Consider the following 50125-nt stretch of genomic DNA (forward strand, 5'->3'; position numbering starts at 1 on the left):
AGTCTGAATCAACAAATTGCAAATCTACACAATATTTTGTTTTGCGAATCAAACCCAATTCCTGTGAAATGGGCGTTGCATGAGATGGGATACATTAGTACAGGTTTACGCCTGCCACTAACCACTCTCGCAGAACAATATCGTGAACCGCTCCGCACAGATTTAAAAACTGCGGGCATTATTTAATACGAGCAATTTATGATGCAATTACGTCTTGGTGTTGTCCTAGTCATTTCAGCTTTAAGTTTGGCTGGTTGTGGTCGTTTTGCCCTCAATAATCATTCTTTAGATTATAAAAAAGCGCAAGCGCTTGAACCACTCAAGTTCCCTGAGAATGCAACGGTAAGACCATTCACGCCATTGTATCCAGCACCAACGGTTGATCCACTTGCGATCCAACATGCGCCAACATTTGAGAGTAAGACTGGCAACCGTTACGCATTACCTCGCCCAGAGTCAATGCAAGCTGCAAGCAATACCACTGAAGCGACAGCAACCAGCTTGGGGCGTCCACAACTGGTGATGGATGGTAATAAAAATCCATTACTTAAAGTGGAAGGTCCGACAGCAAGCGCTTGGCAATATACCTTTGCAACGGTCAGCAGCCTCAACTACAAAGTCATCTCTCAAGCAGATCATGGCTATGAGGCAACCATTCAGGTCGACGGTCAAAACTATCTATTGAAGCTTTCTGCTGTTGGCTCAAGCAATACTATTGCCCTCTTCAAACTTGACACTACCTTTGCCGACCCTAAAGTTGCCACTGAAGTGTTAGCCCAGATTTACCAAAATTGGCCAGCCTAGTCGTTTACTAGGCATATTTTTCAAAAGGTTCCTCCATGTTAAAACAAACCTTGCTCTATACTGGTAAAGCAAAATCTGTATACGAGACAGATAACGCTGATCACCTGATTTTGGTCTTTCGTGATGATGCCTCGGCATTTAATGGCGAAAAAATTGAGCAACTCGATCGTAAGGGCAAGGTCAACAACCGTTTTAACGCCTTCATCATGGAAAAACTGGCTGAAGCAGGTATCGAAACGCATTTTGAAAAATTGCTTTCTCCAACTGAAGTGCTGGTTAAAAAACTTCAGATGATTCCAGTTGAATGTGTCATTCGTAACTATGCTGCTGGTTCACTTTGCCGTCGTTTAGGCGTCGAAGAAGGCAAAGAGTTAACACCGCCAACATTTGAATTATTCTTTAAAGATGATGCGCTTGGCGATCCAATGGTGAACGAATCTCAAGCAATTGCTTTAGATTGGGCAACTGCAGAACAACTTGAAAAAATGAAAGAATTGACTTACCAAGTGAATGATGTGCTTAAAGCATTATTCGATGCAGGTAATATGATTCTGGTTGATTTCAAACTTGAATTCGGCGTATTCCATGACCGTATCGTATTGGGTGATGAATTCTCTCCAGACGGTTGCCGTTTATGGGACAAAGACACCAAGAAAAAACTTGATAAAGACCGTTTCCGCCAAGGCTTAGGTGGTGTGGTTGAAGCTTATGAAGAAGTTGCTGCACGTTTAGGCATTAACTTAGACAATATCTAAGTCAGGCTAAGCCTTTAGCTCGCATAAAAACCAGCTCAATCGGGCTGGTTTTTTTATTGTCGATTCAAAAATCAAGCGACTTCATTTTAAATATCAATACCATATAAATCATCAACTTAAAATTTATAGATATAGCTTTGCGAGTTTTATTCTAACCTTATGTTTTTATATTGTTTTTGAATTTTTTTTGATCCTCCTACCATGTTCACAAATGTTTACAGAACTTGAGTTAGAAGATCAAAATGAATACTCCTATTTTCAGAAATTTTCCTTTAAGTCTGAGTGCTAGCCTGATTTTGCTTGCTCTATACAGCAATGTGCACGCAGCTGAAAACAGTCCGAACGAACCCGAACAAGTCAAAACACTCGCGACCATTGTCGTCACAGGCACCCGTGCCAACAATCGCTCGCAAACGCAATCCTTACAGCCAATTGATCTGATTAGTGCCAAAGAGCTAACCGAACGAACGGGCTCCAATGAACTCGGCACAGCATTATCAAGGATTATTCCTTCAATTAACTTTCCACGTCCTACAGTCGTCGATGGCACTGAACTGGTACGGCCAGCGCAGTTGAAAGGACTTGCACCTGATCAGGTGTTGGTTTTGATCAATGGAAAACGTCGCCACACAGGTGCCTTTATTAATCTGGGCGGTACTATTGGTCGGGGTTCAGCACCTACTGACTTAAATGCAATTCCCATTTCAGCAATTAGCCGTGTCGAAGTACTGCGTGAAGGCGCATCGGCACGTTATGGCTCCGATGCGATTGCAGGTGTGATTAATATTATTTTGAAATCTAATCCCAAACAGAATGAGGCAGGCATCAAATACGGGATTTATGACAAAGGTGATGGTGAACAAAAACAGTCTTTTGTTTCAGGTGGTACCCAACTGAATAATTACGGTTATGCAATCTTTAGTGGTGAATGGCAAGATAGCCAAGCCACCAATCGTGCTGGCCCTGACCTGCGTGATCCCAAATCAAGTACCTATGGGCAAAAAACTTTCCGTTTTGGCGACCCAGATTCCGATGAAGTCAAAGCAGCCTTTAATTTAGGTTATGACCTCAGTGATCATGCCGAGCTATATTCTTTTGCGACCTATAGCCATCGCAATGCAGAAACGGCTGGATTCTACCGTTTAAGCAATGCCTCTAATAATGTGCCAGCGCTGTTTCCCAATGGCTATCTACCGATCATACAAGGACAACTCGATGATTTTGGCGCAGTTGCAGGTCTAAAAGGGGATTGGTCGGAGTGGCATTATGACGCCTCGGTGAACTATGGCTTGAATCGTTATGATGTCGATACTAAGACCATCAACGTCGATCTCTATAAAGATACCGCCGCAACCCCTTTCGGCTTTCAAAATGGCACTCTGAAAAATGCTCAAACTGTGGTGAATTTCGATGTTTCTCGGGAGTTTAATCTTGCAGCACTCGCCAGCCCACTGAATGTTGCGTTTGGAACACAATATCTAAATCAGAAATATCAAATTCAAGCAGGTGATCCCGCGTCCTATTATAAAAGTGGTTCTTCAGGGCTCGCAGGTTTCCGATCCGCCGACGCTGGTGAATGGTCAAGAGACAGTTATGCCGCCTATCTTGATTTAGAAGCCAATTTAACCGAAAAACTCTCGGCATCTACCGCGTATCGCCATGAATATTACAATGATTTTGGTCATACCGATAATGCATCACTGTCTTTGCGTTATGCGATTCATCCAGCAATTGCGGTACGTGGTAGTGCCTCTACAGGTTTCCGCGCCCCAAGTCTTGCACAACAATATTTTGCCCAAACCTCTTCACAGCTGATCAATGGCCAATTTGCTGAAGCAGGAACCTTCCCAACCACTTCATACGTTGCTCAACTGCTTGGTGCCGAAGAACTTAAACCAGAGAAATCTAAAAACTATAGCGTGGGTTTTGTTTTTACCCCAACCGATCAACTGTATGTGACTTTGGATGCTTATCAAATCGACATTGATAATCGGATTAGTCTGTCCTCCAATATCAATGCCAGCAGCGCAACCGTTCGCCAATACCTGAATTCAAAAGGCATTACTGACACCAACTTCAGCACCATTCGTTATTTCAACAATGCCAGCGATACCCGCACGCGCGGTGTTGACTTAGTTGCCACCTATAAATGGAATGCATTACCTTATGGGGAACTGAATACCTCACTGGCCTATAACTACAATAAAAATAAAGTGACCCATGTGGATGGAAACCCAGCTATCTTAGATGCCTTGGGTATTAACCTCACTCGTCTTGATCGTCGCGAGCAATACGGTTTATTGGCCGGTAGTACACCTGAACATAAATTTAGCTTGTCCAATGATTATAAGCTCGGAAACTTTAGCGTGAATACCAATGTGACCCGCTATGGCAGCTTTAAAACATTTAGCAATGCAGGTGAAGCCAAAGACCAGAAATTTTCAGCTAAATGGTTACTCGATTTAGCACTTTCTTATCAATATCAAAACTGGAACTTCACTGTCGGTGGCGACAATATTACCGATGTTTATCCTGATAAAGATGTCTACGATATTAACCAACCGACTGGTGGTAGTTTGCCTTATAGCCAGTTCTCGCCTTTTGGTTTTAATGGTGCGTTCTATTACGGCAAAATCAATTATCGTTGGTAATAATTAAAAAACCGAGCCATCTGGCTCGGTTTTCACTTTAATTCTGTGCGTTCTGATAAATCAGTTTGCCTTCTTTATAGGTGGCCAATATCTTAATATTCTTTATTTCACGACTCGGCACAGTCAACGGATTCTGATTCAGAATGACCAAGTCAGCAAGCTTACCCTGCGTTAAAGTGCCCTTGGTCTGATCCTCAAAATATTGATACGCTGCCCAGTCTGTCATCGACTTTAATGCCTGATAAGGGCTTACTCGCTCCTCTGCACCTAAGACATAATTGCTACGCGTTACTCGATTTACCGTCGCATCCAGCATCATCATACTGCTTGGTGGTACAACGGGTGCGTCATGATGCTCAGTAAAGATCAAATTCTTTTTTAAAGCCGTGGCTGTGGGTGAAATATGTGCAGCTCTGCTTTCACCTAGCGTTTGCTGACGATGCCAATCCCCCCAATAAAAAGTATGTAAGGAGAAAAATGACGGAATAATATCAAGTGCTTTGAGTTGATCCAGCTGATCATCACGAATGGTTTGCGAGTGAATCAACACACTGCGGCGATCGGCTTGGCCTTGTTTTGCTGTAGCATCTTTCACGGCCCCAATAAATTGATCAATCGCCGCATCACCATTGGCATGCGCAAGTATCTGCCAGCCTTGCTTAAACGCTACATTAATATAGTCCTTGACCTGCTGATCATTACTCATCGCAGGATAACCCTTGTAAGTCTTATCTTTGCCTTCAGGTGGAACTAAATACGGCTGAGTGAGCCAAGCAGTCTTACCTTGAGGTGAGCCATCTAAACTAATTTTGACGCCACCGATACGAAAATGATGATCATACTGGCGGCTACTGCCCTGTTTCAGCATATAGTCTTGGCTGGTGGTGATATCAGGATAAGAAACGACATCGATTGGAAGCCGATTCTGCTTGGCTAAAGCATGCCACATTTCAGTGGTGCCTTGATCAGCGCGTCCTTCTTGTACCGTGGTAAACCCATTTTTCACATAGGCATCAATACCTTTTTCTGCAATCTGAAACATCACCGCTGGGGGTACATCTTTAAAAATTGAGCCAATTGCAGTAAATAAAGCGGATTCTTCCAACACACCATTGGGCACTTTAGAATTAGCTTCACGGCGAATCACGCCACCCTCTGGATTTGGCGTATTTTGATTAATATTGAGCAACTCAAGTGCTTTATGATTGACCGAAGCCAAATGCCCAGATTGATGCAAAATCATCACGGGTTGGTCTTTAGATACACGATCGAGATCCGTTGCTGTCGGATGACGTTGCTGTTTTAATTGTGCATCATCATAGCCATTGCCCAAGATCCAGCCTCCCATGGTTTTAATCACCGTTGGATTTTGCGTTTTCCATGTGCTTAATACTTTCACAAGCGAATCTATGCCAGACACTTGACCATCAGGCATCGGGTAAAGATTAGCGACCATTTGATGGAAACCAACCATATTCACATGACTATGCGCATCAATAAAACTTGGCAATAAGGTTTTATCCTTTAGATCAATCGATTGAACTTTTTTATCCGCCAAACGTTCAGCCTGCTGCTTTGAACCAACAAAACGAATTTTTCCATCCTTCACCAAGAGTGCTTCTGCATATTCAGGGCTATTGCCCGACATGGTTAAAATCGAGCCACCATAAAACAGCTGTTCGGTGGATGAGATCGGCATTGATGTCGTCGCACAGCCCGCAATCGCTACCGATATAGAAGTAAATAAAGTCAATCGATTAAGATAAGTGCGATTCATGTATTGAAATCCATATTTTTATTATGTCTTTTTTAATTAAAACTGATTCCTCATCTGATAGAAAGCATTTGTGAATTATTTTTGTAATAATTGGTCAATTTTTCCTATGCTGCACCATGTCACATGCACAGATATGTGCATATTGGTTAAAACATTTTTGCCAATTTATTTGATACTTTAATCGCAAGATCATCCACATAATGACTATAAGGCTGTGCTAAAACAATGCTCAATAACACACTAAATAAGCTTGCCAATAATCCTGAATTTAAATAGGAGACACCCCATTGCGCATGCAATAGATTAAAAAATGGAATCCCCAAAGCATAAAGTACAGCAAGATGAATCAGATAAATCGAAAATGAAATTTTGCCGAGGAACACTAGAAAATGCTGATCAAAAAATTGCGCTAACCTCTTGCCTTTCAGCACCGCATAAACAATGCAAAAGCCACCAATAAAGTTGAGGTAATCATAAGTTTGCTCACCTAAAAACTGGGTAAAAATCTGATAACTGGCACTACTGTTATGTGCACCACAAAAATATAGCCCGAGTAGAAACAAAAGGATTGAAATCGTCGTACTTAATTCTAAAGCATAAAGAAATAGCCCCATCCCTAAAACAAAACTCAGCAGGCCCAATAACACCGTTTGCGAGATCGTATAAGCCGTGAACACACTCAATAGCAAGAAGATGCCACAAAGAATCGGCAATTTGCCATAAAAATAACAGGCGAGATAAATCACCAATGACCCAAGCAACTCAATTTGCATGGTCCACAGCACCCAGTTATAGCTGGAATCACCAAATAAGAATGCACCAATACTGCCTTCATACAATGCGGTACGCAGTTGCGGATGTGGGTTGGCCAATGCAGCCCCCCATTCTGAAACATGAGATACATCAACTGGAACAAAACAAGCTAGATAAGCGATGATACAAGAGACAAAGGCTGGAATCGCCAAGCGTGGATAACGTTTGACCAAGGAATTTTTCAATTGTGTTGCGGTATTGTGCTTTTTAAAGCTAGACAAGGTTAGTACAAAGCCACTTAAAACAAAGAACACAAAAACCGCACCTGTACCTGAATAAAAGAAGGCCAACGGTGAGTGATGTAAGCGCGCAAAAAAATCATATTGCGGTACTGCACTGGCATCAAAATTATGCAGTTGTGGAAAGAAGGTCAATGATAGATGTGACAACACAACGGCGAGACATGCCAAGCCTCGGATACTTTCCGCAGCGTTAATTTTGTTTGTGGTCATGGTGGAACTTGATCATCCTTGATAAGCGGGATGATGCGACCTTTTATCTGTAGTGTCTAGAGGCCGCTTACAAAAATACAGTGACTGTTCAGCGCATCAGCTAGACCAGACAATGTTTTAGTGTTTTTTCTGCGTTGCTACCCAGCATAGAATTGAACCTAAACACACCATAAATGCACCATACCAAAAAGAAAGGCCTAACGGAGTACTGAGTAGAATTGCCGAGAAAAAGGCAGATAAAACTGGAATAAAATAGGATGCACCGGCCAATAACGTCACATTGCCATGCAAAATCCCAACATTCCAAGCAGCATAACCGAAGCCCATTGCTGCTGCCGCGAAAAATAATGAAACTGAAGAAGACCAGTCAAAATCAAAGGTACCGCCACCCATCCATACATATTTAATCCAAAGCACTACTGAGACTAGGATAAAAAATAAGGTGACGCCATTGGTTCCCTGCGCAATTCTCGCTGTAAGCGTGCAGTAGGCAGCCCAGAGTAATGTTCCAATAAAGGCAAGCCCATAACTGAGGGGATTTTGCTGAATATTTTGCAACATGCCGACTAAATCAAAACCCTGCTCTCCACCAAGTACCCAACAGAGACCCAATATTGAAATGATAAAGCCAGGAATAATCAGGAAATTGGCTTTTTGTTGATTAAAAATAATGGCAGCAACCATAGTGAAGGCCGGCCATAAATAATTAACCATCCCCACCTCAATCGCCTGTCGATTATTACTGCTATAGCCAATCGACAGGGACAGACAAACCTCATAGGCAACAAATAAAATGCTGCCCCAGATCAGATAGGTTTTGGGAAAGCTTTTGAGGCTGGTCCAACCGACCGAGAAAAACAGGAAAATTGAGGCCAGTGTATAGATCAGTGCGGCGCCCCCCACTACACCAAAATGACTGCTGACTTCCTTGATTAAAGCAACAATCAAACTCCATAACAAGATCGCAATCAATCCAACCAGTGTCGCTTTTTTTGTGTTCATTTTATACAAATAGAAAGTTTAGACCAAAGCAAAATCCCTTCGTTTTAAAACAGAACTTCGCTTTGGAAAATGTAAAATGAGGAAATCTCTGAGATTATTCCCTTACTGCTGCTGTTGTTCCTGCTGCCAGCGACGCTGTTGCAAACGTTCACCTTCAACTTCACGTTTATTTAAGGCTCGCTCATACAACTTGGTGCCGCGTAGTTCAGGTGGTAAATAGTCCTGCAACACAAAATGCTCTGGATAATTATGCGGATACAGATAATCCACCCCATAACCTTGCTGTTTCATCAACTTGGTCGGTGCATTGCGCAGATGTAATGGAACAGGTAAATTTGCTGTTTTCTCTGCCAGCTCCAACGCTCGGTTAATGGCTAAATAAGTGCTGTTACTTTTTGGACTGGTCGCCAAGTAAACCGCACATTGCCCCAAAATAATCCTCGCTTCTGGCATCCCTACCGCTTGTACTGAACGGAAACATTCTCCTGCCAGTAACAGGGCATTTGGATTTGAATTGCCAATGTCTTCCGATGCGGCAATCAGCATACGACGTGCAATAAAGACTGGATCTTCACCACCTTTCAGCATACGAGCCATCCAGTACAGTGTCGCATCTGGATCACTGCCACGAATGGATTTGATAAATGCTGAAACCAGATCATAATGTTGCTCACCAGATTTGTCATAGCGGGCAATATTTTGCTGCGCAACTTTGACCACAATCGCATTAGTCACGATATTTTCAATATCAGGCTCAAAAGTACTGGCAATCAGATCAATCAGATTGAGGGCCTTACGTGCATCACCCGCCGCGAATTGAATCAACGCATCATATTCTTCAATCTGGATAAAACGTTCTTTCAAGAACTTATCACTTTGAATGGCTTTATTCAGTAAGCTTTGAATGGCATCTGCATCCAGACTATTTAAGGTATACACCTGACAGCGGGACAACAACGCACTATTGACCTCAAAAGATGGATTTTCTGTGGTTGCGCCAATCAAGGTGATTTTGCCTTTCTCAACCGCATTGAGTAAGGCATCTTGCTGCGATTTATTGAAGCGATGAATCTCGTCAATAAATACCACAGGTGTCAACAAGTCACCACTTTCCGCAATCACCTCACGGAGCTCTTTTACGCCCGTATTCAGCGCAGATAAACTGATAAAAGGACGATCTACGGCTTGAGCCAGTAACAATGCAATCGTGGTCTTCCCGACGCCTGGAGGGCCCCAGAAGATGATTGAGGGCAAGTGCCCTTGATCAATCATCTGACGTAAAGGGGCGTTTTCACCTAGCAAATGATCTTGTCCAATAATTTCGGACAAGTCACGAGGGCGTAACCGTTCAGGTAAAGGAATATGCGTATCTGACATCATCACTGGCTTTATGATCTTTTATCCTAGTCTATTGTGTCTGGCTCAAATCTACAATTTGAATCTGCACTCACGCGACATTCTATTGCGCACTGTTGTTCTGAACCAACTGTTGCATCACGCGATAGCTGGCCTTGATCCGTTCTTCATTTGGAAAATTGGTATTGGCTAACATGACAATTCCAATTTTTTGCTGAGGAATAAAAGCCACGTAGGCACCAAAACCATTGGTCGCTCCGGTTTTATTAAAGAACGTCGCGGGTGTGGCAAGTTTCGGTTGTTTAATCGGTGTGATTGCATGACTTTCTAAAGCCATTTTGCTCGAGTTGCCTTGTAAAAGTGTTTCAAGTGATACTGGATACGCATATTGTTCCCAGCCCAGACCTTGGGTCATGCCGCCTACTTTAAAATACCCCACATGGGTATTCTCTATTGCTTTGCGGAGAGGCTGTTTTAACTGCTGCGGATTGATCTGTACATCCAAAAATTTCAGCATATCTGCACTGCTACTTTTCACACCATAGGCTTCAGCATCAAACATGCCTGGCGATACACGCATGGCCTGATCAGCTTTATAGCCCCATGCGTAGTTCGGCATCTGTTGCTCAGGTACCTGAATAAAACTTTGTGTCATTCCCAATTGCGGCAGCAAGGTTTTTTCAATCAGTTCGCTATACGGTTTTTTCATTGCCAATGCCGTGACATAACCCATCAAACCGATACTTGGATTGGAATATTGACGAGCACTACCAACTTTGGTTTTTGCTTGCCAAGTCTGAAAATATTTCACCATATCTTGTTGCTGTATCACATCATCAGGAAATTGCAGCGGAAACCCGCCTGCGTTATAGGTCCCAAGATTCAGTATCGTGGCACGATTGACCGCAGTATTTTTCAGTTCAGGGAAATATTTGGCTGGATGATCCGACAAAGACAGTTGTCCTTGTGCCTGAGCATAACCTGCTAAAGTCGCATTAAAGGTCTTACTGACGGAGCCAAGTTCAAATAAAGTACTATTGCTTACCGCTTGTTGGTTTTGCTTAGAAGCAAGCCCATAATTCACAAAGTAATGTTTGCCATTTAATGTGACTGCAACCGCGATACCTGGAATTTTATATTGTGCTAACAATGGCTTAAACTGTTGGTCTACAATTTTTTGAACCTGTTGCTCTGTCAAAGTTCCAGCCCAAAGTGCTGAACTACTAGACACTAATCCTGTCAGTAAACATAGTTTTTTTAAAGTCATAGAAAAGGTATTCGGCTGATTCATTATGTGTATCACTTGAAGTTAAAATTTAATTGGCATGAAGTTTAAGTAGTTTAGCTTTCGGTCCATCTTCAATCACCCAAATCGAACCATCAGTGGTTTGCTGTAGACCACGAATTCGTTGATTCATCTCAAGTCGTTGAACTTCTTGGACCGGCTTGGCAGCTAAATCTACCACCACAATGGCTTTCGAAGATAAACCACCGATTAGAGCCTTATGTTGCCATAAAGGAAATTGCTGACCTGAATAAATGATCATGCTAGAAGGTGAAATCACAGGGGTCCAATCAATTGCGGGAGCTTTAAATTCTAGACGGGTATCATGATCAGGAATCGGCAAACCCGAATAATGATCTCCATTTGAGACTACGGGATAGCCATAGTTTTCACCTTTCACAATACGATTCAACTCGTCCCCGCCTTTAGGCCCCATTTCAACCACCCACAGCTGGTTTTGTGCATCAAATGCCATACCCAGTGGATTACGATGGCCTAAAGACCAGATTTCAGCAGTGACGCTACCCTGTTGGTAAAATGGATTCCCTTCAGCAGCAGTTCCATCCTCATTCAAGCGCAAGACTTTGCCTAAATTGCTTTTTAAATCCTGGGCAGGGTCAAACTTTTGACGTTCCCCCGAACTGACCCACAGTTTGCCATCGGGACCAAACTGCATACGATGACCATAATGGCCTTGCCCTGACACTTTCGGCACTTGTTGCCAGATGGTTTTTAAATCCGTGAGCTTGGGTTGCTTAGGATCAGATAAATCCAGTTTTGCATATGCAATCTCCGCACCATAACCACTCCGACCTTTGCTGGCATAACTCAAATATAATTGGTGATTCTGCTGAAAATCAGGATGCAAAATTACATCACCTAAACCACCTTGCCCACCATAACTGACGGTTGGAATGCCAACGACATTAATACTGCTGTTGGTTTGCGGATCAAATAATTTTAATTGCCCTTTACGTTCCGTAATCAACAACCGTTGGTCAGGCAAACTCACAATCGCCCATGGCTCATCAAATTCAGCGATGGTCTCAGTCCGATACTTTTGTGCAATGCTCTGACGCGAAGTATGTTGTGCTGTATTCTGTTCTAGCGTTTTAGTATTGCTTTCGTTGGCACCACAAGCGGCCAGAAATAAAATGCCACTGTAGAGCAAAGGTGTTATCAACAGTTTATTCATGGCTTATCTCCCTCATTTATTTTTCATCTTAGGGAACATCGCCAATAAAAATACTGCAAAAGTGTTGTTTTTATGATCATCATGTCTTATTGATTTGCTAGATGCTGTTAACGTATCCAACGCACAATATAGTCTTCAATCTGTTCCTCATCGATTTCAGTTTCTGAAATACAACGCCCGGCTGCGGACTTTTTCGCCTTGATCACACTTTGACGCGAACCTGTATTGAGGTAATGCCAAGACGGTAAATTCTTGCCCTCACTTAAACGACGATACGCACAGCTGGGTGGCAACCAAGAAATCGTACTGAGCCGCTCAGGTGTCAGCTGTATACAGTCAGGCACTTGTTGCTGACGGTTCGGATAATCGGAACAACGCGCGGTTTTACAGTCCAGTAATTTGCACGACACTTTGGTATAAGCCACCTCTGCGGTTTCTTCGTCTTCTAACTTGACCAGACAACATAAACCACAACCATCACACAATGCTTCCCACTCCGCATTGCTGAGTTGATCAAGCGGATATTGTTTCCAAAAATTGGGGCGCAGTTCGACAGACATACCAGTTGTTTCAATTTCAGAGGAGCTTTGCATTATAGCATTCATCCATGCTCGACTTGGTTCAATCTCTTTTAACTCATTTAACACTTCTTTAAGTATTAAACATTTAAACCACATAAACACCACATTTCGCTCAAAAAGCACACGCTATAGTGGACACATAACGAAAAAATTAGGAGGACACGACATGTTCCGTTGGGCCATTATTTTTGCTGTCATCGCACTCATTGCCAGTTTATTAGGTTTTGGTGGTGTAGCAGGTTTATCCAAAGATTTCGCAGTCATCTTATTGGTTGTTGCCGTAATCTTAGCCATCGTCGGCTTCTTATCCCGAGGCAAAGTCTAGGAGTTTCGACCTAGCCCAAAAATAAAAAAGAAGAATCTCAGCATTCTTCTTTTTTTATTTTTGATCGTTGTTAAAACAAGCGTATGTATTCTGTTTTTACGATGCCATCCATTTTCCTTTTTATGTTTTAATCAATGCATTCTAAAAATACAGATCAGGATTATAGAATGAGCTTCCCGATTAATACACGTGAAATTGAATATACCGCTCCCGATGGTCAACGCTTAATTGGTTATTTCGCTGCACCCGCAATTGATAAGCCTGTTGCAGGCGTGATTGTTGCACCTGAATGGTGGGGGCGTAATGCATATACTGAGCAACGTGCACGTGAACTTGCAGAACATGGTTTTGCTGCTTTAGCAATTGATATGTATGGCGATAAAAAAGTGACCACGGCTGTACCACAAGCTTCAGAATGGATGAATCAAACTTTTGAGCATGCTGATACCATTGTTGACCGTGCTCAAGCAGGTTTGGAAGCTTTAGCGACTCAAGCAGAAGTCAATGCAGACAAACTTGCAGCAGTAGGTTTCTGCTATGGCGGTAAAGTGGTGTTGGATTTAGCTCGTTCAGGTGCAGATCTCAAAGCAGTTGCAACCTTTCATGCCATCTTGAGTCCTAAAGCCCCTGCTGAGAAAGGCAAAGTTAAAGCTGAGATTTTAGTCCTGCATGGTGAACTGGATAGCATGGTGACCTTAGACAATGTCGCAAGCTTCCGTCAGGAAATGCATGATGCAGGCGTTGATCACGACGTGATTATTTTTGAAGATGCAAAGCATGGTTTTAGTAACCCACTTGCTGATGAGCGTGCCAAAGCCAACAATGTTGATTTAGGTTATAACGCCGAAGCAGAACGTCAAAGTCTTGAAGCGATGTATGAGCTGTTGGATAAACATTTAACGTGATTTACCTCCTAAATACAGAATTGAGCGAATATATAATTTGTTTAAATCCTAGATAATTTCTATCTCGTGCAAGGTGACATGGATGTCCCCCGTTGAACTACATTACATGGAGGTAATGCAGTTCAACAAATGCCTGTCTTGCGAAGCTTTGCTCCTCATTTGGGCAAAACCAAAGTAACTCACCGAAGGCACATACCAAAATTAGATCAGAATCTGACACGACTCCGCACTGCCTGCATTGCTCCCATTTTGTACTCAAAATTGAAATGATTACGCGTAGCCAATACCTTATTTTGAAGGGTCATGAGTTGAGACTAAAGCGACGCAAGGCAAAACCCATCTATTAGTCTGAGGGTACACATCCCCAGCAATTTTCGAAGCACGATTTGAAAAGCAACTGACTAACAGGTGGCATCCAGACCTCCTGCTCACAACTAAACATGGACGAGGGCTGAATAAAACCTTGATCTAAACTCACGACCTACATCTCATTTATTTTCCTCTAGAATTTTCACACCGCAAAAAGACCCATTTCAGCTATACTAAGGCTCTGCTTTTTACTGTTCTGATTCATGCCTGATTTTTCATTTTCTGATGCACTGCTTACATGGTTCGACCAACATGGCCGCCATGACTTACCTTGGCAAGTAGCCGGTGATCCCTACAAAGTATGGGTCTCAGAAATCATGCTGCAACAGACGCAAGTCAAAACTGTACTGCAATATTTCGATCGTTTTATTGAACGTTTCCCGACTGTAGCAACCTTAGGCCAAGCCAGTTGGGATGATGTCGCCCCATATTGGGCAGGACTCGGTTACTATGCCCGCGCCCGCAACCTGCACAAAGCAGCAGGCATCGTTAGCCAAAAGGGTGAATTTCCAGAAACCCTAGAACAATGGATCGAGCTGCCTGGCATTGGCCGCTCCACTGCTGGTGCGCTCATGTCACTAGGCTTACGTCAGTATGGCGTGATTATGGACGGTAACGTGAAACGTGTTTTAGCGCGTTTTTTTGCAATCGAAGATGATTTATCCAAGCCACAACATGAACGAGCGTTATGGCAAATTGCAGAAGATCTTTGTCCGCAACAACGTAATCATGACTACACCCAAGCGATCATGGATTTAGGGGCAACCGTGTGTACCCCAAAAAAACCGCTGTGTTTATACTGCCCGATGCAACAACACTGCCAAGCCTATCAACAAGGCATTGAACAGGAACTCCCTTTCAAAAAAGACAAGAAACCCGTTCCAGTTAAAACAGCTCATGTGTTACTGATCCAATCTGGAGATGAATGGTTTTGGCAACAACGTGAAGCGCAAGGTTTATGGGGAGGATTGTATTGTCTTCCGATTATTGAACAAGCAACCGAATTACAACAGATTGAGCAGCACTTTAAACTACAAGCTCAAGTATCATCTTTGCAGATTAGCCATAGCTTTACTCACTTCACTTGGTTACTAAATGAAAAACCGTTCCACGTGGAACATGATCAAAAGGAACAGTTGAGTATCGAATTAAATGGCATATGGCTAAGTCCAGAAAATGCGATTGCCAAAGGCATTCCAACAGCTATGAAAAAACTGATTACAGCCAAGCAGAACACTTAAAGCGCTGTATGCTGTCGATCCAAATGCAAGGAGTTTGTGTGCGTCGTTCGATTTCCTATACCGTTCTTGGTGTGCTGATGGTTCTACTTTCAGCATGTACAACTGCCCCCAAAAAACCAACACCCTTGCCCAACGTACAGGTGAATAAACTGAAAAATATGCGTCTAGACAGCCGCCTACCCGTTCCAGTCAAAGGTGTGAGTCGAAACGAATTACGTGATACTTGGGGTGCTGCACGTAGTCAGGGTCGTAGCCATGAAGGCATCGATATCATGGCAGAGCGTGGTACGAAAGTGTATAGTGCGACCGAAGGCTTAGTTGCTGATTTACGTAATAATAATTTAGGTGGCAAAGTGATCTGGATCATTGGACCAGCGGGCTCTTGGCACTATTATGCGCATCTGGACGGTCATAAACGTGGTCTCAACGTTGGTGACTCTGTACGTAAAGGCGATCTGATCGGTTATGTGGGAAATACTGGCAATGCTCGTTATACCTCTCCACATTTACATTACGGAATTTATTTAAATGGCAAAGGGCGTGGTTCAGTCAATCCATACCCGTATTTACGTTAGGAATCTACAATGTCAGAAGCATTGATTGAACGTCTGGTTGAATTTGCAGAGTCTGGAAATCAGCAGAAAATCATCATTCATGGTACCAGCTATCAAGGTTGGATCATGGAAATTACCGAAGATGCTTTGTTGATTAGTACAGGCTTTGCCGATAAATCAGGTAAAGACTTTTGGCTTAAATTTACTGATTTAAATAGCGCAGAACTGTATTATTGGGATACTCGCCCAAATGAATGGGTGCTATTCCAACTTTAAATTATGTGGTTCAAATAACAACAAGGAGCATCAAATATGTCAACTCAACGCTGTGGCTGGTGCTCCGATGATCCCCTCTATATTGCCTACCATGATCAAGAATGGGGCAAGGCTCAACATGACGAAGCCCATTTGTTTGAGATGCTTTGTCTGGAAGGGCAGCAAGCTGGCCTTTCATGGATTACGGTACTCAAAAAACGCGAACACTACCGCTCACATTTCTTTCAACGTCCCATTGCAGAAGTCGCAGCACTCACCGATGATCAACTCGAGCTCAAACTCAGTGATGCCGGTTTAATTCGTCATATCGGTAAACTTAAAGCCATCCGTGACAATGCCATTGCTTGGCTCAAACTTAAAGATGAGGTCAACGATGTACCCGCTTGGTTATGGAGTTTTGTCGATCATCAAACCGAAAATAATGATGTGGTAAATTACCGCGAAGCACCTGCACAAACTGAACTTAGCCAGAAACTATCAAAAACCTTAAAAAAACGTGGCTTTAAATTCGTGGGCCCGACCACCTGTTACGCTTTTATGCAAGCAGTTGGTATGGTCAATGACCACGAAAATCATTGCCAATTTAAATAACAAATCATGATCGATTTTCCTTGAATGGGAGTTCCAATGAGCAATAATCAAATTCGCGCTTATGCTGCAATGCAAGCAGGTGAGCAAGTGGTACCGTACCAATTTGATGCGGGAGACTTAAAAGCCCACCAAGTTGAAGTCAAAGTTGAATATTGTGGCCTGTGCCACTCCGACCTGTCTGTGATTAATAATGAATGGCAGTCATCAGTTTACCCAGCGGTTGCTGGACATGAAATCATTGGTACTATCATTGCACTGGGATCAGAAGCCAAAGGATTAAAAGTCGGCCAACGCGTCGGGATTGGCTGGACTGCTGAAACTTGTCAAGCCTGTGACCCGTGTATTGGCGGTAATCAGGTTCTATGTACAGGCGAAAGAACCGCAACCATCGTTGGGCATGCAGGTGGTTTTGCAGATAAAGTCCGTGCAGGTTGGCAATGGGTCATTCCCCTTCCAGACGATTTAGATCCCGAAAGTGCTGGCCCACTGCTCTGTGGAGGCATCACGGTATTTGATCCTTTGCTGAAACACAAAATCCAGGCCACGCATCATGTTGGTGTGATTGGTATTGGTGGTCTCGGCCATATCGCGATTAAGTTGCTCAAAGCATGGGGCTGTGAAATTACCGCTTTCAGCTCGAACCCAGATAAAACTGAAGAACTCAAAGCCATGGGTGCCGATCATGTGGTCAATAGCCGTGATGCTCAAGCCATCAAAGCACAACGTGGCAAGTTTGATTTATTGCTCAGTACGGTCAATGTAACGCTGAATTGGCAAGCTTACTTAAATACTTTGGCACCGAAAGGTAGTCTACATTTCCTCGGAGTGACTTTAGAACCGATCCCAGTTTCTGTTGGTGCAATCATGGGAGGTGCTAAATCAGTTACCTCTTCGCCGACTGGTTCACCCTTGGCACTACGTCAACTTTTACAGTTCGCTGCACGCAAAAATATCGCACCACAAGTTGAGTTATTTCCAATGTCGCAACTAAATGAAGCGATTGAACGACTGCATTCGGGCCAAGCGCGTTATCGCATCGTACTCAAGGCCGATTTCGATTAATTCATCTTTGCTGTACTAAATCCGCCAACGTTTGCATCGCTTGGCGGATTTCATCTCAGTCTTTTATTCAACTCAGCTCCAGAGATATTCTCTGCAAAACAATTGAAATGACCAGTTTCCGCAATCGAAGTGGCTGCTTGAATAAAAGAATGCCATGCTGTCCGTGCCAATGCACTCCCTACACTGATTCGTCGAACGCCTAAAGATGCTAGCTCTTGCACACTGAGCTCACTGTCCCATGCAATCAAGACATTCACAGGTTTGGGTGCCACAGCTTGAACCACCGCAACAATCTGATCTGCTGTTTTTATACCAGGCGCATAAAGACAATCAGCACCCGCAGCAGAATAGGCTTTCAGTCGAGTAATGGTATCGTCTAAATCTGGAACACCAATAAAGAAATTTTCAGCACGTCCGATCAGCATCACATCTTCGCCACTTTCATCAATCGCTTTACGTGCTGCGGCTATCCTTTTAACAGCATCCTCAAGCTCTCGTAATGGCTTTTCCTTATTTCCAGTCGAATCCTCAATCGAGATACCTGCAACACCTGTTGCAATCGCCATTGTTACACTTTCAACAACGCCCTCGATCGTTTCTGCAAAACCACTTTCAAAATCTGCATTCACAGGTAGATCGGTTGATTGAACCATATAATCAAGATGAGCGAGTACCTCTGCTCGTGACAACTGTCCATCGGTCTTGCCACAAGACCATGCATAACCCGCACTGGTAGTTGCCAAAGCCTGATAACCGAGTTGCTGCAACATCTTTGCACTACCTGCATCCCATGGATTGGGCAATACAAAACATCCTGCCTGATGCAGATTACGAAATATTTTTCTTTTTTCAGCAATCGTGCGCTGCATTTTTTCTTCCCCTTTTAATTCTGATTGTTGATTAGGTCTTAATGCTCTAATGAACTTAAACTCGCCCGTGTCCAATCTGCCAACTGTTGAATCGCTTGGCGGATTTCTGCTGTTAACGCATGACCTGCATTTAAACGCAAAAAATGTTGATAACGCCGATCTTCGCCAAAAACTTCCCCGGGCACAATATTGATCCCTTGACCTTGCGCCAAATAATACAATTCCAAACCTGTAATACTCTTCGGCAGTTGCATCCATAAAGCATAGCCACCTTGTGATTGACTTAGTCCAATCGGAATCCCCTGAAACACTTCGAGAATATAAGCCCGATACTGTTCAACCTGTTGCATCAGTTTAGGTCTTAACTGATCTAAATGTTCTCGATAGCCACGGCTGTAAATGAAGTCGGCTAATCCAAGTTGCAAAGGTGTATTCACCCCCACATTGTTGGCCAATAATTGCGGTCTTAAATATTGCAGCTGTTGACCCAAGCAAAACCAACCGACACGATAAGCCGTGGATAATGATTTCGAGACAGAACCACACCAGATGACGTAACCCTCATGATCCCAATAGCGAATGGGTAATGGTCGTTCTTTTTGAAAGCTACATTCGCCATAAATATCATCTTCCAAAATAAAACATTGATATTTTTGTGCCAGTTGAGCAATGTGTTGTTTCTGTTCATTGCTAAGACAATAGCCCAAAGGATTCTGAAAATTGGCGGTGAGTAAACACAGTTTGGCATCACCCTGTTTCATAAAAAATTCTAAACGCTCTAGATCAATGCCACGATGATCTGCTGGAATCTCAATAATCTTGCGTTTCAGGCTAGCCAACATTTGTAGCTGACCATTAAAGGTCGGGGTCGGAACTAAAATACTATCGCCCTCTTTGCTGATCTGTTGGATCAACAGCGATAAGGCTGGCATGCAGCCATTGGTAATAAAAATATCGTCGGTCGCAACATAGATACCATCCTCACGCCAATGATCAGATAAGGCTTTACGAAGTTGCTGATGTCCCTGTTTATTACAATATAAAAAATCTTCAGGCTGGCAATGTTTCAATGCACGTTGCAAAGAGCGACGCAAGCCATCAACAGGAATCAAATGCGGAGACAGTTGGATCGCACCCAATGGCGTTAAATGATGTTGAATCGATGCCGTCTGGATTTGATTTTGCAGATCTAAATTTGAAACCTGCCGAGCTTTGGACTCAAAATTCGGGCTGTCAGGTACCGCACTTTGATATTGTCTGGAATTCACAAAATAGCCCGATTTTGCTTTCACATAAATCAGCCCTTTGGCTTCCAACAATTCATAGCATTGTTGTGCCGTACTCAAACTAACACTTTGCTGACGTGCAAATTCCCTTAAGGAACTTAATTTCTGCTGCGGTTGCAACTCATGTTGATAAATCTTGTGAGCCAATTGTTCTGCCAAGCGCTGATAGTGAAAAGTCATATCTGTACTGCTTTTTTATAAATTTCTGTATCTGTATTGGTTTATACAACACCTTTAAGCTATAAAAATCAACAGCCAAAGGATAAAGCCATGAAAAATAATATCTTATTTATATTAACCACTGTTTTATTTACAGGCTGCAACCTCACTGACCAAGCGACCTACCAGCAACAACAGGTGTGTAAATCTCTTTCAGAAGGGTACTTACGCCTTCAAAATCAACCGACCTATGAATTATGGAAAATGGAGAAAGCTGAAGCTCCGCAGCAAACTCGGATCATCAAAATGACCTATAAAAAGCCCAATGAAAATGGTCTGATGCTCTCAAGTACATTTCTGCCAACCGTAGAACTTGAATGTAAATTACAGCAGCAACACATTGTAGTTTCGGTCATACAAAAAACGGGGCCATCAATTCCAGTGCTGAATGTGCAACTTCAAAATGAGACTATTGGCAAACCGAGAAGCCCTGACTTAGTTGCTCAGACAAGAACTCAATAAATAAACGAACTCGTTTCGGCAAGTGCTCTTGTTGATAATAAACAGCATGGATGCTTTGATAAGAATGTTCAATTTGATCTTCAAACAGTGCTTCTAGACGTCCTTCTCGCATGTCCTGCCAGATTTCAAACTCGGAGAGCCTAGCAATGCCTTGTCCGCGCAAACATAATTGGCGTACCGTTTCACCACTCGATGCTTTGACTTTAGGCTGGGCCTGAAAATATTCACCACCAATTTTGATTGGCCATGTATTGATATAGGTAGGACGAGTAAAACCAATCACATCATGCTCAGTTAAAGCCTTGGGGTGTAAAGGTTTACCTTTGCGCTGTAAATAGTCTGGACTAGCAACAATATAAATACGACTTTTACACACCAATTTGGCGTGTAAGCTGGAATCATGTAATTCACCAAAACGGAAAGCAACATCCGTCTTATGTTCCAAAAGATCAATCACCAAATCATTGCTATTCAGCTCGATTTCAATATTGGGGTAACACTTTCTAAACTTGTGTACCAATGGTGTGATCACATGCAAGATAAATGGTGTCGCAGAATCTATTCGTATTACCCCAGATGTATCCTGATCTGATTTTTGTAGTGCCTCTTCGGCTGCATTGAGATCACTTAAGATTTTACGGGCGTGTTTCAGAAATTGTTGCCCTTCCTGTGTCAGTTTTAATTTGCGAGTAGTGCGTTCTAACAACGTCACTTCAAGTTTAGATTCTAAGCGGCTAAGTGAACGACTCAATCCTGATGCGGTTTGCCCCAGTCGTTCTGCAGCGGCAATAAAGGAACCTGTATCGACAATGGTCATAAAAGCCAGTAGTTCTTCTACGGTTGATTTCATTGTCACCCTTCGATTATTGATATTTAGTCAACTGTATTTTGCAAATTCATCTATTTTTTAGCAACAATAATCATCGCAAAATAACAGCCATCGAATAGCTCTGCGGAGCATGAAAAAAGATTAGGTGAAAAATATGCATATCCCTCAATTTGGTTTAGGTACTTTCCGTCTTAAAGAACAAGCCGTGATTGATTCAGTCAAAACGGCCCTAGACGTGGGCTATCGTGCCATTGATACGGCACAGGTTTATGAAAATGAAGCGGCAATAGGTCAAGCCATTGCTGAAAGTGGTGTCGCACGTCAAGACTTGTTCCTCACCACAAAAATCTGGGTCGACAATTTTACTGAAGACAAATTTATTCCAAGCTTAAAAGACAGTCTGCAAAAACTACGTACCGATGCAGTTGACCTCACTTTAATTCATTGGCCAGCGCCACAACTCGGTGTATCAATCCCAAGCGTGATGCAATTGCTATTAGAAGCGAAACAACAAGGTTTGACTAAACAAATCGGGATTTCAAACTTTAATATCGCCTTGACCCAACAAGCGATTGACAGCATTGGTGTCGAACACATCGCAACCAACCAGATCGAACTCAGTCCTTATTTGCAGAACCGCACATTGGTCAATTTTTTACGTGAACAAAATATTGATGTGACTTCTTACATGACTTTAGCTTATGGCAAAGTACTGCAAGACCCAATTTTAGTTGAGATCGCTGCACAGCATCAAGCAACGACTGCACAAGTCGCTTTGGCTTGGGCCTTACAAAATGGTTTTGCTGTGATTCCATCATCAACCAAACGCGAAAATCTGCTCAGCAACTTAAAAGCTCAAGACTTAAGCTTAAGTGCAGAGGAAATGCAGCTGATTGCCCAACTGGAACGTAATGGTCGTGAAGTGAGTCCGGAACCATTTGCGCCTGAATGGGACAAATAACATGAGCAGCCGCATTAATCTGCCGTTATTGGCACTGGCGATTGGTGCCTTTGCCATCGGAACCACCGAATTTTCACCCATGGGCCTGTTACCCAATATTGCCAATGATCTCGGTGTATCTATCCCGAGTGCTGGCATGCTCATTACAGGCTATGCGCTGGGCGTAATGTTGGGTGCGCCGATCATGACCTTATGGTTTGGTGGGTTTGCCCGTCGTAATGCACTGATTCTACTGATGGCAATCTTTACCATTGGCAACCTGATCGCAGCATTTGCACCCAACTACATGAGCTTAATGGGTGCTCGCTTGATTACCAGCTTGAACCACGGTGCTTTCTTCGGGATTGGCTCTGTGGTCGCAGCCAGTGTGGTTCCTGCAAATAAACAGGCCAGTGCGGTGGCCACCATGTTTATGGGCTTAACCATCGCCAATATTGGTGGTGTACCACTGGCAACATGGGTGGGGCAAAACATTGGTTGGAGAATGTCTTTCCTCGCGATTTCAGCCCTCGGTGTCATCACCATGCTGTCACTTTGGAAGGCCCTTCCTGTCGGATCTATCGGACAAAAGCCAAATGTAAAAATGGAGTTAAGCGTTCTTACTCGCCTACCCGTGGTATTGGCATTGCTCACAACCGTGTTTGGTGCCTCAGCGATGTTCACCTTATACACCTATATCGCACCAAGTCTGGTTGAGTTCACCCATGCCTCTCCGACCTTTATCACCATGATGTTAGTCTTGATCGGAATTGGTTTTTCAATCGGGAACCATTTTGGTGGAAAGTTTGCAGACTTATCGATTGATAAAACCTTAATTGGTTTCTTGGTGCTACTGATCGCATTGATGATCATCTTCCCAATCCTTGCTCAAAGCCAATTGGGTGCAGCAATCGGTTTGGTGATCTGGGGTGCAGCAGCCTTTGCAATTGTTCCACCATTACAAATGCGCGTGATGTCGGTTGCACATGAAGCCTCTGGACTTGCTTCTTCTGTGAATATTGGTGCATTTAACTTAGGCAATGCGATTGGTGCAGCAGCAGGAGGTGCGGTATTAAGTCTCGGCTTAAACTACGCGGCTGTTTCCATGATTGGTGCGGTATTGGCAGGTATTGGTTTGATCTTGGTTTTCATTCAAATGAAATTAGCAGCCAAACCAGACACGCCATTACAACAATGTCCTCAAGCTTAAGCTCACATAAAAAAAGCCTGATTTAAATCAGGCTTTTTTATTATTTTAATAAATCTGGCAACTGCGGTTGCGCATATAACGGATTATTCACTTCTTTTTTCATTTTCATGAGCATTTGATACGGTTGCTGCTGCACAAACATATTCACAAAGCTCAATGGAATCGCCCCTGCTGGATCTGCATAGCCACTGGTGGTTACTTTAACTTTATTATTTGATAATCGTTGGAAAGTCCAATCCCCCGCATATTTACTTAAACGCACCACATCAGGCTGCTCAGGATAATTATTTTGGATGGCATTGTTTTTAATACTAATGCTGCCATCAGCATTCTTACTCATTTTCCCTTTAATCACTACATCACGGTCTTTTAAAGGAAATGGAAAATCCAAAACCATATACAGGGTGAATTCACCTTTCTTGTCATCTCGAGACAACATTTGTGCCTTACCCACATACGGCACCCATTGTGGTGTACGTTCTACATCAAGTACCACAGCCACGGCACGCTCCAACGGTACATCAAAGGTTGTTTCAGCCTTATATTGGATAATCGGATTGCTTTCTGTTTGGTACGTCCAAACTTTAATATTATTGCGATTTAAACTCAGTTTGGCGGTATCGGTTGCAGCAGTTACAGCCAAGCTGCTGATACTTAGCAGTGTGGCAAGAACAATATGTTTTTTATTCATGTCATGCTCAATTGTTGTAATGATCAGGAGAGCTTGCGTGACTTCACGGGGAAGAAAGCGCAGCAAGCTCTTTTATAGTACAAAAAAGGAATGTTTTATACTTCAATATCATTAAAGCCTAAAACATCTTTCATATCATATTTACGCGCTTCACGACCAACAACCCATGCCGCTGCACGAACTGCACCTGAGGCAAAATTCATACGATTGGTTGCTTTATGGGTTACTTCTACACGCTCACCTTCACCGATAAACATCACCGTATGCTCACCCACGATATCACCACCGCGAATAGTTTCAAAACCAATGGTTTGACGATCACGCGGACCGGTATAACCTTCACGACCATAGACCGCAACTTCTTTCAAGTTACGACCTAAGGTATCTGCAATTGCTTCACCCATCATAAATGCAGTGCCTGATGGTGCATCGACTTTATGACGATGGTGCGCTTCAATGATTTCGATATCAACTGTATCGCCAAACACTTTTGCAGCAAGTTCTAACAATTTAATCGAAACGTTCACACCTACTGAGTAATTGGCAGCATACACGATGGGTGTCTGTTTGGCTGTTTGATCCAGAAAAGCCTTTTGCTCATCCGACATCCCTGTGGTACCAATCACCATTGCCACGCCCGCTTCACGGCATAATTTTAAGTGCTGTTCAGTTGCGACAGGCGCGGTAAAATCAATCACCACATCACAGTCTTTCAACACTTCACTCAAACTTCCCACGATCTTGACGCCGATGCTGCCAATACCAGCAAGCTCACCTGCATCTGCACCGACCAAACTGCTTTCTGGACGCTCAACAGCCGCTGCAAGCTGATAGCCTGCTTGTTGTACCGCTTGAATCAGAATACGCCCCATGCGTCCGCCTGCACCCAAGATTCCAATGCGTGGAGAAGATGACATAATTTTTCCCAGTCTTTTATTTAAACAATTCAGCTACTATAGCAAAACTCTGTGCTTGCGCTAAAAAATTCCAATAAAAAAACCTGCCGCAGCAGGTTTTTTTATGGAGGTCTAATTAGTCAAATAGACGATCAAAGAACGATTTTTTCTTTGGTGATGAAGCATGACCGTCACCTTCGAAAGAGGCTTGTAACTCTTTCATCAATTCACGTTGACGACCGGTCAAATTCACTGGCGTTTCAACCACAATACGGCAAAGTAAATCACCCACCATACTGCTACGTACTGGGCGAACTCCCTTACCACGTAAGCGGAACAATTTACCTGTTTGAGTGCCTTCTGGAATTTTTAAGCTGACACGACCATCAAGGGTCGGGATTTCAATTTCTTTACCTAAAGCAGCATCGGCAATGCTGATCGGTACATCCATATATAGGTCCGCGCCATCACGTTGGAAAATTTCGTGTTCACGAACAACGACTTCAACGTATAAATCGCCTGCTTGACCATCACGAATGGCTTCGCCTTTACCTGTTAAGCGTACACGATCGCCATTGTCCACACCGGCTGGAATGGTGACTTCAAGTGTTTGCTGACGATCTGCAACACCTGAACCATGACAGGTATTACACGGATTTTTAATAATTTGGCCTTGACCACGACAGGTGCTACAAGTCTGCTGAACCGAGAAGAAACCTTGTTGCATACGCACTTGACCCGCACCGTGACAGGTACGGCAAGTTTCAACATCTTTCGGATTTTTAGATCCTTTACCATCACACGTTTCACATGGCGCTGGCGCAGTGAAAGTAATGGTTTTTTTCACGCCTTTTACAGCTTCTTCAAGTGTGAGTTCCATGACATAACGGAGGTCTGAACCACGGCGTTGACGTTGTTGACGACCACCGCCACCAAACGCACCACCAAAGATATCGCCAAACTGACTGAAAATATCTTCTGCGCTAAAACCACCGAAGCCACCACCCGCACCACCAAAGCCGCCTTCAAAGGCACTGTGTCCTGCGCGGTCATACATGCTGCGCTTTTCTTCATCAGAAAGCACTTCATACGCTTCTGCAGCTTCTTTGAACTTTTCTTCAGCTTCTGCGTTGTCTGGATTACGGTCTGGATGATACTTCATCGCCAACTTACGATAGGCTTTTTTGATCTCATCATCACTTGCGGTTTTCGAAACGCCTAAAACCTCATAATAATCACGTTTAGCCATGGTTGGCGGTGCTCCTCACGGAATTTACTTAAATCTAAAAAACAAATAGGCTCTGCTGACTTTAGAAATAAAAAGTCAACAGAGCCTTAATAGGGGCTGTACAATAAATTTACAAGGTCTATTTCAATAAAAAAGCGATAAATTTAGAAAACAGCTTTATTTTTAAAGTACTTCGCAATACCTTTCAGCCAAGCATTCAATAAAAACAACCATGCAATTGAACTAAATACGACTCCAGCAACCGTCATTGCAGTCACCCAAAGCGCACTGTCCCAAGCAAAAAAGAACAATGGAATAAACCACAGCGCTGCAAAGAAGGCCATCAGCAAAAACAACATTACATTACGCATAATCCAGAGTGCATGCGCATGTATCCATACTTCGGCATTATCCACAGTCGCAACTTTTCGTGCTAATAGGTACGCAAATGCAGCAAACACTATCGTAAATAATGCAAGAAACATGAACACATAAGAAATCACCACATAGCGGCGATGCTGCTCAATACCGTCTTGCCCCATGCTCTCTATCACCTCATTCACAGCATTATGCAAAATTTGTCATGCTATGAAATTCAATTATTTTTTGGTCTTAAAATATAGGTGCTACTATATTGAAATTTTCAATCTTTCGCACCTTTATTCACAAAATAATTACGATAGTTGTGTTGTTTTCTTAACCTTAAACCATGCTGCATACAATGCAGGCAGGAAAAATAAGGTTAATAAGGTGGCAACAATCAGCCCCCCCATAATCGCAACAGCCATCGGACCAAAGAAAATACTGCGGGATAAAGGTATCATCGCCAACACTGCAGCCAATGCCGTCAACACAATTGGACGGAAACGGCGCATAGTTGCACCAATCACCGCGTCCCATGGTGTATGTCCAGCATGAATATCTTGCTCAATCTGGTCGATCAGAATCAATGAATTACGCATAATCATCCCTGACAGGGCAATGGTGCCAAGCATTGCCACAAAACCGAAGGGTTTGTTGAACAACAGTAGGAATGCAACTACACCAATCAAACCCAGTGGTGCTGTCAGCAAGACAATGGTTGCCCGCGACATACTACGAAGCTGAATCATTAACAAAGTCATTACCACTGCCAAGAACAATGGCATACCGGCATTCACCGAATTTTGCCCCTTAGCCGACTCTTCAACTGTTCCCCCCACCTCCAGTAGGTAACCACTTGGCAGATCTGCACGTAAGGTCTGCATCTGATCAGCCAACTGTTGTACTACGGTTGCAGGTTGTAAGTGGGTACGGATATCGGCACGAACGGTAATGGTTGGCAGGCGATTACGATGCCAAATTAAACCTTCTTCAAAACGGGATTCAATGTTGGCTATTTGCGCCAACGGGACTGTTGTACCTTTGCTGGTCGGTACTGCCAAGCTTGCCAAAGATGCCACTTCAACGCGTTCAGATTTATCACCACGTAAGCGGATTTCAATCAATTCACGTTTTTCACGATATTGATTCATCACCGCACCCGTCACCGATGCATTGAGGAAATTGGCGAGATCAACACTGGAAACACCCATTTGACGTGCACGATCCTGATCAATTTCAATCGCAATGATTTTGCTTGGCTCGCCCCAGTCCAAATGTACATTGGTGGTGTTTGGATCTTCACTCAGAACTTTGGCAACTTTTTGCGCCCATTGACGTACGGTCCCGAGGTCTTCACCCGACACACGATACTGCAATGGATAACCGACAGGTGGGCCATTTTCCAGTAACGATACCCGTGTTCGCACTTGAGGTAATAACTGCTTAATCTGCTTGTCCAAAGAGCGGCGGATTTCGTCACGATCATCTAAAGACGAGGCCAATACAACGAATTGAGCAAAACTGGCTTGTGGTAATTGCTGATCTAACGGTAAATAGAACCGTGGTGAACCTGTTCCCACATAGGCCACATAGTTATCAATCCCCTTTTGCTTGGACAGGAACTGCTCCACCTTATGTACCGCTTGTTCGGTAGCGGTCAGTGATGCCCCCTCTTCAAGTTTTAAATCCACCAAAATTTCAGCACGGTTCGATGGCGGGAAGAATTGTTGCGGCACCAATTTAAACATTGCGACCGACAACACAAAGATTCCGACTGTCACTGCAATCACGGTTTTACGATAAGTAATACAAATTTCAACCACACGACCGAAGGACTGATAGAACTTGGATTGATATGGATCGTGATGTTGCCCATGTGCTTGCACCACAGGTGCAGGCTGCTTACGCAGTCGCGCCCATAAACGCAGATACCATGCAGCCTGCTGATTCTGTTTGCTGAAATCGGGTAATAGCTTTTCACCTAAATAAGGGACAAACAAAACAGCCGCAATCCATGACACCATCAGGGCAATGGTCACCACTTGGAAAATAGAACGGGTGTATTCACCTGTACCCGATTGGGCTGTCGCAATTGGCAAGAAACCTGCTGCGGTAATCAGCGTTCCCGTCAACATCGGAAAAGCAGTGGTTTGCCATGCAAAACCAGCCGCTTTCAACCTGCTATAACCCTGCTCCATTTTAATCGCCATCATTTCAACGGCGATAATCGCATCATCGACCAGCAACCCTAGGGCCAGAATTAATGCCCCCAGTGAAATCTTATGTAGGCCTACATCAAATAGATTCATGCCTGCAAAGGTCATGGCCAATACCAGTGGAATAGACAATGCCACCACCAAACCCGTACGAAAACCCAGTGAGAAGAAGCTCACCAATAAAACGATAATGACAGCTTCTGCTAAAACCTTTAAAAACTCTTGAATACTGCGTTGTACCGCGACAGGCTGATCAGACACTTTTTGCAGTTTCATGCCCAAAGGTAAGGTTTTTTGTAGGCGATTGAATTCGGTTTCAAGGTTTTTACCCAACGCAATAATGTCACCGCCTTTACGCATCGAAACGGAGATACCAATACCGTTTTCGCCCATAAAACGCATACGAGGTTGAGCAGGCTCACTAAAGCCCCGATAGACTTCAGCAACATCGCCCAGTTGAATGGTTTTATCCCCCACCAACAACGGCATTTTTTTCAGCTCATCAACACTATGTAAGTGTCCACTCACTCGGATTTGAATACGGTCTGTACCTGTTTCAAAGAAACCCGCACCCGCCATGTCATTTTGTTTTTGAATGGCTTCCTGAATTGCAGTGACAGGCACACCCAGCTGTACCGCTTTGGTATTAGACAGTTCAATCCAGATTTTCTGATCTTGTAGACCAACCAGATTAACCTTGTTGACATCTTTGACTCGTTGCAATTGCAGTTGCAAACGGTCGGCATATTCTTTCATTACCGCATAGTCAAAGTCTTTGCCTGTCAGTACATAGATATTACCGAAGGTGTCACCAAACTCATCATTGAAAAAGGGCCCTTGTACACCACTCGGCAGTTGCGAGCGGATATCATTGACCTTCTTGCGTACGTTATACCAAACGTCGGGAATAGCACTCGATGGCAAACTGTCTTTGGCCACAAACGTCACCAAAGACTCCCCTGGTCGTGAATAGGCCATGATGCGGTCGTACTGCCCCGTGGTCATCAATTCTTTTTCGATTCGATCCGTTACCAAGGTCGACACTTCTTTGGCAGTTGCTCCCGGCCAATAGGTCTGTACCACCATCACCTTAAAGGTAAACGGCGGATCTTCACTTTGCGAAAGTTTGGAATAAGAGATGATGCCAACAATGCCGAGCAACAGCATAAAATAAAGGATAATCCCCTTATTCTTGAGTGCCCATTCTGAAAGGTTAAATTTCATGTTTAACCTCCCGCTTTTATGGTGACTTCACGATTATCACGATCAACTGGATGAATTTTTTGCTGGTCACGCAGTAAATGAACACCACCAACCACAACCCAATCGGTTGCTTTTAAGCCAGACAGCACAGGCACACTATCTCGCCCATAAGTACCTAAAGTAACAGGCACTTTGCGTATACTTTGATTCGCATTGACCACCCAAACATAAGCTTGTTGATCATTGGCAGTGACACTGGATAACGGTACGCTCAACACATTATTTTCATTTGCGACAAAGAATACCCGTGCACTTTGGCCTAGCTGAATACTGGATTGCCCTTCAAGCAAAGAGACTTTTACGGTGAAAGTGCGCGACTGATCTGCTGCGGGTGAAACCTCACGTACTTTCGCCGCGAACCGCGCATCTGGCTGTGACCATAAAGTGACCCATACAGGTTGTCCGACTTTAATGCTACTCACTGCTTGCTCAGGCACACCAAACACCACTTCACGTTCACCATCAATCGCCAATTGATAAACCGCTTGCCCTGCTGCAATGACCTGTCCAATCTCGATTTGACGTTGAGTAATCACACCATTTTTATTGGAGACTAACTGGTTATAACCCGTTTGGTTAGACGACACTTCATAGTTTGAACGTGCTTGTTGTAGGCTTGCTTGTGCCGATTCATATTGATTTTTGACTGCATCAAATTGCGAACGGCTCACCGCGTTGACAGGTAAAAGTTGCTGATAACGCTGATATTCTTCAGCAGCAATCTTTGCAGCAGCCTGCGCACTATTTAATTGAGCCTTGGCTGCATTCATCTGCAATTGCGCGTCTTTTACATCTAATTTCGCCAGTACTTGTCCCACTTTGACCCGATCACCAACATCGACATAACGTTCGGTAATCTGTCCCCCGACACGGAAGGCCAAAGCGGTTTGCTGTCTCGCCTGCACATCACCAGCATAGCTTTTTTGATCAACATGATTGCTGCTCGGTTGTGTCACCATGACATAGGGAATTTCCTCAGTCTTCGGCACCTCTTTTTGACATGCGCTGAGGAGTACACTACTGACAATGAGTAACCCCAATATGATACGATTAATCTGATTCATCTCTTTGCGCTCTTATTCAAATTGATTTTTAAGGCGTGATATGAGCATTATCATAGATTGTTTATTTTTTAATTAATATACCCATGAGTACACTAATTAAAAATTAAACCTAGAAATTTGATTTTAAATCAATTAAAAGAGAACGATAACGTGCAGATCAGTAGTGGCCGTCCTAAAGATTTAGAAAAAAGAGCCAAGATTTTACAGGCTGCAAAATCTATTTTTTTAAAAATGGGCTATCACGCCACCAGTATGAACCAGATTGCCAAAGATGCAGGTGTCACTAAACTCACGGTGTATAATCACTTCCAAGATAAAGGCAATCTATTTATCTGTGCCATCGAAGAAAGTTGTGAAGAATCGATTCGGGCCAAACAGTTTGAACTGACCGCTGAATCTAATTTTGAGCAGGCACTGACCTTAATGTGTCAACGTGCTTTAGGGATTATTTATTTACCCGAAGCCCTGAAACTGGACTGTTTGCTGTTTGAACTGGCAGCTGAGCAAAGCCCTTTGGCCAAACAGTTTTTTGATGCCTCACATACCCGCATGTGTCATGTCTGGTGTGATTTTTTTGAGCAAGCCATCGCATTTAAATTTATTCAAGCTGATGAGCCGCTGAAGCAAACTGAACTGATTATTTCCTTGATGCTAGGGATTCGTCATCAGCAGGTGCTACTGGGTTTATCACCAGTGCCAACCCCACTTGAAATCGATCAGATGATTCAACACGCCATCGAGATTTTTTTGCTTAAATATCAAGCTAAAACTTAGAGAAAATTCACATTTTTTTACGTTCTGCTCTTGGATTGTCTCTCAATCGCGCTATAGTCGAATGAGAACAACAGGAGAATTAGAATGATTCAGCAAATCACTGCTCCATTACGTGAAGATGTCCGATTACTGGGCAATTTACTTGGAGAGACCTTAAAGCAACATGCTGGGCAAGATTTGTTTAATCAGATTGAGCAAATTCGCGCATTAGCCAAAGGCGCACGTGACGGCCAAGTCGAAGCTGAAAAACAGCTAGAACAACTGTTCCTCGGTTTAAAAGATGAAGAGATTCTGCCACTGACTCGCGCATTCTCACATTTTCTTAACTTCGCCAATATTGCTGAACAATATCATGTGGTTCGTAGCCGTCGTCAGGCCGAATTTGATGAACAGGCGCCTAGTCCGAATCCGCTCCCGCATTTATTTGAAAAATTTAAAAGCCAACAGATCAATACGCAACAACTGTTTCAGCAGATCTGTGATTTAAAAATTGAACTGGTGCTGACTGCTCACCCAACCGAGGTCAGCCGTCGCACCTTGATTCAAAAATATGACGATATTACCGACTGTCTCTCGCAGCTGGATCAACAGAAACTCACGCCTAGAGAACGCAAGCAGACCATCGCTACCCTTAAGCAATTGGTCAGTTCAGCATGGCAAACCGATGAGATTCGTCAGCATCGCCCGACCCCAGTGGATGAAGCCAAATGGGGCTTTGCAACGATTGAACAATCACTTTGGAATGCTGTACCTAAATTCATACGTGAACTGAATGAGCTGACGCAACAACATTGTGAGCAAACCTTACCCTTAAGTATTGCTCCGATTCGTTTTGCTTCATGGATGGGCGGTGACCGTGACGGCAACCCGAATGTAACTCATCAAGTGACCCAAGAAGTGCTGTGGTTATCCCGTTGGCAGGCAGCAGATTTGTATCTGCGTGACATTGAAAATTTACGCTGGGAATTGTCGATTCAAAGCTGTTCGGAAGAACTGACCCAAGCTTTAGGCTATGAGCATCCGGAACCGTATCGTGAATATTTACGTGAGACTCGCGAACGTCTCAAAGCGACACGCTCATGGCTGGCACACCGTCTGCAAGGAACTGAAGCTGATGACAGTAATATCATCAGAAATAAAGATGAACTATTAGCGCCTTTACTGCTTTGCTATCGCTCATTGATTGACAGCAATCTGGCGGAGATCGCCAATGGACAATTGCTCGATTTTATTTATCGGGTCAACTGTTTCGGTATTGAGCTGCTCAAACTCGATATTCGTCAAGAATCAGGTCGCCATCGCCAAGCGATTTCAGCCATTACCGAATATCTGGGTCTAGGCAATTTTGAATCATGGACTGAACAAGCACGCCAAAATTTCCTGATTCAGGAACTCCAAAGCAAGCGTCCACTATTACCGAAGTTTTTTAATGAGCCAGAAGGCAGCTTGATTCAGCATCCCGATGTACTTGAAGTGTTTGCCACCATGCGTACATTGGCGGAACAACCGACTGAGAGTTTAGGTGCCTATATTATTTCGATGGCAGAATATCCAAGTGATGTCCTTGCGGTGCTGTTGCTACAAAAGGAAGCTGGGATTCAGCATCCGCTTCGTGTGGTCCCTTTATTTGAAACATTAAAGGATCTCGACGGCGCAGCCAAAACCATGAACACCTTGTTCAATATGCATTGGTACAAACAGCATATTCAGGGTAAGCATGAGGTGATGATTGGTTATTCCGACTCCGCCAAAGATGCGGGCTTTATGTCAGCCAACTGGGCACAATATCGTGCTCAGGAAGAGTTGACTGCCATCGCGCAAAATCATGATGTGCAATTGACCTTATTCCATGGTCGTGGCGGTTCAATCAGCCGCGGTGGTGCGCCAACGCAACAAGCACTATTCTCTCAACCGCCAGGTTCAATATCAGGTGCAATCCGTGTCACTGAACAAGGTGAGATGATTCGCTTTAAATTCGGTTTAGAAGGTATTGCACTGCAAAATCTGGAAATCTATACCGCAGCGACCTTAGAAGCGACGTTGCTCCCACCGCCTGAACCGAAACAAGAATGGCGTGATCTGATGACTCAAATGACTGATTTATCAGTTAAAGTCTATCGTCAAACCGTACGTGAAAATCCGAACTTTGTCAGCTATCTGCGTACAGTTACACCTGAACTGGAATTGCAAATGTTGCCGCTTGGTTCTCGTCCAGCCAAACGCAAAGTCAGTGGCGGCATTGAATCACTGCGCGCCATTCCATGGGTGTTTGCATGGACACAAATCCGTTTGATGCTGCCTGCTTGGTTAGGTACGGGTACGGCGATTAATCAGGTACATGAACAGCATAAAAACACCTTGAATGAGATGCTGGAACAATGGCCTTATTTTCAGACGCTGATTGATATGCTGGAAATGGTGTTGTCGAAATCTGATGCCGATATTGCTCTGTATTATGAGTCGCATTTGACTCAAGATCAGGACTTGAAAGTATTGGGGGTTGAGCTACGCCAACGTTTACAAAATGCAGTAGATACCCTGCTCCGTTTGAAAGGCGAATCAAAACTGCTGAGCAACAATGAGGTCTTGGATCAATCCATGCAAGTGCGCAAGCCGTACTTATTGCCATTGCATTTATTGCAAGCAGAGTTGATGAAACGTCGTCGTCTGTATTTACAAGAACACCAAACCGAACACAGTCCTGTCGATCATGCCTTGATGGTCAGTATCGCAGGGATTGCTGCGGGTCTACGCAACACAGGTTAAGTCAAAAGTCAGCCTTGCCATCAATAGAAATCACACCGATTGATGGCAAGATTGGCAAAATATGCCACCTGAATTTCAAAAAGAGAAAAAAATCAAAAAATATTTTGAAAATAAGAGAGTTAACTTTTTAAACCATCAACACGAAAATAAATAATAAAACCGCTAGCTTATTCTGAAATAAATTTTACCAAAAGGTAAAAACATAAACTCGCAATGCTTGTTCTGGCAATATTCTCAATGGCTTATAGGTGAAAGCTCGTTTTAAGACAGGGTATCATACGCGCTGATATCACATAATGAGTCTAATTTATGTCAAGTTGGTTTCCAAAATGGCAGCCGTATCAGGGGAAGATCGATCATCGCCCTGTTGCGACAAATGAATATTTACCGCCCTTACAAAGTGCGGTGCTCGGGGTTCAACACGCATTTGCAATGTTTGGTGCAACGGTTCTTGCGCCATTATTGATGGGCTTTAGTCCTAACCTTGCCATCTTAATGTCAGGGATTTGTACCATCATTTTCTTCCTGATCACGGGTGGACGTGTACCTAGTTACTTAGGCTCAAGTTTTGCATTTATCGGTGTGGTTGCTGCAGCAACAGGTCATATCACTGGCTCAGGCGCCAACCCAAATCTTTCTGTAGCCTTAGGCGGTATCGTGGCCTGCGGTATTTTTTATGCCTTGATTGGTTTTGCAGTCATGCTCACAGGTACACGTTGGATCGAAAAACTGATGCCACCTGTGGTGACTGGCGCGATCGTGATGATCATTGGTCTTAACCTTGCACCTGTCACCATCAAAGGCGTTGCAGGACAGCCTTTTGAAATGTGGATGGCACTCATTACTGTACTCAGTATGGGGATCATTGCGGTGTTTACCAAAGGCCTATTACAGCGTTTATTGCTACTGGTTGGCCTGCTGATTGCCTATGCGATTTATGCCATTGCAACCAATGTTTTAGGCTATGGCAAACCAATTGATTTCTCCCAAATCGCAGCAGCGCCATGGTTCGGTATTCCAAGCTTTTCACATCCAACTTTTGATTTAAATGCGATTCTGATTATTGCACCAGTCGCACTGATTTTAGTGGCAGAGAATCTTGGTCATATCAAAGCAGTCGGTGCAATGACTGGTGAAAATCTTACGCCACAATTGGGCAAAGCTTTTGTTGCCGATGGTTTGGCTACAACTTTATCGGGTAGTGTTGGTGCGCCTGGCATGACCACATATGGTGAAAACATTGGTGTGATGGCAGTGACCCGCGTTTATTCCACGATTGTATTTGTAATCGCTGGTCTCTTTGCGATTTTCTTGGGCCTGTCTCCTAAATTTGGCGCAGTGATTAGTACTATCCCGACAGCAGTCCTCACAGGTGCTTCGATCGTGGTATTTGGTTTAATTACCATTGCAGGCGCGAAGATCTGGATCGAAAATAAAGTCGATTTCTCAAATAATAAAAATCTCATCATCGCCTCTGTCACCATTATTTTAGGGGCAGGTAACTTTGAATTACTGTTTGGTAACTTCAATTTAGGTGGTATTGGTACCGCTACTTTTGCTGCGATTTTCCTCAACTTGTTGTTTAGTTTAAAAGATAAAAATTAGAAGAACGAAGGCAGCTGAGGCTGCCTTTTTTTACACCACAATAATGTCCTATCTTTATTTAGCACCTTTTTAGTATGATGGCTTTTTATATTTCAATACGTTGCCATCATGCGTTTTGATTTTTTTGATTTACAATTATTCCTGCATGTCGTCAGTACTGGTAGTCTCACCAAAGGGGCTGAACGTTCTGCAATTTCGCTGCAAGCGGCCAGTGAACGGATTAAAAAGCTCGAACACTACTTCGATACCGCCTTATTTATTCGACAGACCTCTGGGGTCGAACTCACGACGGCGGGACATGCTTTGGCTGAACATGCGCACCGTCTGATTGGACAAAAAAATCAACTCGAACATGAGATGCAACGCTTTCGGCAACAATCGCCCGAATCCTTAACCCTGTGGTGTAATTCTTCTGCACAAAGTGAATATCTGCCACCGCTATTACCACAATTTCTAATGCGTCATGCAGACATGAATATCGACCTACATGAAGCAGAAAGTTCTGAAATCGTGGCAGCACTGAGCAAAGGTATTGCCAAACTCGGATTGGTTTCCAGTTTTTTTGATACTCAACATTTACAGACGCAAGAATTTGCCAGCGATCCACTGGTTCTGATCTGCCCTGCGGCCCATGCCTTAACTCAGCATACGTCGTTGAATCTGGTCGAGGCACTGAGTTATGGTTTTATTGGATTGATGCCACATCATTCTTTGCAGCAATCCATTGAAACTCAAGCCAAATTGCTTGGCTTTAATATCCAATACCGTTTGCGCTTACCCAATTTTGCTGCAATTGCTGAGGTGGTCGCCAAAGGCGTTGGTGTCGCTATTATGCCTGCCCGTGCTGCACAACGTTTACAACCCGATTATCATTTCCACATGGTTCAATTATTCGGTGAGTGGGCCAATCGGAAGCTGCTGTTGGCAACACAAGATTTCAGTCAACTGCCCGAAAATTATCAGCAATTTTCTGAGTTTCTATTACAGCATCGTCCTTAGTTCACAGCAAGATTAATGCGATAGCATATATCCGCCTAACGCCACCAAGCCGATAAAAAATAAACGGCGGAAACGTTGTTCATTCAGTTGATAACGAATTTTTTTACCCAACCACATCCCAACCAAAGCTGCCACCAAGGCCACAACCGACAGACGATAATCCAGTGTGATTCCCTGCATCGGATTATGGTGTAGAAATACGGCCAAGCAAATGGTGGACACCGTAAAAGTCAATCCTAAAGCCTGAACTAGCTCATCACGTTTCAAATGCAAAGACTGCAAATAAGGCACGACTGGAATGATGACCACACCTGTTGCGACAGTTACCGCACCACCGATATACCCCACCAAGGGGGATAACCAACGTTCATACGCTGCCAAATGAGGTAGATTTTTGACACATAAACCATAGAGACCATATAGCACCAACATGCTGCCCAATAAAATTTCACTGGTCTTGCCATGACCCTGGCTTAATGTCGGTAAGAAACTCCAGATCGAACCCATCACAATCCCCAGCAGCAATGACCAGAAACGACGGACAAAAGTCCACACTCGTCCTTCTGCAAACAACTGCCAAATATTGGTAATCATAGAAGGAACGATAAGTAGGGATGCTGCCTGAAACGGACTCATGGCAATCGTGAGCAGCCCCATTGAAACTGCTGGTAAACCCAAGCCGATCATGCCTTTAATCATGCCTGCAAAGACAAATACCATCACAATAATTGCTAAAAAAGTCACGCCCGAATCTCCGATGTTGCGTCGGAGTTATGCTACGGAAAAATGAACACGTGCCCTATTCTTATTTTTTGGAGTGGGCCTCAGGCAGAGCTTGAGGCTGTTTTATACTTATCTTCTAGAACATTGCTGATGATGCTTTCAATCATCCAAACGCGATACAGGCTATTAAACACATAGCTCTGTCCATCGATGCGTAATTCCAGTACAGGAAAATCTGGCTGATGCTTTTGCTGACACAATTGATCATTCTGTTTCAGCAAAGCTTCAACATCTTGTTCGGTGATGTTGTCGATCTCTAAGCGCTTCTGCATCCGTTGGAAATGTGCTTTAAATGACAAATCTTTGCCCCTCGTCCACACCCCTTCAAAAATCTGATGAATACAATCTACCTGCTGTTCTTCTGGCACACTATAAAACAGTCGTGCCATTTCATAGGTTGCTTCTTTGGTTGGACGACAAAATGGCGTAAAGGCCACTTGAGTACGCTTGGAAACACGAGTCGCTAGCCCCCAGTCAAACCAGTCGCGACCGTGATAACTCAGAGGATAGACCTTCAATTGGATATTATAATAATTGGCCAACTCTTCTTTGATATAGGCCAATAACAACCAGCTCATTGGGTCTTCAAGCGCGATATATAGATCCAATTCGGGACGCAAGGCTTGGACTTCTGCCAAAGCTTCACCATCATTAATCAAATGCTCACGCCATTCGATATGATTGATCAGGAAAATTGGATTTCCTGTCAGTAATTTCTGTTGTTTCAAACGACGGGTCAGACGCAGTAAATCATCCACCGCTTGGTATTTGCGCTCACCAAATTCAAAATAACTAGCCGCAACAGGCACATCTTTAAAAATACGTTCAGGGTAATCTTGAGGGCTTTGATGCTGGCTCGCCATTGCATACAAGGTACGCAATTTTCCATATTGTTGCTGCCATAGCATATGGAACACATCTTCAAGCAAATGTAAGAAATTCTGCTCTCGTAACGGGGTATTTCGAAGAATGGTTTCAGCTTGTTGTAGTGCTTCTGCACTTGGAATTTCGGGGGTGTCATCAAAGCCAAAACGATGTTGCTTGGCGAGAATTTTAGCATCATTTAGACAATAGCTTTGCCAATCCTGCTTGGACATCTCGTTAGGAGGTTCTGCGTCTTGCCTTGAAATAATCACTTTTAAAGGTTTCAACTCATCACTCAAAATTTCATTGAGCTGATCCAGTTGTTGTACCGCAAGATAGCTATAAACATCGTCCAGACGCAGGTAAATACTTAAACCCTGTTCCGTGGGTAACACCGCCTGACGCGAAGGTTTCTGATAGAACCAACTCGATCGGATCGGGTCAAACCAACGACGTAACAAAGACATGTCGATAGCCTCTAATGGTCATAAATTTATAAATGGAAAAGTTTTTTCAAACTTGTGCTCTAACAAGTGAGCCAATAAGTGTATTCAGTATCTTATAAAATGAGAAAAAAGTCCCCCTTAATTGAAAGAGGGACCAAATGGGATTACAAAACTCGTACTGCGCCTTTAGCTGCGCTAGTCGAATGCATTGCGTAAATCTTCAATGACTTAGACACCTTACGTTTACGCTCTTCAGCAGGATGCCAACCTTTGGCTTCCTGAACAGTACGACGATGTGCCAGAGTTGCATCATCAACATTCAAATGAATGGTACGGTTTGGAATATCAATTTCAATGGTATCGCCATCTTCAACCAAACCGATCGCACCACCTTCTGCTGCTTCTGGAGAAACGTGACCAATCGACAAACCTGACGAACCGCCCGAGAAACGACCATCGGTAATCAAGGCACAGTCTTTACCTAAACCTTTTGATTTAAGGTAACTGGTTGGATACAACATTTCCTGCATCCCTGGTCCACCGCGTGGTCCTTCGTAGCGAATCACCACGATGTCACCTGCAACGATTTTATGATCCAAAATCGCTTCTACTGCAGCATCTTGGCTTTCAAAAACGCGTGCTGTACCCGTAAATTTAAGAATTGACTCATCCACACCTGCTGTTTTTACGATACAGCCATCCAATGCGATGTTGCCATAAAGAACTGCTAAACCACCGTCTTTAGAGAAAGCATGTTCCGCATTACGAATCACACCTTTCTCACGGTCACCATCCAAAGTTGAATAATAACGGTTTTGCGAGAACGCTACTTGAGTTGGAATACCACCTGGAGATGAACGATAGAATTCATAAACGTCTGCATCTTCAGTACGGATAATATCCCACTTGTCTAAAGCATCTTTTAGAGTTGGTTCATGTACCGTCGGACAAGATGTCTTTAACAACTTTGCACGATCAAGTTCACCCAAGATCGCCATGATGCCACCTGCACGGTGTACATCTTCCATATGCACGTCTTGTTTGGCAGGTGCAACTTTTGACAATACCGGTACTTGGCGAGATAAACGGTCGATATCATCCATAGTGAAATCAACTTCGGCCTCATGTGCAGCCGCAAGTAAGTGCAATACCGTATTGGTTGAACCACCCATTGCAATATCAAGCGTCATCGCATTTTCAAACGCGTCTTTGGTTGCGATTGAACGTGGCAAGATGCTGTCATCATTTTGTTCATAATAACGTTTTGCTAATTCCACAACCAAACGGCCAGCTCTTAAGAACAATTTTTCACGGTTGGCATGCGTCGCAACGATTGAACCATTACCCGGTAATGATAAACCTAAAGCTTCGGTTAAGCAGTTCATTGAGTTAGCTGTGAACATCCCTGAACATGAACCACAGGTTGGACATGCTGAGCGTTCAAATGCAGCCACTTCTTCATCGGTATAGCTTTCATCTGCTGCAACCACCATGGCATCAACAAGGTCAATCGCCTTTTCATCACCACGGAATTTGACTTTACCTGCTTCCATTGGACCACCAGACACGAACACCACAGGGATATTCAGGCGCATCGCTGCCATCAACATTCCCGGCGTAATCTTGTCACAGTTCGAGATACATACCATCGCATCGGCACAGTGTGCATTGACCATATATTCCACAGAATCAGCAATCAAATCGCGAGATGGCAGTGAATACAGCATCCCGTCATGACCCATGGCAATGCCGTCATCGACAGCAATGGTATTAAACTCTTTCGCGACACCACCAGAAGCTTCAATTTCTCTCGCAACAAGTTGACCTAAATCTTTAAGATGCACGTGACCTGGAACAAATTGGGTAAATGAGTTGACCACCGCAATAATTGGTTTGCCAAAATCTTCATCTTTCATACCGGTCGCACGCCATAAACCGCGCGCGCCAGCCATATTTCTTCCATGTGTTGATGTTTTCGAACGATAATCAGGCATTTTGTATTCCCAACAAGTGTGTGCTCGAGAAAAATAGGACTTTCTCTCTGGCGAAATGATACTGAGCTCTCTGCATCATACTACAAGTTATCGTTTAACAGATGACCAACAGGCCTATCTTTTTTTGCACAAAAGCAATTCAGGCGCTGAATTAGGGACTCGTCGCTTTTTCGCTTATAATTTGAGATAAGTTTTATTTGGATTCCATTTGTGAAAATCATTTTTGCTGGTACGCCTGAATTTGCGGCAACCGCATTGGCGGCATTATTAAAAACATCACACCAGATTATTGCTGTTTATACTCAACCTGACCGTAAATCAGGACGCGGGCAAAAATTAACACCTTCTCCTGTTAAACAATTGGCACTTGAGCACGGTTTACCTGTTTATCAACCCTTACATTTCAAAGCATCGACCGAAGAAGGTTTGGCAGCTCGACAAGAGCTTGCTGCACTTGGCGCAGATGTGATGGTGGTTGCAGCGTATGGCTTGATTTTACCGCAAGCTGTTTTAGATACACCGAAATATGGTTGTTTAAATATTCATGGTTCATTGCTGCCACGCTGGCGTGGTGCTGCCCCAATTCAGCGTGCCATTGCCACAGGTGATGCTGAAACAGGCATTACCATCATGCAAATGGCGGCAGGTTTAGATACAGGCGATATGATGTATAAAACTTATTGCCCAATTACTGCGGAAGATACCTCTGCCAGCTTGCATGACAAATTGGCTGCTCAAGGTGCAGAAGCGATTTGTGCTGTACTTGAATCAGAACAAAGCTTGCAGGATTTTATTGAAAAACGTGAAGTGCAAGATGAAGCACTGACCGTTTATGCACATAAATTAGTTAAAGCAGAAGCGCGTATCGATTGGACTGTAAATGCAGTTCAAATCGATCGTAATATTCGTGCCTTTAACCCTTGGCCAGTCGCTTTTATTCAGCTCGATGAAAATAATGCCTTACGTGTTTGGGGTTCTACACTTTCACAGCTCATCAAAACCGATGCACAAGCCGGTGAAATCCTTGCCATAGATAAACAAGGTGTTCACGTTGCCTGCGGCGACAATACTGCGGTGTGCTTAACCAGCTTACAATGGCCAGGTGCTAAAGCCCTCAATCCAGTACAAATTGCCCAAACTCAAAAATTACATATTGGACAAATTCTCCCATGAGCCAATCGAATCAATCATCTACAAAAAATTTGAATCTGCGTGCACAAGTGGTCAAAACACTTTTGGCGGTTCAAAATGGGCAATCTTTGACTTCCGTTTTGAATCAACATATCAATATCGTTTCTGAACGCGACCGTGGTTTATATCACGAACTTACTTTAGGCTGTTTACGCCAATGGTATTCGTTAAAAGCCATTACCTTACCATTGCTCACAAAACCATTAGACAATGAAGCACTAGAAAGTTGTTTATATCTTGGTTTATATCAAATTTTATGTACCCGTATTCCGGTACATGCTGCGATTTCAGAAACTGTAAATGCAGCTAAGCAACTCGGTTTCGAGCCAATGAGTGGTTTGGTCAATGCGATTCTGCGTCGTGTTTCACGTGAAACAGATGAATTTCAAACCGCGTTGAATAATACGCATGGTTTACCAAGTTGGTTATTCAAGCGACTCAAAAAAGATTGGCCTGAGCAAGCAGAGTCTCTATGTCAGGCCTTAAAACAAGTCGCACCACTGACGCTGCGTGTCAATGAACGCCAAGTCAGTCGTGACGAATATTTAGAGATTTTGGACGAAGAACAGATTGATGCTCGTCCTTGCCTGCTTTCAAATGTGGGTATTGTTTTGGAACAAACGGGCAATATTACTCATTTACCAGGTTTCGAAGAAGGTGGCTTTTCTGTTCAGGATGAACATGCACAATTGTGCGCGATGCTTTTACCCAACTTAGATGACCAAATGGTTGTCGATGCATGTGCTGCACCAGGGGGCAAAGCTGCACACATTCTTGAGCGCTTTAATCCGAAAAAACTGATTGCACTCGATCATGATGCAAAACGTTTATTGCGTGTTTCTGAAAATTTAGAACGTCTTGCCCTAGATCAACATAATGTTGAGATTATTACCGCAGATGCCACCACGTGGCAGGCACAGGAACTTGTCGACTGTATCGTACTGGATGCGCCTTGTTCCGCGACAGGCGTAATTCGTCGTCATCCTGATATTCGTCTGCTCAGACAATCAACCGATATCGCGCAGACTGTGGCGTTACAGCAACAGATTTTGCAGCAGATGTGGCAACAACTTAAAGTTGGTGGCACTTTACTGTATATCACCTGCTCGATTCTCAAAGCTGAAAATGAGCAGCAAATGGCGGCATTCTTTGCGGAACATGCCAATGCCGAAGAAATCAAAATCAATGCAGATTGGGGGATTGAACAGACCTATGGTCGTCAGTTGCTTCCATCTGCACACGCTGGTGATGGCTTCTATTATTGCCGAATTAAAAAATTGGCTTAATCAAAATAAAAAAGCAGGCTTTGAAGCCTGCTTTTTTATTCATTCAATTTAGAGCGTATGCTGATCTTTGACTTCTTCCAGAACGTCATCGAGTTCTTCTGGATGTTTGGATAAGTGCAGAATAGACAATGCTAGTCCGCCCCATAAAAACACCATTGAAATCACCATCATTACGATTGCTGAAGTATTCATATTTGTTCTCCTAGCGATCTTTGATTCGGCTGAGTACAATTGCAACGACAGCACAGAAAATTACGCTGCCCCATCCAAAGATGCCTTGTAAGCTCATGCTATAACTATCGTAACCGTTTTTCACCAAGTTAAATACGGTCATGCTTAAGGTGGTTAACAAGATCAACGAAGTGATCACCGTTAAAGTGAAATCCCAGCCTTTGCCCAATTGAATCGTCGAAATACGATTCACATGATCACGCAATTCAAGCAAAGCAGAACGTTTAAACCAAGCAATACTGATAATTGAAATCAATGCACCACCAATAATACCGATGTTATTGATGAAGTGATCGACGATATCGACCAGTTTAATCGCATTCACACTTGAGAATAAGATCACTGAAACAAGCGCACTACCACCACCAATAATCGTTACAGCTTTGGTACGGCCCCATTTCAACTTGTCCTGCATTGCAGCAATCGGCACTTCCAAGATACTGACCATGGAAGAGATACCCGCAACAAACAACGAAGAGAAGAATAAGAAACCAAATAAATCTGCACCCGCACCTAAACTTGAAATGATTTTAGGGAATGCGATGAATGCTAGACCAATACCACCACTCACAACTTCGTGTACTTCTTTACCTGCCGCATGTGCCATAAAGCCCAACGCAGCAAAAATACCAATACCTGCCAAAATCTCAGTTGACGCGTTGGCAAAACCAACGATCAATCCCGAACCCGTTAAGTTAGTTTTAGGTTTTAAGTAAGAGGCATAAGTCACCATGATCCCGAAGCCTACAGACAACGAGAAGAAAGTATGACCATAAGCAGCTAACCAAACTTTATAGTTCATCATCGCTGACCAGTTTGGAGTAAAGAATGCATTTAAGCCTTCTACCGCACCAGGTAAACGTAATGACTGGATCACAAGAACCGTAAACAAGACAAATAACAACGGCATGAAAATCTTATTTGATAATTCAACGCCCTTCTTAACACCGCCATACAAAATGATTAAGGTCAGTGCCCAGATACCAACGATTGGCCAGAACAAATGACTTACAAATTGTAGATCGAAGCCAGTCGCTTTCGAGGTCTGCAAATAAGTATTGAAGAAGAAGCTTTCAGGGTCACTGCCCCATGCCTGACCAATTGAGAAGTAGACATAACTCCCCGCCCAAGTTAATACGCTGGCATAATACAAACCAATGATGATACACACACAGACTTGCCACCAACCGAGTGTCTCACCACCTTTAAATAACGCACGATAAGCTTTTGGTGGTGAATTACGCGCGCGGTGTCCTGTTGCATAATCTAAGAATAAAAGAGGTAAACCAGCGGTAATCAATGCCAGTAAATAAGGGATAAGAAACGCCCCACCACCATTTTCATAAGCAACGTAAGGGAAACGCCAAATGTTACCTAAACCTACAGCTGAGCCAACAGCTGCAATAATAAAACCAGATCGTGATGTCCAGTTTTCACGAGAATCTGCCATAAAACACCTAAATTGTCCTGCTGGCCGTTCCATGCTGCCCTAGGTTTTTATTATCCAACAGACATGAAAAGTGCCATAAAAAATCTTGTTTTGCTTGCATGAAATTTCAACCTTGTGGGTCTCCGTTTACATGGACAAACAAAGCAAAAACCAAACCATCTTCCTTAAAGATTGGGCTTTGTTTTTCTGCTTTTAATAGCCGAACAATACCTGTTTTTATTTCTTTTTACTGTAAATTCTGAAAGAAAAAGTCATCTTTTTTGAACAACTGATTATTTTTCAACAGACTGTAATTTTGACCTTGCAGTCAACTTATAAAAATCAAGTACATAAAACAATCAAGCGAAGCTAAAACTCCGCTTGGGCCACAATCTTTTTTATTGTTTAATGGCTAATAATCTTTCCTCTTGCATATCCCGAATCGCAGAATGAATACCCTCTCGACCTAGGCCAGAATCCTTCACACCGCCATAGGGCATATTATCGACACGGAAAGTCGGGACATCGTTAATAATCACACCTCCAACATGTAAATGGTCCCATGCATACAGCATTTTATTGAGATTTTGCGTATATACACCTGCCTGCAAACCAAAACGACTTTGGTTAATGGTGGCAATCCCCTGCTCAAAATCTTTGAATTTTTCTAAGATCGCGACAGGACCAAAGGCTTCATCCTTATAAATTTCCAGCTTGGCATCTACATTTTCCAGCAAAGTGGGTTCAAATAGCATGCCTTGTAGACTTCCTCCTATCAGTATTTTTGCTCCTTTCTTCTCTGCTTTATCCAGCCATTTTTTTAAGCGAACAGCTTCAGCTTCCTTAATCATCGGACCAACCACAGTGCTACTTAAGCTTGGATCATCTGCCTTGATTTTTTTCAATTTTGCAATGAGTTTCTTTTTCAGGTCAGCATAGATATCTGCATGTACTAAAATCCGCTGCACACTGATACATACTTGTCCTGCATGACCATAAGCCGCAGCAATTAAGCGGTCAATTAAAGCATCATCAATCACAGTATCCGCATCAATCAACACAGCAGCATTGCCACCAAGTTCCAAGGTCACTTTCTTGCGACCTGCACGTGCTTTCATGTCCCAGCCAACCTGATCTGACCCAGTAAAGCTGAGTAATTTAAAACGGTCATCAGTTACAAGGATATCTGCTGCTTGGCGGTCACATGGCAATACCGACCATGAACCTTTCGGTAATTCTGTTTCCGCCAGAACCTTGGCAATCATTAAAGCACTGATTGGGGTCAAACTTGCAGGTTTCAGCACAAATGGGCAACCTGCTGCAATTGCGGGTGCAATCTTATGAGCGACTAGATTTAAAGGGAAATTAAACGGACTAATTAAGGAAATCGTACCAATTGGCACCTGTTTGACCATGCCACGGAAACGCGCGGCAGCGGGTGTGACTGCCAATGGCAGCATACGACCATCATCAAGCTGCGTGACTGCATCTGCTGCCAATTGGAAAGTATTAATTAAACGTTCCACTTCGGCACTGGCTGCACCACGAGGTTTACCACCTTCAGCAATCAGAATCTCAGTGAGTTCCTCGCGTAGTTGATTAAAGCGTTTTACACAATGCAGCAAGATTTTCTGCTTTTGAAAAGGCTTGAGTGCTGCCATTTCCGCTTCTGCTTTTACCGAAGCCGAAATGGCTTTTTCAAGGACCTTAGCATCAGCCAATGCCACACGCGCATAGACCGTATTTCGATACTTATCATGCACTTCTAACCATTGCCCTGTGGTAACAGCCTTTCCTGCTACATACAACGGGTAATCCAGCACGCTTGATGTATCTGTCATTATTATCGATTCCTTTATAAAAATTTAAAATTAGACTACTGCATATTTCCAAAGATCACTATATGATTCGCCCATTCACTGATGAATTCACAACAATTCATTACGGTTTTCGATATTTATTAGGACAATGCAATGAAAATATTAAAAATATCAATGCTTGCTTTAGGGACAAGCTTTTGTGGCGTCGCACAAGCGGATTTGATTGGTGTAAAAGGTGATCTCAGCTATTGGAATTATAATGGTGAAGCCAATATGGCTGCACAAACATCAGCACCAGATCAGGACCTTGATCGTAAAGGTTCTGCACAAGTTTCGCTGGCATTTGAACACCCAATTCCACTGATTCCAAATGCAAAAATTCGCTATGTGAATTTAAAATCGCAAACTGAAAATGAAGTCGCAGGTCAGCCTGTATATGACCTCAACATCGACCATACCGATTTCATTTTATATTATGAAATCTTGGATACGATCGTAAATGCAGATGTTGGTCTAGGTGCAACCAACCTCAATGGTGATGTAAAAACATTGGGCCTAAGCAAAACCGACATCGATAAAACAGTCCCTGTGATCTACGGTTCTGCTGGGGTGAAACTGCCATTCACTGGCCTAAGTGCTAAAGCAGAATTGTTATATAGCAACTTTAATGATGCCAAAATCACCGATGCTCAAGCCGAATTACAATATAACTTTATTGATAATCTTTTGGTCGATGTCGGCTTAAAAGCAGGCTACCGCATCTTAGATATCAAATTAGATGATTACGAAAAAAATGATCTTAAATTTAACTTTAAAGGTCCTTATATTGGCTTAGATGTTCATTTTTAAGACCTAAAATATATAAAAAAACGGAATTTCATAATTCCGTTTTTTTATAGCTCATCATTTCATCAATCTTGATTGATGTACGCTAAAACCTACAAAGATCGCAGTAATTGACGAATATCAGAATGCAAACCTTTCACCTATCATACAAATCATAGAGAGACAGGAAGTCTCATTGAGAATAATAAAACACACAGGACGTGGTCGTTAATAGGATATCAACGACATAAACTGAATATGAAGAAGCCCCGTCAGGATGATGGGGCTTCTTTTTATCTATCATTTTTAAACGCGATTTAAAGACTTTTAAGATACGCAACTACTTCGTCATGCTCCGCCATTTCAGCAAGTTGTAGGGCCGTATATTCGCCTTTATAAGCAACGTTTGCGCCTTTACTCACCAACAGCTTCACCACAGCTAAATGATCATTCTCAGCAGCAGCCTGTAATGCACTATAACCGTCATCATCGGTCTGATTTGGATCTGTACCCTCTGCCAATAATTGCTCGACTTGTTCCACATCACCAAGAGATGCCCAATACACCAGCTCAGGAAGATGTAGTTCTTCATCATCGTCAGGCAGTGGAGAGAAAGAGTTAAACATTACTTTTAATTAATCTCAATATGCTAATAAATTACGATTTTTCTAGTAAGTTTTTTCACTAATAACTTAATACCCACTAAAATAGATTCATTTTTTTCTACTACCGAACGTTATCACTTATCTCTAGAATTGTAATATTGCTTTCTCCAATTAACGTAGTTTAAATCTCGATTATCTATATTTTTCAGATTGATATTATAGAATGCACGTAATGCTATTTCAAAAGGACCTTCGTGATGTATAAGTTCTGCAATTTCACTCATAGTACGACTAGACAATAATCCATGATAAAATTCATTTACTATCCTTTCCGCATTTGTTAAATCTTCAGAAAATATTGAACTTACTTTTTGTGCTATTATTTCTAACAAATAAGGTATATCAGATTCAATTACAAAATCACGCTTATGATCTTTCAATATTTGCTCAACAATTGAATGGAATATAAATTTTGATATATCTTCTGGATTTGTTGAGATAAGCATTACCTCACCTCTTTCCTCCAAATCTTTAAGTACTTGGTCTATTTTTTCTATATAATTTTGGCTAGTAACCTCAGCTGACTCATTTTCTAGCAGCCTTTTTTCATCTATATCTCGAATAGAACCCTGCTCAAATATAACCTTCTTTCTATGTAATGTTGTCATTTGTATTCTTTCTCTACGATTAATATATACATAAATTGGATAAAAGATACATAAACAAAATATTGCGAAAATTAAAAACTCCATATCAAGACTTTTCTCATAGTTATTTTAAAAACACCACAAAATTCTGAATTTACGATATTTTACACTAACAATCTATTGTTCTCTAGCCAATAAAAAACACCCCCTTCGCTAACGCGGAGGGGGTGTTTAGATTTAAAAGCTGGCGATGACTTACTCTCACATGGCAAGTGCCACACTACCATCAGCGCTAAGAGGTTTCACTTCTGAGTTCGGGAAGGGATCAGG

Annotated in this window: 45 protein-coding genes and 1 rRNA gene (1 of these 46 only partly in view); 21 read left to right on the plus strand and 25 right to left on the minus strand. The window is 43.0% G+C overall.

The window, feature by feature from the left end:
- From dapA to F909_RS12875, 4 genes are all read left to right on the plus strand, one after another.
- Nucleotides 1-186, plus strand: the 3' end of a protein-coding gene (gene dapA, locus F909_RS12890) for a 4-hydroxy-tetrahydrodipicolinate synthase (protein ID WP_005147852.1). It extends 708 nt beyond the left edge of the window; 186 of the gene's 894 nt are visible here — the last part of the coding sequence; the start codon falls outside the window, past its left edge; its stop codon occupies nucleotides 184-186.
- Nucleotides 187-201: 15 nt separating this feature from the next.
- On the plus strand, nucleotides 202-804 hold the full coding sequence (locus tag F909_RS12885; protein ID WP_005147855.1) for a hypothetical protein: 603 nt from the start codon (nucleotides 202-204) through the stop codon (nucleotides 802-804).
- A 35-nt stretch (nucleotides 805-839) separates the two neighbouring features.
- Entirely contained in the window at nucleotides 840-1559 is a 720-nt protein-coding gene (purC, locus tag F909_RS12880) for a phosphoribosylaminoimidazolesuccinocarboxamide synthase (protein ID WP_005147856.1), read from the plus strand.
- A 242-nt stretch (nucleotides 1560-1801) separates the two neighbouring features.
- Nucleotides 1802-4210: a TonB-dependent receptor plug domain-containing protein gene (locus tag F909_RS12875; protein ID WP_005147858.1), complete on the plus strand. Its 2409-nt coding sequence runs from the start codon at nucleotides 1802-1804 to the stop codon at nucleotides 4208-4210.
- A gap of 37 nt (nucleotides 4211-4247) precedes the next feature.
- Here F909_RS12875 and F909_RS12870 read toward each other — a convergent pair whose 3' ends face one another.
- From F909_RS12870 to F909_RS0120205, 7 genes are all read right to left on the minus strand, one after another.
- On the minus strand, nucleotides 4248-5987 hold the full coding sequence (locus tag F909_RS12870; RefSeq protein ID WP_005147860.1) for an amidohydrolase: 1740 nt from the start codon (nucleotides 5985-5987) through the stop codon (nucleotides 4248-4250).
- A gap of 146 nt (nucleotides 5988-6133) precedes the next feature.
- Nucleotides 6134-7252 carry an acyltransferase family protein gene (locus F909_RS12865; RefSeq protein ID WP_005147861.1) on the minus strand — a complete coding sequence of 373 codons (1119 nt, stop codon included), beginning with the start codon at nucleotides 7250-7252 and terminating at the stop codon, nucleotides 6134-6136.
- A 117-nt stretch (nucleotides 7253-7369) separates the two neighbouring features.
- On the minus strand, nucleotides 7370-8254 hold the full coding sequence (yddG, locus tag F909_RS12860; RefSeq protein ID WP_005147862.1) for an aromatic amino acid DMT transporter YddG: 885 nt from the start codon (nucleotides 8252-8254) through the stop codon (nucleotides 7370-7372).
- A gap of 102 nt (nucleotides 8255-8356) precedes the next feature.
- Complete coding sequence (locus F909_RS12855) at nucleotides 8357-9631, minus strand: replication-associated recombination protein A (protein WP_171067281.1); 1275 nt, start codon at nucleotides 9629-9631, stop codon at nucleotides 8357-8359.
- Nucleotides 9632-9713: 82 nt separating this feature from the next.
- Complete coding sequence (gene ampC, locus F909_RS12850) at nucleotides 9714-10901, minus strand: class C beta-lactamase (protein WP_005147866.1); 1188 nt, start codon at nucleotides 10899-10901, stop codon at nucleotides 9714-9716.
- Nucleotides 10902-10926: 25 nt separating this feature from the next.
- Nucleotides 10927-12090: a PQQ-dependent sugar dehydrogenase gene (locus tag F909_RS12845; protein WP_005147870.1), complete on the minus strand. Its 1164-nt coding sequence runs from the start codon at nucleotides 12088-12090 to the stop codon at nucleotides 10927-10929.
- 107 nt (nucleotides 12091-12197) lie between these two features.
- A complete protein-coding gene (locus tag F909_RS0120205; protein WP_032863226.1) occupies nucleotides 12198-12650 on the minus strand; it encodes a YcgN family cysteine cluster protein in 453 nt (150 codons plus the stop codon).
- 187 nt (nucleotides 12651-12837) lie between these two features.
- Here F909_RS0120205 and F909_RS20775 point away from each other — a divergent pair, with 187 nt between their 5' ends.
- The 7 genes from F909_RS20775 to ahr all read left to right on the plus strand — a co-directional run bounded on the left by F909_RS20775 (nucleotide 12838) and on the right by ahr (nucleotide 17994).
- The gene (locus F909_RS20775; protein WP_004656956.1) at nucleotides 12838-12996 is read left to right on the plus strand and encodes a DUF1328 domain-containing protein; all 159 of its coding nucleotides are present in this window, start codon (nucleotides 12838-12840) and stop codon (nucleotides 12994-12996) included.
- Between the two features lie 167 nt (nucleotides 12997-13163).
- On the plus strand, nucleotides 13164-13901 hold the full coding sequence (locus F909_RS12835) for a dienelactone hydrolase family protein (RefSeq protein WP_005147875.1): 738 nt from the start codon (nucleotides 13164-13166) through the stop codon (nucleotides 13899-13901).
- Nucleotides 13902-14473: 572 nt separating this feature from the next.
- A complete protein-coding gene (mutY, locus tag F909_RS12830) occupies nucleotides 14474-15511 on the plus strand; it encodes an A/G-specific adenine glycosylase (protein WP_005147877.1) in 1038 nt (345 codons plus the stop codon).
- Between the two features lie 23 nt (nucleotides 15512-15534).
- The gene (locus tag F909_RS12825) at nucleotides 15535-16086 is read left to right on the plus strand and encodes a M23 family metallopeptidase (protein ID WP_277604081.1); all 552 of its coding nucleotides are present in this window, start codon (nucleotides 15535-15537) and stop codon (nucleotides 16084-16086) included.
- A 9-nt stretch (nucleotides 16087-16095) separates the two neighbouring features.
- The gene (locus F909_RS12820; protein WP_005147881.1) at nucleotides 16096-16341 is read left to right on the plus strand and encodes a hypothetical protein; all 246 of its coding nucleotides are present in this window, start codon (nucleotides 16096-16098) and stop codon (nucleotides 16339-16341) included.
- Between the two features lie 36 nt (nucleotides 16342-16377).
- Nucleotides 16378-16932: a DNA-3-methyladenine glycosylase I gene (locus tag F909_RS12815; protein ID WP_005147883.1), complete on the plus strand. Its 555-nt coding sequence runs from the start codon at nucleotides 16378-16380 to the stop codon at nucleotides 16930-16932.
- 36 nt (nucleotides 16933-16968) lie between these two features.
- The gene (gene ahr / locus F909_RS12810; protein WP_005147885.1) at nucleotides 16969-17994 is read left to right on the plus strand and encodes an NADPH-dependent aldehyde reductase Ahr; all 1026 of its coding nucleotides are present in this window, start codon (nucleotides 16969-16971) and stop codon (nucleotides 17992-17994) included.
- 50 nt (nucleotides 17995-18044) lie between these two features.
- Here the strand turns inward: ahr and F909_RS12805 are convergent, their stop codons facing one another.
- The gene (locus tag F909_RS12805) at nucleotides 18045-18863 is read right to left on the minus strand and encodes an isocitrate lyase/PEP mutase family protein (RefSeq protein WP_005147886.1); all 819 of its coding nucleotides are present in this window, start codon (nucleotides 18861-18863) and stop codon (nucleotides 18045-18047) included.
- Nucleotides 18864-18901: 38 nt separating this feature from the next.
- On the minus strand, nucleotides 18902-20329 hold the full coding sequence (locus F909_RS12800) for an aminotransferase-like domain-containing protein (RefSeq protein ID WP_005147887.1): 1428 nt from the start codon (nucleotides 20327-20329) through the stop codon (nucleotides 18902-18904).
- Nucleotides 20330-20419: 90 nt separating this feature from the next.
- Here F909_RS12800 and F909_RS12795 point away from each other — a divergent pair, with 90 nt between their 5' ends.
- Nucleotides 20420-20830 (plus strand): hypothetical protein, encoded by a 411-nt coding sequence (locus tag F909_RS12795; protein ID WP_005147888.1) that lies wholly within the window; start codon nucleotides 20420-20422, stop codon nucleotides 20828-20830.
- Here the strand turns inward: F909_RS12795 and F909_RS12790 are convergent.
- The gene (locus F909_RS12790) at nucleotides 20778-21680 is read right to left on the minus strand and encodes a LysR family transcriptional regulator (protein WP_005147889.1); all 903 of its coding nucleotides are present in this window, start codon (nucleotides 21678-21680) and stop codon (nucleotides 20778-20780) included. The two genes, F909_RS12795 and F909_RS12790, sit on opposite strands and share 53 nt — an antisense overlap.
- Before the next feature lie 133 nt (nucleotides 21681-21813).
- Between F909_RS12790 and dkgB the strand changes: the two genes are divergently transcribed.
- Nucleotides 21814-22620, plus strand: a complete 807-nt coding sequence (gene dkgB / locus F909_RS12785) for a 2,5-didehydrogluconate reductase DkgB (protein ID WP_005147890.1) — start codon at nucleotides 21814-21816, stop codon at nucleotides 22618-22620.
- Nucleotide 22621: 1 nt separating this feature from the next.
- The gene (locus tag F909_RS12780; protein ID WP_005147891.1) at nucleotides 22622-23809 is read left to right on the plus strand and encodes an MFS transporter; all 1188 of its coding nucleotides are present in this window, start codon (nucleotides 22622-22624) and stop codon (nucleotides 23807-23809) included.
- A 40-nt stretch (nucleotides 23810-23849) separates the two neighbouring features.
- On the opposite strand, the gene F909_RS12775 is transcribed toward F909_RS12780, so the two are convergent.
- The 6 genes from F909_RS12775 to F909_RS12750 form a co-directional block, all read right to left on the minus strand.
- Nucleotides 23850-24500, minus strand: coding sequence for an START domain-containing protein (locus F909_RS12775; protein ID WP_005147893.1), 651 nt, complete (start codon nucleotides 24498-24500; stop codon nucleotides 23850-23852).
- Nucleotides 24501-24595: 95 nt separating this feature from the next.
- On the minus strand, nucleotides 24596-25417 hold the full coding sequence (gene dapB / locus F909_RS12770) for a 4-hydroxy-tetrahydrodipicolinate reductase (protein WP_005147894.1): 822 nt from the start codon (nucleotides 25415-25417) through the stop codon (nucleotides 24596-24598).
- Nucleotides 25418-25532: 115 nt separating this feature from the next.
- The gene (gene dnaJ / locus F909_RS12765; protein WP_005147895.1) at nucleotides 25533-26645 is read right to left on the minus strand and encodes a molecular chaperone DnaJ; all 1113 of its coding nucleotides are present in this window, start codon (nucleotides 26643-26645) and stop codon (nucleotides 25533-25535) included.
- 143 nt (nucleotides 26646-26788) lie between these two features.
- Nucleotides 26789-27166 carry a hypothetical protein gene (locus F909_RS12760; protein ID WP_005147897.1) on the minus strand — a complete coding sequence of 126 codons (378 nt, stop codon included), beginning with the start codon at nucleotides 27164-27166 and terminating at the stop codon, nucleotides 26789-26791.
- A 132-nt stretch (nucleotides 27167-27298) separates the two neighbouring features.
- On the minus strand, nucleotides 27299-30427 hold the full coding sequence (locus F909_RS12755) for an efflux RND transporter permease subunit (protein ID WP_005147898.1): 3129 nt from the start codon (nucleotides 30425-30427) through the stop codon (nucleotides 27299-27301).
- A 2-nt stretch (nucleotides 30428-30429) separates the two neighbouring features.
- Entirely contained in the window at nucleotides 30430-31530 is a 1101-nt protein-coding gene (locus tag F909_RS12750; protein WP_005147899.1) for an efflux RND transporter periplasmic adaptor subunit, read from the minus strand.
- A gap of 150 nt (nucleotides 31531-31680) precedes the next feature.
- Here F909_RS12750 and F909_RS12745 point away from each other — a divergent pair, with 150 nt between their 5' ends.
- The 4 genes from F909_RS12745 to F909_RS12730 all read left to right on the plus strand — a co-directional run bounded on the left by F909_RS12745 (nucleotide 31681) and on the right by F909_RS12730 (nucleotide 37674).
- Nucleotides 31681-32304 (plus strand): TetR/AcrR family transcriptional regulator, encoded by a 624-nt coding sequence (locus tag F909_RS12745; RefSeq protein WP_005147900.1) that lies wholly within the window; start codon nucleotides 31681-31683, stop codon nucleotides 32302-32304.
- Nucleotides 32305-32388: 84 nt separating this feature from the next.
- Nucleotides 32389-35070 (plus strand): phosphoenolpyruvate carboxylase, encoded by a 2682-nt coding sequence (gene ppc, locus F909_RS12740; RefSeq protein WP_005147901.1) that lies wholly within the window; start codon nucleotides 32389-32391, stop codon nucleotides 35068-35070.
- Nucleotides 35071-35379: 309 nt separating this feature from the next.
- A complete protein-coding gene (locus F909_RS12735; RefSeq protein ID WP_005147902.1) occupies nucleotides 35380-36675 on the plus strand; it encodes a solute carrier family 23 protein in 1296 nt (431 codons plus the stop codon).
- Between the two features lie 108 nt (nucleotides 36676-36783).
- Complete coding sequence (locus F909_RS12730; protein WP_005147903.1) at nucleotides 36784-37674, plus strand: LysR family transcriptional regulator; 891 nt, start codon at nucleotides 36784-36786, stop codon at nucleotides 37672-37674.
- Nucleotides 37675-37686: 12 nt separating this feature from the next.
- Here F909_RS12730 and F909_RS12725 read toward each other — a convergent pair whose 3' ends face one another.
- The 3 genes from F909_RS12725 to ilvD form a co-directional block, all read right to left on the minus strand.
- Nucleotides 37687-38418: a sulfite exporter TauE/SafE family protein gene (locus F909_RS12725; RefSeq protein ID WP_005147909.1), complete on the minus strand. Its 732-nt coding sequence runs from the start codon at nucleotides 38416-38418 to the stop codon at nucleotides 37687-37689.
- 80 nt (nucleotides 38419-38498) lie between these two features.
- A complete protein-coding gene (locus tag F909_RS12720; protein ID WP_005147910.1) occupies nucleotides 38499-39788 on the minus strand; it encodes a hypothetical protein in 1290 nt (429 codons plus the stop codon).
- A gap of 143 nt (nucleotides 39789-39931) precedes the next feature.
- Nucleotides 39932-41761: a dihydroxy-acid dehydratase gene (gene ilvD / locus F909_RS12715; RefSeq protein WP_032877733.1), complete on the minus strand. Its 1830-nt coding sequence runs from the start codon at nucleotides 41759-41761 to the stop codon at nucleotides 39932-39934.
- Between the two features lie 210 nt (nucleotides 41762-41971).
- On the opposite strand from ilvD, the gene fmt reads away from it, so the two are divergent.
- Entirely contained in the window at nucleotides 41972-42934 is a 963-nt protein-coding gene (gene fmt / locus F909_RS12710; RefSeq protein ID WP_005147912.1) for a methionyl-tRNA formyltransferase, read from the plus strand.
- Nucleotides 42931-44238 (plus strand): 16S rRNA (cytosine(967)-C(5))-methyltransferase RsmB, encoded by a 1308-nt coding sequence (gene rsmB, locus F909_RS12705; protein WP_005147913.1) that lies wholly within the window; start codon nucleotides 42931-42933, stop codon nucleotides 44236-44238. The genes fmt and rsmB overlap by 4 nt, the downstream gene beginning before the upstream one ends.
- A 48-nt stretch (nucleotides 44239-44286) precedes the next feature.
- On the opposite strand, the gene F909_RS20780 is transcribed toward rsmB, so the two are convergent.
- From F909_RS20780 to F909_RS12695, 3 genes are all read right to left on the minus strand, one after another.
- The gene (locus F909_RS20780) at nucleotides 44287-44430 is read right to left on the minus strand and encodes a methionine/alanine import family NSS transporter small subunit (RefSeq protein WP_003654330.1); all 144 of its coding nucleotides are present in this window, start codon (nucleotides 44428-44430) and stop codon (nucleotides 44287-44289) included.
- Nucleotides 44431-44440: 10 nt separating this feature from the next.
- Complete coding sequence (locus F909_RS12700; protein WP_032877735.1) at nucleotides 44441-45919, minus strand: sodium-dependent transporter; 1479 nt, start codon at nucleotides 45917-45919, stop codon at nucleotides 44441-44443.
- 377 nt (nucleotides 45920-46296) lie between these two features.
- Nucleotides 46297-47739 (minus strand): aldehyde dehydrogenase family protein, encoded by a 1443-nt coding sequence (locus F909_RS12695; RefSeq protein WP_005147915.1) that lies wholly within the window; start codon nucleotides 47737-47739, stop codon nucleotides 46297-46299.
- Nucleotides 47740-47871: 132 nt separating this feature from the next.
- Between F909_RS12695 and F909_RS12690 the strand changes: the two genes are divergently transcribed.
- A complete protein-coding gene (locus tag F909_RS12690; RefSeq protein ID WP_005147916.1) occupies nucleotides 47872-48567 on the plus strand; it encodes a TIGR04219 family outer membrane beta-barrel protein in 696 nt (231 codons plus the stop codon).
- 293 nt (nucleotides 48568-48860) lie between these two features.
- Here F909_RS12690 and F909_RS12685 read toward each other — a convergent pair whose 3' ends face one another.
- From F909_RS12685 to rrf, 3 genes are all read right to left on the minus strand, one after another.
- A complete protein-coding gene (locus F909_RS12685) occupies nucleotides 48861-49169 on the minus strand; it encodes an ankyrin repeat domain-containing protein (protein ID WP_005147917.1) in 309 nt (102 codons plus the stop codon).
- 113 nt (nucleotides 49170-49282) lie between these two features.
- Nucleotides 49283-49816, minus strand: a complete 534-nt coding sequence (locus F909_RS0120210; RefSeq protein ID WP_228129390.1) for a hypothetical protein — start codon at nucleotides 49814-49816, stop codon at nucleotides 49283-49285.
- A gap of 221 nt (nucleotides 49817-50037) precedes the next feature.
- A 5S ribosomal RNA gene (rrf, locus tag F909_RS20510) occupies nucleotides 50038-50125 on the minus strand; the annotation flags it as partial.

Source organism: Acinetobacter sp. ANC 3929 (assembly GCF_000369405.1).
GTDB lineage: Bacteria > Pseudomonadota > Gammaproteobacteria > Pseudomonadales > Moraxellaceae > Acinetobacter.

Bases quoted from the DNA above. Each gene is read 5' to 3' on its own strand.
- purC (WP_005147856.1), top strand. From the start codon at position 840: ATGTTAAAACAAACCTTGCTCTATACTGGTAAAGCAAAATCTGTATAC.
- F909_RS12730 (WP_005147903.1), top strand. From the start codon at position 36,784: ATGCGTTTTGATTTTTTTGATTTACAATTATTCCTGCATGTCGTCAGT.
- dapB (WP_005147894.1), bottom strand. From the start codon at position 25,417: ATGTCATCTTCTCCACGCATTGGAATCTTGGGTGCAGGCGGACGCATG.
- F909_RS12755 (WP_005147898.1), bottom strand. From the start codon at position 30,427: ATGAAATTTAACCTTTCAGAATGGGCACTCAAGAATAAGGGGATTATC.
- F909_RS12825 (WP_277604081.1), top strand. From the start codon at position 15,535: ATGCAAGGAGTTTGTGTGCGTCGTTCGATTTCCTATACCGTTCTTGGT.
- F909_RS12685 (WP_005147917.1), bottom strand. From the start codon at position 49,169: ATGTTTAACTCTTTCTCTCCACTGCCTGACGATGATGAAGAACTACAT.
- rsmB (WP_005147913.1), top strand. From the start codon at position 42,931: ATGAGCCAATCGAATCAATCATCTACAAAAAATTTGAATCTGCGTGCA.
- F909_RS12820 (WP_005147881.1), top strand. From the start codon at position 16,096: ATGTCAGAAGCATTGATTGAACGTCTGGTTGAATTTGCAGAGTCTGGA.
- ppc (WP_005147901.1), top strand. From the start codon at position 32,389: ATGATTCAGCAAATCACTGCTCCATTACGTGAAGATGTCCGATTACTG.
- F909_RS12845 (WP_005147870.1), bottom strand. From the start codon at position 12,090: ATGAATAAACTGTTGATAACACCTTTGCTCTACAGTGGCATTTTATTT.
- dnaJ (WP_005147895.1), bottom strand. From the start codon at position 26,645: ATGGCTAAACGTGATTATTATGAGGTTTTAGGCGTTTCGAAAACCGCA.
- dkgB (WP_005147890.1), top strand. From the start codon at position 21,814: ATGCATATCCCTCAATTTGGTTTAGGTACTTTCCGTCTTAAAGAACAA.
- F909_RS12720 (WP_005147910.1), bottom strand. From the start codon at position 39,788: ATGTCTTTGTTACGTCGTTGGTTTGACCCGATCCGATCGAGTTGGTTC.
- F909_RS12775 (WP_005147893.1), bottom strand. From the start codon at position 24,500: ATGAATAAAAAACATATTGTTCTTGCCACACTGCTAAGTATCAGCAGC.
- F909_RS20775 (WP_004656956.1), top strand. From the start codon at position 12,838: ATGTTCCGTTGGGCCATTATTTTTGCTGTCATCGCACTCATTGCCAGT.
- F909_RS12750 (WP_005147899.1), bottom strand. From the start codon at position 31,530: ATGAATCAGATTAATCGTATCATATTGGGGTTACTCATTGTCAGTAGT.
- F909_RS12760 (WP_005147897.1), bottom strand. From the start codon at position 27,166: ATGGGGCAAGACGGTATTGAGCAGCATCGCCGCTATGTGGTGATTTCT.
- F909_RS12795 (WP_005147888.1), top strand. From the start codon at position 20,420: ATGAAAAATAATATCTTATTTATATTAACCACTGTTTTATTTACAGGC.
- ampC (WP_005147866.1), bottom strand. From the start codon at position 10,901: ATGAATCAGCCGAATACCTTTTCTATGACTTTAAAAAAACTATGTTTA.
- F909_RS12695 (WP_005147915.1), bottom strand. From the start codon at position 47,739: ATGACAGATACATCAAGCGTGCTGGATTACCCGTTGTATGTAGCAGGA.
- F909_RS12805 (WP_005147886.1), bottom strand. From the start codon at position 18,863: ATGCAGCGCACGATTGCTGAAAAAAGAAAAATATTTCGTAATCTGCAT.
- F909_RS12885 (WP_005147855.1), top strand. From the start codon at position 202: ATGCAATTACGTCTTGGTGTTGTCCTAGTCATTTCAGCTTTAAGTTTG.
- F909_RS0120205 (WP_032863226.1), bottom strand. From the start codon at position 12,650: ATGTCTGTCGAACTGCGCCCCAATTTTTGGAAACAATATCCGCTTGAT.
- mutY (WP_005147877.1), top strand. From the start codon at position 14,474: ATGCCTGATTTTTCATTTTCTGATGCACTGCTTACATGGTTCGACCAA.
- F909_RS12735 (WP_005147902.1), top strand. From the start codon at position 35,380: ATGTCAAGTTGGTTTCCAAAATGGCAGCCGTATCAGGGGAAGATCGAT.
- F909_RS12865 (WP_005147861.1), bottom strand. From the start codon at position 7,252: ATGACCACAAACAAAATTAACGCTGCGGAAAGTATCCGAGGCTTGGCA.
- F909_RS12690 (WP_005147916.1), top strand. From the start codon at position 47,872: ATGAAAATATTAAAAATATCAATGCTTGCTTTAGGGACAAGCTTTTGT.
- F909_RS12780 (WP_005147891.1), top strand. From the start codon at position 22,622: ATGAGCAGCCGCATTAATCTGCCGTTATTGGCACTGGCGATTGGTGCC.
- F909_RS12700 (WP_032877735.1), bottom strand. From the start codon at position 45,919: ATGGCAGATTCTCGTGAAAACTGGACATCACGATCTGGTTTTATTATT.
- F909_RS12855 (WP_171067281.1), bottom strand. From the start codon at position 9,631: ATGTCAGATACGCATATTCCTTTACCTGAACGGTTACGCCCTCGTGAC.
- F909_RS0120210 (WP_228129390.1), bottom strand. From the start codon at position 49,816: ATGACAACATTACATAGAAAGAAGGTTATATTTGAGCAGGGTTCTATT.
- F909_RS12835 (WP_005147875.1), top strand. From the start codon at position 13,164: ATGAGCTTCCCGATTAATACACGTGAAATTGAATATACCGCTCCCGAT.
- ilvD (WP_032877733.1), bottom strand. From the start codon at position 41,761: ATGCCTGATTATCGTTCGAAAACATCAACACATGGAAGAAATATGGCT.
- ahr (WP_005147885.1), top strand. From the start codon at position 16,969: ATGAGCAATAATCAAATTCGCGCTTATGCTGCAATGCAAGCAGGTGAG.
- F909_RS12870 (WP_005147860.1), bottom strand. From the start codon at position 5,987: ATGAATCGCACTTATCTTAATCGATTGACTTTATTTACTTCTATATCG.
- F909_RS12815 (WP_005147883.1), top strand. From the start codon at position 16,378: ATGTCAACTCAACGCTGTGGCTGGTGCTCCGATGATCCCCTCTATATT.
- F909_RS12800 (WP_005147887.1), bottom strand. From the start codon at position 20,329: ATGACTTTTCACTATCAGCGCTTGGCAGAACAATTGGCTCACAAGATT.
- F909_RS12790 (WP_005147889.1), bottom strand. From the start codon at position 21,680: ATGAAATCAACCGTAGAAGAACTACTGGCTTTTATGACCATTGTCGAT.
- F909_RS20780 (WP_003654330.1), bottom strand. From the start codon at position 44,430: ATGAATACTTCAGCAATCGTAATGATGGTGATTTCAATGGTGTTTTTA.
- F909_RS12875 (WP_005147858.1), top strand. From the start codon at position 1,802: ATGAATACTCCTATTTTCAGAAATTTTCCTTTAAGTCTGAGTGCTAGC.
- yddG (WP_005147862.1), bottom strand. From the start codon at position 8,254: ATGAACACAAAAAAAGCGACACTGGTTGGATTGATTGCGATCTTGTTA.